Annotated in this window: 50 protein-coding genes and 2 pseudogenes (2 of these 52 cut by a window edge); 26 read left to right on the top strand and 26 right to left on the bottom strand. The window is 67.7% G+C overall.

Going from position 1 to position 57,016, the window contains the following annotated elements; translation table 11 throughout:
* On the top strand, positions 1-261 hold the final stretch of the coding sequence (locus tag ACFTSF_RS12615; RefSeq protein WP_380153946.1) for a hypothetical protein. It extends 567 nt beyond the left edge of the window; the window shows 261 of its 828 coding nt (coding positions 568-828); its start codon lies off the left edge, out of view; it ends in the stop codon at positions 259-261.
* Here the strand turns inward: ACFTSF_RS12615 and ACFTSF_RS12610 are convergent.
* Positions 258-1,130, bottom strand: coding sequence for a helix-turn-helix transcriptional regulator (locus ACFTSF_RS12610; protein ID WP_380153945.1), 873 nt, complete (start codon positions 1,128-1,130; stop codon positions 258-260). The genes ACFTSF_RS12615 and ACFTSF_RS12610 overlap by 4 nt on opposite strands.
* 146 nt (positions 1,131-1,276) lie before the next feature.
* Here ACFTSF_RS12610 and ACFTSF_RS12605 point away from each other — a divergent pair, with 146 nt between their 5' ends.
* On the top strand, positions 1,277-2,296 hold the full coding sequence (locus tag ACFTSF_RS12605; protein WP_380153944.1) for a zinc-dependent alcohol dehydrogenase family protein: 1,020 nt from the start codon (positions 1,277-1,279) through the stop codon (positions 2,294-2,296).
* Positions 2,297-2,299: 3 nt separating this feature from the next.
* Positions 2,300-3,496, top strand: a complete 1,197-nt coding sequence (locus ACFTSF_RS12600; protein ID WP_380153943.1) for a multidrug effflux MFS transporter — start codon at positions 2,300-2,302, stop codon at positions 3,494-3,496.
* A 4-nt stretch (positions 3,497-3,500) separates the two neighbouring features.
* Here ACFTSF_RS12600 and ACFTSF_RS12595 read toward each other — a convergent pair whose 3' ends face one another.
* Positions 3,501-4,193 (bottom strand): ArsR/SmtB family transcription factor, encoded by a 693-nt coding sequence (locus ACFTSF_RS12595; RefSeq protein WP_380153942.1) that lies wholly within the window; start codon positions 4,191-4,193, stop codon positions 3,501-3,503.
* Positions 4,194-4,258: 65 nt separating this feature from the next.
* Between ACFTSF_RS12595 and ACFTSF_RS12590 the strand changes: the two genes are divergently transcribed.
* The 5 genes and pseudogenes from ACFTSF_RS12590 to ACFTSF_RS12570 all read left to right on the top strand — a co-directional run bounded on the left by ACFTSF_RS12590 (position 4,259) and on the right by ACFTSF_RS12570 (position 7,769).
* Entirely contained in the window at positions 4,259-4,891 is a 633-nt protein-coding gene (locus ACFTSF_RS12590) for a flavin reductase family protein (protein WP_380153941.1), read from the top strand.
* Positions 4,892-4,911: 20 nt separating this feature from the next.
* Positions 4,912-5,724 (top strand): amino acid-binding protein, encoded by an 813-nt coding sequence (locus ACFTSF_RS12585; protein WP_380153940.1) that lies wholly within the window; start codon positions 4,912-4,914, stop codon positions 5,722-5,724.
* Positions 5,725-5,800: 76 nt separating this feature from the next.
* Positions 5,801-6,055: pseudogene (locus ACFTSF_RS12580) on the top strand (GFA family protein); the annotation flags it as partial.
* Positions 6,056-6,108: 53 nt separating this feature from the next.
* The gene (locus ACFTSF_RS12575; RefSeq protein ID WP_380153939.1) at positions 6,109-6,795 is read left to right on the top strand and encodes a DUF222 domain-containing protein; all 687 of its coding nucleotides are present in this window, start codon (positions 6,109-6,111) and stop codon (positions 6,793-6,795) included.
* Positions 6,792-7,769, top strand: a complete 978-nt coding sequence (locus tag ACFTSF_RS12570) for an HNH endonuclease signature motif containing protein (protein WP_380153938.1) — start codon at positions 6,792-6,794, stop codon at positions 7,767-7,769. The genes ACFTSF_RS12575 and ACFTSF_RS12570 overlap by 4 nt, the downstream gene beginning before the upstream one ends.
* Positions 7,770-8,545: 776 nt before the next feature.
* Here ACFTSF_RS12570 and ACFTSF_RS12565 read toward each other — a convergent pair.
* The gene (locus tag ACFTSF_RS12565; protein WP_380153937.1) at positions 8,546-9,550 is read right to left on the bottom strand and encodes a YihY/virulence factor BrkB family protein; all 1,005 of its coding nucleotides are present in this window, start codon (positions 9,548-9,550) and stop codon (positions 8,546-8,548) included.
* 47 nt (positions 9,551-9,597) lie between these two features.
* Positions 9,598-10,290, bottom strand: coding sequence for a GntR family transcriptional regulator (locus tag ACFTSF_RS12560; RefSeq protein WP_380153936.1), 693 nt, complete (start codon positions 10,288-10,290; stop codon positions 9,598-9,600).
* 107 nt (positions 10,291-10,397) lie between these two features.
* On the opposite strand from ACFTSF_RS12560, the gene ACFTSF_RS12555 reads away from it, so the two are divergent.
* The gene (locus tag ACFTSF_RS12555) at positions 10,398-12,281 is read left to right on the top strand and encodes an alpha-L-fucosidase (protein ID WP_380153935.1); all 1,884 of its coding nucleotides are present in this window, start codon (positions 10,398-10,400) and stop codon (positions 12,279-12,281) included.
* 6 nt (positions 12,282-12,287) lie between these two features.
* Here ACFTSF_RS12555 and ACFTSF_RS12550 read toward each other — a convergent pair whose 3' ends face one another.
* Together ACFTSF_RS12550 and ACFTSF_RS12545 are read right to left on the bottom strand one after the other, a co-directional pair.
* Positions 12,288-12,845 (bottom strand): sigma-70 family RNA polymerase sigma factor, encoded by a 558-nt coding sequence (locus ACFTSF_RS12550; RefSeq protein WP_380153934.1) that lies wholly within the window; start codon positions 12,843-12,845, stop codon positions 12,288-12,290.
* Positions 12,846-12,911: 66 nt separating this feature from the next.
* Entirely contained in the window at positions 12,912-13,463 is a 552-nt protein-coding gene (locus tag ACFTSF_RS12545; RefSeq protein WP_380153933.1) for a hypothetical protein, read from the bottom strand.
* 103 nt (positions 13,464-13,566) lie between these two features.
* On the opposite strand from ACFTSF_RS12545, the gene ACFTSF_RS12540 reads away from it, so the two are divergent.
* A complete protein-coding gene (locus ACFTSF_RS12540) occupies positions 13,567-15,000 on the top strand; it encodes a PepSY-associated TM helix domain-containing protein (RefSeq protein ID WP_380153932.1) in 1,434 nt (477 codons plus the stop codon).
* On the opposite strand, the gene ACFTSF_RS12535 is transcribed toward ACFTSF_RS12540, so the two are convergent.
* Positions 14,997-15,596 (bottom strand): hypothetical protein, encoded by a 600-nt coding sequence (locus ACFTSF_RS12535; RefSeq protein ID WP_344148534.1) that lies wholly within the window; start codon positions 15,594-15,596, stop codon positions 14,997-14,999. The two genes, ACFTSF_RS12540 and ACFTSF_RS12535, sit on opposite strands and share 4 nt — an antisense overlap.
* A gap of 52 nt (positions 15,597-15,648) precedes the next feature.
* A complete protein-coding gene (locus tag ACFTSF_RS12530; RefSeq protein WP_380153931.1) occupies positions 15,649-16,221 on the bottom strand; it encodes an RNA polymerase sigma factor in 573 nt (190 codons plus the stop codon).
* Between the two features lie 37 nt (positions 16,222-16,258).
* On the opposite strand from ACFTSF_RS12530, the gene ACFTSF_RS12525 reads away from it, so the two are divergent.
* Entirely contained in the window at positions 16,259-17,608 is a 1,350-nt protein-coding gene (locus tag ACFTSF_RS12525) for a serine/threonine-protein kinase (RefSeq protein WP_380153930.1), read from the top strand.
* Here the strand turns inward: ACFTSF_RS12525 and ACFTSF_RS12520 are convergent.
* A complete protein-coding gene (locus ACFTSF_RS12520) occupies positions 17,590-18,759 on the bottom strand; it encodes a hypothetical protein (RefSeq protein WP_380153929.1) in 1,170 nt (389 codons plus the stop codon). The genes ACFTSF_RS12525 and ACFTSF_RS12520 overlap by 19 nt on opposite strands.
* A 106-nt stretch (positions 18,760-18,865) precedes the next feature.
* Here ACFTSF_RS12520 and ACFTSF_RS12515 point away from each other — a divergent pair, with 106 nt between their 5' ends.
* The 7 genes and pseudogenes from ACFTSF_RS12515 to ACFTSF_RS12485 all read left to right on the top strand — a co-directional run bounded on the left by ACFTSF_RS12515 (position 18,866) and on the right by ACFTSF_RS12485 (position 27,210).
* A complete protein-coding gene (locus tag ACFTSF_RS12515; RefSeq protein WP_380153928.1) occupies positions 18,866-20,299 on the top strand; it encodes an alpha-amylase family protein in 1,434 nt (477 codons plus the stop codon).
* Between the two features lie 94 nt (positions 20,300-20,393).
* On the top strand, positions 20,394-21,386 hold the full coding sequence (locus tag ACFTSF_RS12510) for a penicillin-insensitive murein endopeptidase (protein WP_380153927.1): 993 nt from the start codon (positions 20,394-20,396) through the stop codon (positions 21,384-21,386).
* A 12-nt stretch (positions 21,387-21,398) separates the two neighbouring features.
* Entirely contained in the window at positions 21,399-22,325 is a 927-nt protein-coding gene (locus ACFTSF_RS12505; protein WP_380153926.1) for a peptidoglycan-binding protein, read from the top strand.
* Position 22,326: 1 nt separating this feature from the next.
* Positions 22,327-23,544: a glycoside hydrolase domain-containing protein gene (locus ACFTSF_RS12500; RefSeq protein ID WP_380153925.1), complete on the top strand. Its 1,218-nt coding sequence runs from the start codon at positions 22,327-22,329 to the stop codon at positions 23,542-23,544.
* A 31-nt stretch (positions 23,545-23,575) separates the two neighbouring features.
* Positions 23,576-23,983, top strand: coding sequence for a hypothetical protein (locus ACFTSF_RS12495; RefSeq protein ID WP_380153924.1), 408 nt, complete (start codon positions 23,576-23,578; stop codon positions 23,981-23,983).
* 109 nt (positions 23,984-24,092) lie between these two features.
* A complete protein-coding gene (locus tag ACFTSF_RS12490) occupies positions 24,093-25,094 on the top strand; it encodes a helix-turn-helix domain-containing protein (RefSeq protein WP_380153923.1) in 1,002 nt (333 codons plus the stop codon).
* Between the two features lie 846 nt (positions 25,095-25,940).
* Positions 25,941-27,210: pseudogene (locus tag ACFTSF_RS12485) on the top strand (IS3 family transposase).
* A gap of 40 nt (positions 27,211-27,250) precedes the next feature.
* Here ACFTSF_RS12485 and ACFTSF_RS12480 read toward each other — a convergent pair.
* Positions 27,251-29,053 (bottom strand): hypothetical protein, encoded by a 1,803-nt coding sequence (locus tag ACFTSF_RS12480; RefSeq protein WP_380153922.1) that lies wholly within the window; start codon positions 29,051-29,053, stop codon positions 27,251-27,253.
* A gap of 177 nt (positions 29,054-29,230) precedes the next feature.
* Positions 29,231-29,818 carry a dihydrofolate reductase family protein gene (locus ACFTSF_RS12475; protein ID WP_380153921.1) on the bottom strand — a complete coding sequence of 196 codons (588 nt, stop codon included), beginning with the start codon at positions 29,816-29,818 and terminating at the stop codon, positions 29,231-29,233.
* A 128-nt stretch (positions 29,819-29,946) separates the two neighbouring features.
* Between ACFTSF_RS12475 and ACFTSF_RS12470 the strand changes: the two genes are divergently transcribed.
* The gene (locus tag ACFTSF_RS12470; RefSeq protein ID WP_380153920.1) at positions 29,947-32,745 is read left to right on the top strand and encodes an AAA family ATPase; all 2,799 of its coding nucleotides are present in this window, start codon (positions 29,947-29,949) and stop codon (positions 32,743-32,745) included.
* Here ACFTSF_RS12470 and ACFTSF_RS12465 read toward each other — a convergent pair.
* The 5 genes from ACFTSF_RS12465 to ACFTSF_RS12445 form a co-directional block, all read right to left on the bottom strand.
* Positions 32,734-33,420, bottom strand: coding sequence for a class I SAM-dependent methyltransferase (locus ACFTSF_RS12465; protein ID WP_380153919.1), 687 nt, complete (start codon positions 33,418-33,420; stop codon positions 32,734-32,736). The two genes, ACFTSF_RS12470 and ACFTSF_RS12465, sit on opposite strands and share 12 nt — an antisense overlap.
* The gene (locus ACFTSF_RS12460) at positions 33,417-34,976 is read right to left on the bottom strand and encodes a mucoidy inhibitor MuiA family protein (protein WP_380153918.1); all 1,560 of its coding nucleotides are present in this window, start codon (positions 34,974-34,976) and stop codon (positions 33,417-33,419) included. Before ACFTSF_RS12460 ends, ACFTSF_RS12465 begins: the two co-directional genes overlap by 4 nt.
* A 57-nt stretch (positions 34,977-35,033) precedes the next feature.
* Positions 35,034-38,363 carry a S8 family serine peptidase gene (locus tag ACFTSF_RS12455; RefSeq protein ID WP_380153917.1) on the bottom strand — a complete coding sequence of 1,110 codons (3,330 nt, stop codon included), beginning with the start codon at positions 38,361-38,363 and terminating at the stop codon, positions 35,034-35,036.
* Positions 38,364-38,528: 165 nt separating this feature from the next.
* Positions 38,529-39,260: an enoyl-CoA hydratase/isomerase family protein gene (locus ACFTSF_RS12450; RefSeq protein ID WP_380153916.1), complete on the bottom strand. Its 732-nt coding sequence runs from the start codon at positions 39,258-39,260 to the stop codon at positions 38,529-38,531.
* A gap of 20 nt (positions 39,261-39,280) precedes the next feature.
* Positions 39,281-40,423, bottom strand: a complete 1,143-nt coding sequence (locus tag ACFTSF_RS12445; RefSeq protein WP_380153915.1) for a hypothetical protein — start codon at positions 40,421-40,423, stop codon at positions 39,281-39,283.
* A 105-nt stretch (positions 40,424-40,528) separates the two neighbouring features.
* Between ACFTSF_RS12445 and ACFTSF_RS12440 the strand changes: the two genes are divergently transcribed.
* Positions 40,529-40,804, top strand: coding sequence for a DUF167 domain-containing protein (locus ACFTSF_RS12440; RefSeq protein WP_344148482.1), 276 nt, complete (start codon positions 40,529-40,531; stop codon positions 40,802-40,804).
* Positions 40,805-40,924: 120 nt separating this feature from the next.
* The gene (locus ACFTSF_RS12435) at positions 40,925-42,601 is read left to right on the top strand and encodes an L-lactate permease (protein WP_380153914.1); all 1,677 of its coding nucleotides are present in this window, start codon (positions 40,925-40,927) and stop codon (positions 42,599-42,601) included.
* Between the two features lie 14 nt (positions 42,602-42,615).
* On the opposite strand, the gene ACFTSF_RS12430 is transcribed toward ACFTSF_RS12435, so the two are convergent.
* Entirely contained in the window at positions 42,616-43,479 is an 864-nt protein-coding gene (locus tag ACFTSF_RS12430; RefSeq protein ID WP_380153913.1) for an NmrA/HSCARG family protein, read from the bottom strand.
* A gap of 79 nt (positions 43,480-43,558) precedes the next feature.
* Between ACFTSF_RS12430 and ACFTSF_RS12425 the strand changes: the two genes are divergently transcribed.
* Complete coding sequence (locus ACFTSF_RS12425; protein ID WP_380153912.1) at positions 43,559-43,984, top strand: MarR family winged helix-turn-helix transcriptional regulator; 426 nt, start codon at positions 43,559-43,561, stop codon at positions 43,982-43,984.
* Here ACFTSF_RS12425 and ACFTSF_RS12420 read toward each other — a convergent pair whose 3' ends face one another.
* The 4 genes from ACFTSF_RS12420 to ACFTSF_RS12405 form a co-directional block, all read right to left on the bottom strand.
* Positions 43,985-45,229, bottom strand: a complete 1,245-nt coding sequence (locus ACFTSF_RS12420) for a nitric oxide synthase oxygenase (RefSeq protein ID WP_380153911.1) — start codon at positions 45,227-45,229, stop codon at positions 43,985-43,987. It abuts the gene before it with no gap.
* On the bottom strand, positions 45,226-45,696 hold the full coding sequence (locus ACFTSF_RS12415) for a hypothetical protein (RefSeq protein WP_344148465.1): 471 nt from the start codon (positions 45,694-45,696) through the stop codon (positions 45,226-45,228). The genes ACFTSF_RS12420 and ACFTSF_RS12415 overlap by 4 nt, the downstream gene beginning before the upstream one ends.
* The gene (locus ACFTSF_RS12410; RefSeq protein WP_380153910.1) at positions 45,644-46,933 is read right to left on the bottom strand and encodes a globin domain-containing protein; all 1,290 of its coding nucleotides are present in this window, start codon (positions 46,931-46,933) and stop codon (positions 45,644-45,646) included. Before ACFTSF_RS12410 ends, ACFTSF_RS12415 begins: the two co-directional genes overlap by 53 nt.
* A gap of 281 nt (positions 46,934-47,214) precedes the next feature.
* On the bottom strand, positions 47,215-48,147 hold the full coding sequence (locus tag ACFTSF_RS12405; RefSeq protein WP_380153909.1) for a TIGR01777 family oxidoreductase: 933 nt from the start codon (positions 48,145-48,147) through the stop codon (positions 47,215-47,217).
* A gap of 52 nt (positions 48,148-48,199) precedes the next feature.
* Here ACFTSF_RS12405 and ACFTSF_RS12400 point away from each other — a divergent pair, with 52 nt between their 5' ends.
* Positions 48,200-48,937, top strand: coding sequence for a sugar phosphate isomerase/epimerase family protein (locus ACFTSF_RS12400; RefSeq protein WP_380153908.1), 738 nt, complete (start codon positions 48,200-48,202; stop codon positions 48,935-48,937).
* A gap of 73 nt (positions 48,938-49,010) precedes the next feature.
* Positions 49,011-50,255: a glycoside hydrolase family 18 protein gene (locus tag ACFTSF_RS12395; RefSeq protein WP_380153907.1), complete on the top strand. Its 1,245-nt coding sequence runs from the start codon at positions 49,011-49,013 to the stop codon at positions 50,253-50,255.
* A 34-nt stretch (positions 50,256-50,289) separates the two neighbouring features.
* On the opposite strand, the gene ACFTSF_RS12390 is transcribed toward ACFTSF_RS12395, so the two are convergent.
* The 5 genes from ACFTSF_RS12390 to ACFTSF_RS12370 all read right to left on the bottom strand — a co-directional run bounded on the left by ACFTSF_RS12390 (position 50,290) and on the right by ACFTSF_RS12370 (position 55,838).
* A complete protein-coding gene (locus tag ACFTSF_RS12390; RefSeq protein WP_380153906.1) occupies positions 50,290-51,051 on the bottom strand; it encodes a class F sortase in 762 nt (253 codons plus the stop codon).
* A gap of 1 nt (position 51,052) precedes the next feature.
* The gene (locus ACFTSF_RS12385; protein ID WP_380153905.1) at positions 51,053-51,955 is read right to left on the bottom strand and encodes a hypothetical protein; all 903 of its coding nucleotides are present in this window, start codon (positions 51,953-51,955) and stop codon (positions 51,053-51,055) included.
* Positions 51,956-52,181: 226 nt separating this feature from the next.
* Positions 52,182-53,123, bottom strand: a complete 942-nt coding sequence (locus tag ACFTSF_RS12380; protein ID WP_380153904.1) for a zinc metalloprotease — start codon at positions 53,121-53,123, stop codon at positions 52,182-52,184.
* A gap of 118 nt (positions 53,124-53,241) precedes the next feature.
* The gene (locus ACFTSF_RS12375) at positions 53,242-55,368 is read right to left on the bottom strand and encodes a bifunctional polysaccharide deacetylase/glycosyltransferase family 2 protein (protein WP_380153903.1); all 2,127 of its coding nucleotides are present in this window, start codon (positions 55,366-55,368) and stop codon (positions 53,242-53,244) included.
* A complete protein-coding gene (locus ACFTSF_RS12370; RefSeq protein ID WP_380153902.1) occupies positions 55,365-55,838 on the bottom strand; it encodes a hypothetical protein in 474 nt (157 codons plus the stop codon). The genes ACFTSF_RS12375 and ACFTSF_RS12370 overlap by 4 nt, the downstream gene beginning before the upstream one ends.
* 158 nt (positions 55,839-55,996) lie before the next feature.
* Here ACFTSF_RS12370 and ACFTSF_RS12365 point away from each other — a divergent pair, with 158 nt between their 5' ends.
* Positions 55,997-56,464 carry a hypothetical protein gene (locus ACFTSF_RS12365; protein WP_380153901.1) on the top strand — a complete coding sequence of 156 codons (468 nt, stop codon included), beginning with the start codon at positions 55,997-55,999 and terminating at the stop codon, positions 56,462-56,464.
* A 284-nt stretch (positions 56,465-56,748) separates the two neighbouring features.
* Positions 56,749-57,016, top strand: the 5' portion of a protein-coding gene (locus ACFTSF_RS12360) for an EfeM/EfeO family lipoprotein (protein WP_380153900.1). Its footprint extends 791 nt past the window's final position; the window shows 268 of its 1,059 coding nt (coding positions 1-268); the start codon lies at positions 56,749-56,751; its stop codon lies beyond the right edge, outside the window.

Genomic DNA, 57,016 nt, shown 5'->3' with positions numbered 1-57,016 from the left:
GCCACCGCCGGCTCCCCGCTAACTGCGGGCGGCCGCATCACCGGTGTCGACGAAGCGATCCGGATCGAGGTCCGCCAAGCCTCCACGGCCAAACCCCTCGGCACCCTCTGCTGCGTCGCGGCCGGTGGCGAACGCACCCCGTGGTCGGGTCGCGTCAGCTACCGCGGTGCCACCGACCCGGTCCTGGTCGTCGTCGCCTCAGCCGGCGGTCACAGCCACGGCACCGAGCGCTTCGCCATTACCGCCGTACGTCGTTTCTAACTGTTGCCCAGGGCATCTGCCGGTGCTGTCCAGGAGGCGAGCAGCTGAAGGCGTTCTGCGGAGGGTGAGCCGGGTTCGGCGGTGTAGATCAGGAGCACCAGCCCTGGTTCGGCCGTGATCGCGAGTTCTTCGTAGGCGAGCACGAGTTCGCCGACGACGGGGTGCTGGAACCGCTTGGTGCCGGATCCGTGCGTGCGGACGTTGTGGTCGGCCCACAGTTGGCGGAAGATCTCGCTGCGGGTGGAGAGTTCACCGACGAGATCCTGGAGGCCGCGGTCGTGCGGGTCGCGGCCCGCCTCGGCGCGCATGATCGCGACACACATCTGGGCGAACAGTTCCCAGTCGGGAAAGAACTCCCGGGCGGCGGGATCGAGGAACTGGAAGCGGGCGAGGTTCGGCATCCGGCCGCCGTCGCCGATGACCGGTGAATAGAAGGCGCGCCCCAGGGCGTTCGTGGCCACCAGGTTCTGGTGCGGATCCCGGACGAACGCGACACCGTCCTTGATCGCGTCCAACACCCACTGCAGGCTCTCCCGCGCTGCGGCCTTTCCCGCCGTACGGCGGCGCGGTCGGCCCGAGCTCGGGATTCCGTCGGCCGCCCGGGCGAGGTCGAGGAGATGGGCTCGCTCGGTGTCGTCCAGTTGGAGCGCCCGCGCGAGCGCTTCGAGCACGCCAGAGGAGGCGCCGGCGATTTGGCCGCGCTCGAGTCGTGCGTAGTACTCGACGCTGAGTCCGGCGATCGTTGCCACCTCGCTGCGACGCAGACCGGGCACCCGCCGGGCACCGGTCGTGGGCAGCCCGGCCTGCTCCGGAGTGATGCGGGCGCGGCGAGTCGTGAGGAACTCGCGCACCTCTTGACGGTTGTCCACGACTACGACAGTAGTACGCCGGTCGCGCCGACGAGGCGTTGAAGGGTGCCCTATCAGTACACCTATCGACAGGGACTTCTTGCCCGATCGGCCGGCGGGTTCACTCCTAGAGTAGGTATCAACGTCAGTTCGAGAAGGAGCGCGCAATGCGCCAGGTAGTCATGCACGGGCCCGGCAACGTCCAGGTGGAGGACCGCGAGGACCCGAAGATCATCGCGCCGACCGACGCGATCATCCGGCTGTCCGCAACTTGTATCTGCGGCAGCGACCTGTGGCCTTATCGCGGGGCCGAGCCGGTCGATCACCAGGTCATGGGTCACGAGTACGTCGGTGTCGTCGAGGAGATCGGCGCGGACGTGCGGACCGTCAAGGTCGGCGACTTCGTGGTCGGCTCGTTCTGGGCCTCCGACAACACCTGCGAGATCTGCCAGGCCGGTTACCAGGCCTACTGCGTGCACCGCGTGCTGATGGGCACGCTCGGCACGCAGTCCGAGCGGGCCCGGATCCCGTTGGCCGACGGGACGCTCGTCGCGACTCCCGGGATCCCCGACCCGGAGCTCATCCCGTCGCTGATGGCGGCATCCGACGTACTCGGCACTGGTTGGTTTGCGGCTGTTGCCGCTGAGGCCGGTCCGGGCAAGACTGTCGCAGTCGTCGGTGACGGTGCTGTCGGTCTGCTGGGGATCCTGGCTGCCCAGCAGCTCGGTGCCGAGCGGATCATCGCCTTCAGCCGGCACGCCGATCGCCAGGCACTGGCCAAGGAGTTCGGGGCCACCGACATCGTCGAGGAGCGTGGGGACGAGGGCGTCGCGCGCATCAAGGAGCTCACCGGCGGGCTGGGCGCCCACTCGGTCATCGAGGCCGTCGGTACCCAGGAAGCCATGACGCAGGCCATTCGCTCCACCAGGCCGGGCGGACACGTCGGATTCGTCGGCGTCTCCCACGACGTGGCGATCCCCGGCGACGAGCTGTTCATGGCCGGCATCCACCTGCACGGTGGTCCCGCACCGGTCCGGCAGTACCTGCCCCACCTGATCCAGCTCATCTGGGACCGCAAGATCGACCCCGGCAAGGTCTTCGACCTCGTCCTGCCGCTCGACCGCGCCGCCGAGGGCTACCGGGCCATGGACGAGCGTACGGCGACCAAAGTTCTGCTGACCGTCTGATCTATGAGAACCTCATCCCCCGCTCAGGCGCGGCTGACCGCCGGACTGGTCGCCACCCTGGTCTTCGTGTCCGCGATCGCGCCGCTGGCCACCGACATGTACGTCCCGGCGTTCCCGCGGGTCGCCGGTGACCTGTCCAGTACGGCGACGCAGGTCCAGCTGACGTTGACGACGTTCTTCGTCGGTATGGCGCTCGGTCAGCTGATCGGGGGACCGGTTTCGGATCAACGCGGCCGGCGGATGCCGTTGCTGGCGGCGCTGGTGGCGATGACCGCGGCCTCGGTCGTCTGCGCGCTCGCGCCGTCGATCGTGGTACTGACGGCGGCCAGGTTCGTCCAAGGCTTCGCCGGCGGCTGGGCGATGGTGACTGGCCGGGCGATCGTCGTCGACCTGGCCAGCGGCGTACGGCTGGTCCGCGTCATGAACGTGGTTGCCGCGGTCGGCGGCATCGCGCTCGTCGTCGGCCCGCTGCTCGGCGGGATCATCCTGCAGCTGTCCCACTGGCGGGTCTCGTTCTGGGTCGTCGCAGCATTCGGGCTCGCGATGACGCTCGCGGCCTTGATCGCCGTACCCGAATCACTTCCGCGCGAGCGTCGGCACGCCGGCGGGCTGACCAGCTTCCTGACCGCCGGCCGCGCGGTGCTGGCGAATCGCGAGTACGTCGGCTATCTCGTCGTCTCCGGAGCCGCGATGGGCGCCTTGTTCGCCTATGTCGCCACGTCCGCCTTCGTCCTGCAATCCATGAACGGGCTCTCGCCGATCGCCTACTCCGTCGACTTCGCCGCCAACGCCGCCGGCATGACGGCAGCCGCCCTGATCGCTGCCCGCCTAGCCGGCCGAGTCGCCACCCGCAAACTCATCCTGACCGGACAGCTCGCCGTCCTCGCCGCCGGCCTCGCGATGCTCGTCGGGGCCCTGTGGTTCGACACTCCGTTGTTCCTAGCGATCGCGTGCTTCCTCGTGCTGATGACCGCCCAGGGCCTGATCATCCCGAACACCGGTGCCCTGGCCTCCGCAGCCGTAGCCGACCGCCCCGGCACCGGATCAGCCGTGCTGGGCTTCGTCCACTGGGTCGCCGCCGGAACCATCGCCCCGATCGCCGGCCTCGGCGGCGAACACACCGCCGTACCGATGGCTGTCTTGATGACCATCGGCGCGGTGGTGTCGCTGACCGGACTCCTGGTGGTCAGCAGGCGGTAGCTGGCTAGACCAGCTCCCGTACGACGCCGGCCGGTAGACCGAGCTCTCGCACCGATCCCGTCACCTTCAGCGCGCGGCCGCCGGGGATGCGTCGTACCCAGCCTTCCTGCAATGCGTGTGTGCACAGCGCAGCGCCGACCGCACCGGCGAGATGGGGACGTCGTTCGGTCACGTCTAGACACGACCGGACGGTGGGACGTCCGCGGTGGGGTTCGATCGTGATGCCGAGGTCGGTCAGCCAGGCGCTGCCTTCCGTCGTGAGGCCGGACGACCAGTCGAGCAGGCCGCGCTCGATCATCGCGTCCGCCAGCGCCACGCCGAGTTTGCCGGCCAGGTGGTCGTAGCAGGTCCGCGCTCGGGCGAATGCGTCTCGCTTGCTCACCGCGGCCAGGCTGTGGGCGGTCGCCGTACGGCGAGGTGTCAGTGCTGCGAGTCCTTCGATCAGCTCGGCCGTCTCGGGACCTGCGAGTCGCACGTACCGGTGTCGTCCCTGCCGCACCTCGGCCAGCAGCCCGCCGTCGACGAGGAGGTTGAGATGCTCGCTGATCGTCGGCCGCGAAACGTGCGCCAACCGTGCCAGTTCGGTCGCGGTCCAGGCACGTCCGTCGAGCAACGCCAAACAGACCGTCGCCCGCGTCGCATCGGCCAGCATCCGCGCCCAGGCAGCCAGCTCCTGTCCCTCGGCCTGCATGCTCATGTCCCCATCATGCCGGGGCAATAGTTCGGCCGCTGCCGAAGCGTCCGCGGTTTAGCTTCGGACGCATGACCCACCTGACGATCGAACCGTCCATCCTGTACGTAGGTACGCCGGTAGCTCTGCTGTCCACCGAGAACGACGACGGCACGTTCAACCTCGCCCCGATGTCATCCGCCTGGGCGCTCGACGACATCGTCGTACTGGGTCTCGGCGACTCGGGTCAGACCGGTCACAACCTGCGTCAGCGCCCCGAGCTCGTGATCAACTACCCGTCACCCGCGCAGTGGGAGGCGGTCGAGCGGATGGCCACGCTGACCGGCCGCAATCCGGTACCTGCCGCGAAGCGCGCGCGGTTCCGCTTCGAGCAGGACAAGTTCAAGGCTGCTGGGCTGACCGCGGTCGCATCCTCGCAAGTCGGACCGTCGCGAGTCGCCGAGTGCCCGCTGCAGTTCGAGGCGACGGCGGTCGCGGTCGACTTCGATGCCGGTGGCAACTTCTTGATCGTGCAGGCAAAGGTCTTGCAGGTGCACGCCGACGAACGCATCGTCGTACCGGGAACGTCGTACGTCGACCCGAGCGCCTGGTCGCCGCTGATCTACAACTTCCGCCACTACTTCGGCCTCGGTAACGAGCTCGGGGAGTCCTTCCGCACGGAGACCCCGCGCGAGCTTCATCTGCCGGCAACAGCGGGGCAATAAGCGCGAGTCACCCTGGCACCATGGAATCGTTGCGTACGGCGCTCGTCGGCGGATCAGCGTGTGAGGTGTGCGGCCGCCTCCCGCATCCGCGGCGGCTGCGATTGACGGTGGCCAAACTCCTCGCGGTGTTCCCGGTCGAGCTCGCGCTACACGCCCTCGTGCTGGCGATCCACCCGCCGTACGTCGTCGCTGTCGCCGTACTCGTGGTCACGACGACCGTGCTGGTGATCTGGGTCGTCGAGCCGTCCGCGATGCGCTGGTTGCGAACCTGGCTGCACGCCCCGCACTCACCACCGGCGACAGGCGTGGACGCCTTATGGCGAATCCGCGTCACGCTCCCGGACAGCGTCGGCTCGCTCGAGCGGCTGGCCCACGGACTAACGGCGGTGGACGCGAACATCCTCGGACTACACGTCCACACCGTCGAGGACGGCGTCCGCGACGAACTGGTGGTGTCGGCCCCCGACTCGATCCGCTCCGGCGCGCTGTCCGCAGCCGTCGAGTCCGCCGGCGGAGGCGACGTACAGGTCTGGCCCACGACGGCCCTAGCCCTGATCGACGGCCAAACCAAGGCCCTGAGCCTCGCCGCCCGCGTGGTCGCCGACCCCACCGAACTCCCACACGCCGTAGCCGAACTCCTCGGTGCAGAGCTCGTCACCGACCGAGCGCTCCTGTCCGGCCCGCTTCCCGCCGACCGAACCATCCTCAAGATCCCCTCGCCCTGGACCGGCTTCTTCGCCTTCACCCGCCCAGCAGAACCCTTCACCCCCGCCGAATCAGCCCGCGCCCACCGCCTGGCCCAACTAGCCGAACTCTCCCTCCTTCCCCTGTGACTACTACATCTAGGGACAGCAACCTAGGGCATTCCCCGCAAGACTCTGCGCATGTCATCAACCGGCCACTGCCTCTGCCGTGCACCGCCTCTTCTGCGGCGACTGCGGTACGCCGATCTTCACTGTGCTGCACGAACGCCCCGACCTGATCATCGTCAAAGCCGGGACCCTCGACGCCCCGTCCGGCCTACACCCCGTCGCCGACGTCTGGTGGCGCCGAGCCCAGGACTGGCTAGGCCCAAACCCCACCCGCCCTCACTACGAGGGTGACACGCGTGTGGGCAAGTTGAGTGCGCAACCAGCCCACGAACAGCCCACACATCCTTTGTAAATAAGGGGTTCTGGCCTCGAAAACTGTCGGTGGCCGTGTCTAAGCTGTTCGGTATGGAGATGTTGGCGTTGCCCCCGGTGTGGTCGCTGAGCGGCAGCGAACTGCTGTCCACTCTCGACACCGTGGAGGCTGCCACCGCCTTGCTGAATACCTACAAGTTGCAGGTGATCGGCCGGCTCGACGAAATGGGCACGGCCCAGGAACTCGGTGCCCGCGACACCGTCGAACTGGTCTCGGAACGCTACCTTCGCGACCCGGTCGAGGTCCGCAAAGACCTCGCCTTCACCACCGCCCTGCACAAGTACCCGGCCGTGACCGCCGCCCTACCCGACCCCGCAGACCCGACGCGGCCCGCGGTCGTGTCTCCGGACCAGGCCAAGGTCATCGTCAAGACCCTGGAGAAGGCCCCCTCCACCGTCCCGGTCGAACACCTGACCGTCGCCGAAGAGCAGCTGGTCGAGGCAGCCCGGCTCGCGAATCCCCGCGAACTCACCCGGTTCGGTCACAAGGTCCTGTCCACCTTGGACACCGACGGCCCCGAACCAGCCGAGGACGAAGCTCACACGAAAAGGTCACTGCGGCTGCGACGCACCGACGGTGGAGTGAAGTTCTCCGGGTTCCTGCCCGGCGCCGACGGCGAACAACTCGAAACCCAAATCCACACCCTGTCCAAACCCCACAAACCATCGACGGTGAACGTGACCCACGCACGCGCGACCAGCGACAAGCGGACTCGTTGACGATCATCATGAACTCCGCCGCCGGCAACCCCGACCACCCCGGTGTCCCGCACCTGACGGTCACGATCGACTTCAACGACCTCAAAGCCGCCACCCTCGCCGCAACCCCACCCGCCTTCGGCGGCACAGCCGGTACCGACACGAGCGGTGCCGGTGCGGTCGGGGGCGATACGAGCCGAGCCGGTGCGGTCGGAGCCGACGCGGTCGGAGCCGACGCGAGCGGGGCTGACGCGAGCGGGGCTGGCGCGAGCCGAGCCGATGGGACTGGTCTCGCTGCGGCCGGCCGGGGCGGTGGAGTAGGTGAGTTGGTGTTCGGCGGCAACCTGTCCGCAGGCGCGGTCCGTCTCCTGGCCTGCGACGCCGCGGTGCTCCCGATCGTGCTCGGCGGTGATTCGCAACCGTTGGATGTGGGCCGCGAGCAACGCTTCGTCAACCGCTACATTCGCCGCGCGTTGAACAAACGCGACAAAGGCTGCGTCGTCTGCCAAGCACCACCGTGGATGTGCCACGCCCACCACCTGATCCACTGGGCCAACGGCGGCCCCACCAGCCTCCAGAACCTCGCGTTGCTGTGCGCCTTCCACCACCGCGCGGTCCACGACGGCCAATGGGCCCTATCGATCACCAGCGACGGCGTCCAGGTCACTCGCCCGGGCTGGGCCGACCCGCCCCGCACCGATCCCGCCGTACTCGCCGAGGTGATCGGCTGGGTCACCTCGGCCCACACCCACAACACCACCGACGGCAGTCCTAACCCGGCTGGTGTCAGCAACGCCAGTGCCGACTGGAGTGGCCTCGGCGGCGTCACCAGCAACCCAACCCACGAACAACCAGAACGGCTGCCCGCCGCCAGCACCCTCCCCAACCCTCGACTGGCCGCCGCCCGAGAAGCCCTCCGAACCTGCCTCAACTCCATAGCACCCAGCTACGCCGACCCGTGGGGCACCAACACCACCCCCACAGCCGGACCGTAACCCCACCACCCGGTCCATCGCCCCCAACGCTCCACCACCCATCACCCCACCGCGGCCGCCGGTCCCCAGACCGGCCCGCGGACCTACCCACGCCCACCGCACCACCACCGGCGCTACCAACCAGACCGCCCGGTCAGCCAACAACCGCCGACCGCCGACCGCCAGCCGCCGGCCGCGCGATTCCCAAGCACCGACCACGCCACCGAGTCAGCCGCCCGCCAACCACCTGATTCCCAAGCAGCACCTACACCAATAGGTCTGCTGCAAAGCAAGCCACCGATCCTGAGACAGCATCTAAAGCGGCGGGTCAACTGCAAGCCTCCTGATCCTCAGGCAGCAACCACAGCCCGTCAGCCCCAGACGACGAGCAGGCGGTCGCCCGCAGCAACCGTCCGGATCAGCCACCGGATCGCCCAGCCACACTGCTTTGGTCGGCCGCAGCGGCGGTCAGCCACCGCGGGCGTCGTCGGCCGAGTCGACGCCTGCAGGGTCCCGGGCTGCGACGTCAATTGCAAGCCGGGGAAGCAGTTGCAGCGATGGATTAGCCGCGAGGCACCTGATCCTCGGGGCAGCAACCACAGCCCGTCAGCCCCGGACGACGCAGGCACCGGTTGCCCGCAGCAACCATCTCACTCAGCCATCGGATCGCCCGGGCACCCTGCTCGTGGTCCGCCGCGGCGGCGGTCAGCCACCGTGCGTGTCGATGGCCGGGTTCGCACCCGCCGTCCGGCCGACATCGGCCGCATCAGGCAGGCCGGCCCCATCAGTGTCCGAGTTTATGGCGACGGGCGCTGGACGGGGTCCGGTTGGTGGGGTTTGAAGGTGACGTCGATGGTTTCGGCGGTCTTGTGGCGCTGGGCCTGGGCGTACATGGCGTAGGCGCGGTGATCGGCGGGGGTGAGGTCGGTGGCCGAGTCGGTGAAGAGGGCCAGCAGTGAGCGTGGGTAGAGCCGGTGAGCGAGCACCGAGTTCAGTTCGGCGCCGATCACGGCGATCACCGACGCGGCGTAGATGAGGCCGATCAGGCCCAGCGTCAGCGCGAAGATGCCGTTGACCTCACTTGCTTTGGCCAGTACGTCGTTGACGTAGATCCCGCCGAGGCGTTCCAGCAGGTGCCATCCGAGTGCGGTGAGGAATGCGCCGGGAAGGATCTGCCGGAACGGCGGTCGAGGCCGTTTGCCGGGGCGCAGGCACAGCGTCAGCATCGCCGTGAGCACCAGGATCGAGCCGATCGAGACGAGCCAGCCGAGGTCGGCAGCGACCACGCCGGCCAGCGAGGCCTGGCTGCCGGCCAGCACTGTCAGCGTGGCGAAGCTGAGGACGGTGAGACCGGCCAGCGACAGCAGCGCCCCGGAGCGCAACCGCCCTCGGAACGGATTGGGCCGTCCGTTGCGAGGGACACCCCAGGTCACGTTGACCGCGTTCTGGACGGCCTGGCCGAGCCCGATGATGCCGTACAGGGCGGTGATCGTACCGACGATGACGGCCGGCGTACTGCCTTGCAGACCCTGTGGAGTCGCCAACTGGGTCCCGACGATCGGGAACTCCTTGAGCGCGGACTGCAACACCGCCCGCTGCAGATCTTCGTTGCCCTGGAGAACGAATCCGAGCACCGACGAGGAGATCAGCAGCATCGGGAAGATCGCCGCGAAGGCGTAGTAGGTGATGATCACGGCCAGATAGCTGCCCTGGTCGTCGAAGAACTTGTACACCACGGCGAGCGGGAACCCGAGCCGTGGGTGCCGCCGCTGCGCAGCATCCAGCCGCCCCAAGGTACTCACGCCCCAACCGTACGATCCGACCCGGAATCGCCGCCGACGGCGCCCCGTCAGCGGTCGTCGTAGGCGGCGAGCAGCCGGATCCGGGAGTTCTCGAGGTGGGTCCGCATGGCTGTCTCGGCGCCGGCCGGGTCGCGGCGGTGGATCATGTCCCGGATCGCCTGGTGCTCGGTGGTGGTGACCTCGGCGATCCCGTGCCGGAAGTACAGCCGGTACGAATGGGTGTGGGCCCGCAGCCGATCCAGGGTCTCGGCGATCAGCGGGTTGCCGGCCGCGGTCGCGATCGTCCCGTGCAACTTCGCGTCTTCTTCGGCGAACTCGCGATACGCCTGATACCCGTCACCCGGTACGGCGGGAGTCATTGCGCGGATGGCGTCGTCCATGGCATGGCGGTGGTCGTTGGTGGCGTTGGTTGCGGCGCGGGCGGCGGCGGTGGGTTCCAGGAGGAGGCGGAGGTCGTAGAGGTCGACCAGGGCGTCGCGGCTGAGTTGGGGAGCGACGTGGTAGCCGGCGTTGGGGCGGCGGACTACCAGGCCTTCGGCCTCGCAGCGGAAGAGAGCTTCTCGGACGGGGGTCTGGGAGACCTGTAGGTCGCGGGCCAGACCGTCGATCGACAGGCGGGTGCCGGGCTCGAGGTCGTTGTCCATCAGGAGGCGTTTCAGCGACTCGTAGACGCTCTCGCGCAGCATCAGCCGTGGGGCGGGCTGCAGCTTGGGCGTCTGCTGTGGGGCTGCTCCGCGCACGAGTCTCCTCCCGTCCCGGCCATTGACAGCGGCCTGCTGGGCTCCTAACTTCCAATATCGTATCCGATTTGCCGTGCTCCGTCCCGCCCGACCGAAAGGCCACCTCGATGCCTGATCCGTCCGCCGATGGTTTACGCCGCCGCTCGATCCTGCTGGGCGCGCCAGCCTTAGGAGCCGCCACCATGCTCGGTTCGACAACTGCTGAAGCTCACCCCGAACCAGCGACACCAGCGGCACCAGCCGCACCGACCGGCCGGCGGGTGGATGCGCAGGCTGCGTTGGCGAAGCTGCGGTTCGGGTTGTTCGTGCACTTCGGGCCGGCCAGTCTGACGCAGGTCGAGACCGGGTGGGGGCGGAAGGCTTATCGCCCCGGGCGGCCCGACGACGGAGCGCCGTACAACGATCCGTCGGTGAAAACCGATCCGGTGTACGACGCGGCGTATAAGTCGTTCCTGCCGGCGAAGGGATGGGCCGAGGCGCTGGCCGAGGTCGCGGTATCGGCGGGGATGAAGTATCTGGTGCTGACGAGTAAGCACCACGACGGCTTCCCGATGTTCCGGGCGCGGAACTTCGCGGAGTCGTTCTATCCGGACTTCGCGAAGACGCCACTGGGGAAGTCGGGGCGCGACCTGGTGCAGGAGGTGGCGATTGCCTGCCGATCCCGGCGGATCGAGTTCGGTCTGTACTACTCCGGCTGGGACTGGACGCATCCGAAGGTTGTCGCGGGCAACTACGGCGACTACTACGGCTACATGATGGACCACCTCGACCAGCTGATGCGGAACTACGGTGACATCTCCTTCCTCTGGTACGACGGCATCATGCCGGCCGAGCTGAGTGTCTACCGCCCGCCGACGTTCCACTCGGTGCCCCGAACTCTGCAACCCGGGCTGCTCATCAACAACCGCGGCTACGCACTCAACTGGGCCGACGCACCGGCGACATTGAACGGCGATTACACGACGCCCGAACAGCGGATCGGTTCGTTCGACGTGGCGCGCGCCTGGGAGTCGTGTATCACGATCGGCAACCAGTGGTCGTGGCGCGAGGACGACGTACTGAAGTCTCCGGCGACGATCATCAAGACGCTGGTCTCGACAGCGACCGGCGACGGGAACCTGCTCTTCAATGTCGGCCCCAAGCCGAGCGGTGAGGTGGACAAGCCGCAGCGGGACCGGCTGGCCGAAGTCGGCCGGTGGATGAAGTCGTACGGTGGCGCGATCTACGGCACCCGCGGCGGCCCGGTCCCGCCGAGCAGCTTCGCGGCAACGACGTTCCGCGAGCGCACGATGAACCTGTTCCTGTTCTCGCGCTCCACCGAGCAGCAGGTGACCGTCCCGAACCTGAACAACCGCTTGCGGGCCGCGAAGACCTCCGCGGGCAAGGCCATTCCGTTCACAGTCAACGGCGACGGCCGCGTCGTCCTCAACCTGACCGGCGTGGACACCTCCGCAGGGCCGGTCGAGCTGATCCATCTGACGTACGCCGATCTGCTGTCCCATGAGTACGTGACGTCGGAGACGATCACCAAGCCGACTCGACCCGGCAACCTGGCGCTGCGGAAGCCGGCGACGCAGATCTCCACCGACTACGGCGGCGATGCGGGCCGCGCGGTCGACGGCAACACTGACGGCGACTACTTCCATGACTCGGTCACGCACACCGCCGTCGACGCCAAGGAAGCGTGGTGGCAGGTAGACCTCGGCGCCTCCGCCCCCATCGGCGATGTCGAGGTCTACAACCGGACAGGAGGCTTCGAGTACCGCCTCAGCGACTTCTGGGTCATCGTCTCCGACAACCCGATCACCGCCTCGGATCTCGCCGGTGCTCGCGCCACCCCAGGTGCCACTGCCGAGCGGCACGCCGGCGAAGCGGGCACTCCCACTACCCTCAACTTCGCCGGCGCTCCCGGCCGCTACGTCCGCGTGCAACTCGAGAACCAGAGCGGCCCGCTCTCCCTCGCGGAGGTCAGCGTCTACAAGCAGGCCTGACGGAGGTCAGGCTGCGGTGACCAAGCTCGCCAGGGTCATCCGGGCGCGGGCTACTCGGGAGCGGACGGTGCCGGTCGGGCAGCCCAGGTGCGTTGCGGCGTCCTCGTACGGGAACCCAGCGAGCTGGGTGAGGACGAAGACTTCGCGGCGGTCAGTCGGGAGTTTGTCGAGGAGATCGGTCAGGGCGATGCCGTCGTCGAAGCCGGGGAGGTTGCGGGGTTGGGCCTGTTCGGCGGCGTGCTGCCAGTCGTGGTCGGAGATCTTCGGCCGGGATGCTTGGTGGCGGAGGTCGTCGGCGACGGTACGGCGGGCGATCGACAGGAGCCAGGTTCGGGCCGACGAGCGGGCCTCGAAGCGGTGCAGGCTCTTGAGGGCCCGCAGGAACGTCTCCTGGGTGAGGTCGTCGGCTGACTGCGGATCGGCGCTCAGGTAGCTGACATAGCGCCGTACGTCGAGGTGCAGCGCGCGAATGAAGTTGTCCAGGGCAACGAGATCGCCGGCGCGGGCGGCGAGCGCCAGGTGGGTGGTGGTTTCGTCGGGCGGTTGGTGCAAGGCGGAAGCCATCACAAGAGTCCTTCGGTGGTCCATGCGGAAGGCCCCTGCCACGGCGGCAGGGGTGTGGGTCGGCCGTCAGTTGACGGGGACTCCGCGCGGTGGACCCCGCGAGATGATGGCGTGCACGAGCAGGATGAGCTGCAGCGGCCTGGGGGAATGGTGCGGCCGGACCCGCGGCTGGTGCGGGGTGAAGCCCGGGCCGGCAATCAGCCGCAGCGAGATCAGCAGCCGTGCCGCGAGCGAACGCAGGACGGTGAAGGCGGCCCGCTCGCCATAGGCCAGCCACAGGCCACTCAACAGCGCGGCCAGCAGGTGGACCCCGAGCATCCCGTACGACGACGTACCGCTCATGTCGTGACTCGACATGAGCGGGTGCGCCTGAGCGGTCGAGAAGACCGTATGCAGCATCGCCTGGGCCATCACCGTGGAGACGACCACGAAGGGGATGCCGCGTTCGCAGTCGGTTACGAACCAGGCCGCCGTACCGACCACGCCGAAGGCCAGGACGAGAGCCCAGCCCGGAATCGGCATCCCGGACATCAGCACGTGGCCGAGGGCGGCGAGCAGCACACAGGTGGCCGCGAACATCGCGGCCCGCGCTGCTCGGAACCCCCAGTACTGACGCATGGCTGCACCATGGTCGCATGGAACGCAGATGTGTCCCAGGTCACGGGAACTGAACGGTCCCGCCATCCGACTACTGCTCCGGAACTGCGGAGAAGGAGTGGAAGTGGGCGAAGTGGCGACGGCCTCGGTGCCGGTCGAGGCGGAGAAGACTGGTCCGCGCGGGAAGGGATCGGGACTGTTCCGGGCGTTCTGGCGGTGGCATTTCTACGCCAGCTTCCTGGTGATCCCGGTGCTGCTGATCCTGGCCGGCACTGGGCTCATCTACCTGTTCCGGTTCCAGATCGAGCCGATGCTGCACGCCGACCTGATGAAGGTCCAGCAGCCTGCCGGACTGGTTGCGCAGCCGTACTCCTCCCAGCTCGACCAGGCGCGGCAGGCGTTCCCCGACGCGACCGTGGTCTCGATGACCGAGCCGTCCGCACCGAATCGTTCGACGGTCTTCTCCGTCGACACCGAGGCCGGACCGCGGGATGTCTTCGTCGATCCGTACGAAGGCAAGGTCCTGGGTGCGCTGAACCCGGACACCACGTTGTCCGGCGGCGCGATCCTGCTGCACGGCGAACTGATGGTCGGCCGGTGGGGCGACTACGTGATCGAGATCGCCGCCTGCTGGGCGATCGTGATGGCGTTGACGGGCTACTTCCTGTTCCTCCGCGGCCGGGTCGCCCGGGCGCGACGCCGAGCGGCCGGCGCGGCGGGCGCCGTACTGCGGTCCCGGCACGGCCGCACCGGCGCAGTCCTCGGCCTCGGCCTGCTGTTCCTGATCGTGTCCGGACTGCCCTGGACCGGCGTCTGGGGTAAGCAGACCCAAGAGCTTGTGACGACAAAGGCCGGTACGTCGTTCTGGGCCGAAGACCCCGGCGCGTTGTCGAATCCGACCTCGACGCTGGACGAATCCCTCCCGCACAGCCACGCGGTTCCGTGGGGTCTGGGCAAGACCGACGTACCGCGATCGAACCCGGCGGACAAGAAGCGCTCGGTAGCCACCGTCGACACCGCGATCGCGGTCGGCGAGCGCAACGGCTTGCGCCGGCCGATGACCATCGCGCTGCCCGCCGATGACGAAGGCGTCTATTCGGCGATCGGCTACGCGTTCAACGACCCCGGCAAGGAATGCACCTTGCACGTCGACCAGTACGGCGGCCGCGTCGTGTCGACGTACGGCTATGCCGACTACCCGGCACTCGCCAAAGTGGTTGCCCAAGGCATCGCTCTGCACGAGGGACGGCGACTCGGAACCCTGAACCTCTGGGTCACCACGGTGTTCTGCCTCGGTGTCGTCTTCATGTGCGTCACCGGCCCGCTGATGTGGTGGCGACGACGCCCGAAGGGCAAGGCACTCGGCGCACCCCGCGGTCGCCTTCCGCTGCGAGCCACGCCCGCCTTGGCTGTCCTGGTCGTTGCGCTCGCGCTCTTCTTACCGCTGTTCGGTATCACGCTGGTCGCGGTGCTGCTGCTGGATCAGCTCGTCCTGCGCCGGGTAGCCGGACTCCGAGCCTGGTTCAACGTGGCACCACCGCGACCTGGCAGCGACTAGTCGCAGGTGTCGCAGATTCCGCTCGCCGGGGTCTGCAGGTTGCACTTCGGGCAGGCCTTGATCGGGCGCTCGGCGATCGCGGCCTTGCGGGCGCGGGCCCGGGCGGCGCCGAGCTTGGCCGGGATCATCGCGCTGCCGCCGTCGGACGGCAGGTTGGTGGCCTCGAACAGGCGGTAGGCGGCGAGGCGCTCGTGGGAGGCGTGCGCGTCGGGGTCGGCGGGAGTGTCACCGGTGGCGGCGCCGACGATCGCGGCGTACCCCTCGAAGACACTTTCGTCGGGGTTGACGCAGAGGGCCGGCAGCATCGGCTCACCGCGGCGCAGGTTCTCGGCGTACACCTCGGCGAGCGTGCCACCGATCCAGAGGCGGGGGAGCTGCTTGGTCCGGATACCGGTCAGCTCCTGCACGCCGACGGCGAGGTCCTTGAGCTGCACCAGCGACTGGTACTTCTTGGCCGCGACGAGCAGCATCTCGCGGGCGGCACCGGCCCACTCGACGCGTGCGGCGGCCACTCCGATATCGGACACCTCACGCCAAGCGCGCTCTTCTACTTCCGGCAGATCTTGGTCTGATGTGGCGACATCGTAGATAGACACGTTCGAAACCCTACGGGCCCGCGGGCGATCGGCGAAACCGCCGAGGGTGAGATCACTCCTGACGGGGGAGTAATTGTGCCTTAAGCGAGACCCTGGCCCGACTGATCCGGGACTTGACGGTCCCGACCGGGATGCCGACCTGCTCGGCGATCTCGTCGTAGCTGAGCTCGTAGATGTCGCGAAGCACCACCGAAGTGACAGTCTCGGGCAGATCGAGCTCGAGCTGCTCGAGCGCGTCGAGCAGATCCAGCCGGGTCCCGGCGACCACACTGGTCGTCCGCGGGTCGGGACGGTCGTATCTTGCCGGCCGGTCATCGTCCTGCCACGCCGCTGGGTTCTCGACCGCACGTCGTTTCAGCCGCCGGTAGGTCTCGCGGGCGGCGTTCGACGCGACCACGTGTACCCAAGTGCTGAACCGGCTCCGCCCGGAGAACGTGCCGACCTTGGTGGCGACGGCCAGCAGCGCGTCCTGGCAGGCGTCCTCGGCGTCGGCGCGATGCGGGAGCACCCGCTGGCAGATCCGCATCACCTGCGGCTGCACCTGCCGGATCAGTTCGTCCAGCAACGCCGGGTCCTGCGCAGCGCGCCGAGCAAGGTCGTCGAGCGCGTCCCCGTCGTTGGCCATGCCAGTGAGGATACGGTCGTCATTCATAATGGCCGCCATGGTTCAGCCCTCTCATTTTGGCCGCTACGCCGTGATCCGGCGGTTGGGCAGTGGTGGTTTCGCCGCGGTCTGGCTGGCTCGGGACGAGCAGCTCGACGCTGAAGTCGCGGTGAAGGTGCTGGCCGAGCACTGGGTGGACGATCTCGACGTACGGCGTCGCTTCGTCGAGGAAGGCCGGTTCCTGCGGAAGGTCGAGTCGCCGTACGTCGTCGGTGTCCACGACAGCGGTACCACCGACGACGGCCGCCCGTTCCTCGTCCTGACATACGCCGACCGCGGCACGCTCGCCGACCGCATCAAGGAGGGCCCGCTCCCGCTCGCCGACACACTGGAAGTGATCGAGAACGTCAGCTCCGGTCTGCAGGAGTTGCACGACCAAGGCGTTCTGCATCGCGACGTCAAGCCGGAGAACGTGCTCTTCCGCAGTACGCCGACCGGTGAGCGGGCCATGCTCGGCGATCTCGGCCTGGGCAAGTCGCTCGACAAGGTGTCGCGGGTGACGATGCCCGGCGGTACCCCGGCTTATGTCGCACCCGAGCAGGTGCGCGGCGACGTACTCGATCCACGTGCCGACCTGTATGCGCTGGCCGCGGTCACGTACGCCGCACTGTCCGGACAACCGCCGTACGGCGCGACGACGCTCGCGGCCGTGTTGGCCGTCGATGGCCCGCCGCCCGCGCTGGAGACAGTCCCCGCCGCGGTGAACGAGGTGATCCGGCGCGGTCTGAACAAGGATCGCGAGCAGCGCTGGCCCGATGTCCGTTCCTTCGCCGAGGCCTTGCACGCGGCTGCCCAGGTTCCGGAAGCCACTCGCCGATTCTCGATCAATCCTTGGGTGGCAGCGACTGTCGCGGCCGCACTGCTGGGTGGCGCCGGTGGCTACCTCGGCTGGCAGTACGGCGTACAGCGTCAGTGGGTGCGAGTCGTGGATCAACAGCAAGTCCTGTCGGTCGAGCTTCCGCGGGAATGGACGAGCACCCGGACCGGCGGCGGCTGGAAGCCGCAGGGTGCGACCAGCCAGCTCCCGGCTCTCCTGGTCAGCGGCAACAACAGTTCCTGGAGCGACCCGGGTTCAAAGGTGCCTGGCGTCTTCGCCGGTGTGCTGCCCGACGGAGAGGTGCCGTTGGCCGCTGCACTTCCTGGTCCCAAGGGCTGCGCCGCCACACTCGATCGCAACGAGCAGGCGAACACCGCAACCGCGAATTACGCCGAGTGCCCGGCCGGTATGACGACGTTCGAGCGGGTGAAGAAGATCAACGGCTCGCTGATCCGGATCCAGGTCCGGGCCGAGGACGCTGCACAGGCGGTGCAGGTCCTCGACTCGGTGACCTACGTGCCCAAGAAGTAGGGGCGGTTGTCGGTGTTGCCGGTGCCCTTCTTGAGGGGCGTGGCCAGTTCACAGGCTCCGGTCTTCGGCGTGCAGCGAGCGATCGCCGTCTTGCCGCTCTGCTCGGCCGTCACCAGGATGTGATCGGCGTCCTCCTGCTCGAAGTCGACGATCGTGACCGCCTCGCGGCCGGACCATTCCCGGACGAGCTTGCCGGTCTTGATGTCGAGCGCGGCGACCAGGCCGAGGCCGTACCCGTCCTGGTACGCCGGACCGCCGACCGCGAAGGAGCTTCCGCCGCGCAACTCGTCGACGCCGTACTCGCACGTCGTCCAGCGCTTCTTGCCTTCCGCGAGGTCGATCAGCGCGCTGCAGCTGCCGTCGTCGGCCACCGACGTGACGGCCGCGGCCAGCTGGAGGTCCGACGACACCGCGGCCGGCGACGGTACGCCGCTGACCGGCTGCACGACGACATCGCCGGCGACCCACTTGTACAGCGTCTGCTTCTCGTTCTTGTCCGACGCGGCGAAGTACACCTCAGAGCCTTGGACGGCGAGAATGAGCGGTTCGTGCTCGCCGGTGCGCTGCAGCGACTCCGTCGTACCGCTGGGGTTGTCCCGCCACACCAGCGTGAACTTCGGCTGCGGGGTTCCGTCGGCCTTGGCCGGCTGGATGGCATACGCGCTGCTCGCCTGATCCGCCGCGGAACGCACGGTCGACACATCCTTCACGCTGCCCTTGCGGGCGCCACCGCTCCAGGTGGTGAGGACATCGGGGCCGTTCTCGTTCGGCCGGTGCAGAACGAGCGCACCGCCGCCACCGGTTCGTGCCACGCCCCAGACCTGACCGTCCGAGACCGGCAGCAGGAATTTGGTGGTACCGACGGTCACCGTGCGCCCGTCGACGTACGACGTCTTTGGGGCGGCGCCCTGCCTGAGCTTGGTCAGGTCGAGCGTCTGCTTGAGCGCACCGCTCGGTGCAGACTCCGTCGACTTGCTCGGCGTCGTGGACGGCTTCGAGGTGGTGCTCGTGGTGCTGTCGATCGGGTTCACGTCGCCGCCCGATGCCGAGGCGAGCGTGGGCGTCTGCTGCGCCGCCACCAGCGCACCCGCCACCACGGCGGCGACCGAAACGCTCGCCACCAGCCCGGCCAGCTTGATACTCCGATTCATCATGCCCTCCGAAATTCGTCCTCAGTGTGTCGTACTGGAGGGCTTTGATGGTCGGGCGACACGTTCGGTTCACGACAGGTCGCACTTTCGCTGCGAGACTGGATCGATGATGCTGCGGAAGGCACTCGTCGTACTGCTGGGGACTGTGCTGGCCGTTGTCGGCCTGCCGACCGCGTCGGCGACGCCGGACGGGCCGCGGGACGTTATCGTCCAGCTGTTCGAGTGGAACTGGAAGTCGGTCGGCCGCGAGTGCGGCACCTTCCTCGGCCCGCGCGGGTATGGCGCCGTACAGGTGTCGCCGCCGCAAGAGCATGTCGTGCTGCCGGGGCAGGGGTACCCGTGGTGGCAGGACTATCAGCCGGTCAGCTACAAGATCGACAACACCCGGCGCGGTACCCGGGCGGACTTCGTGGCGATGGTCAACAGCTGCCATGCGGCCGGTGTGAAGGTGTACGTCGACTCCGTCATCAATCACATGACTGGTGGATCGTCGGGCGGGACCGGGAGCGCGGGGTCGTCGTACACGCATTACGACTATCCAGGGATCTATCAAACGCAGGACTTCCACCACTGCGGCCGCAATGGGAACGACGACATCGTCAACTACGGCGACCGCTACGAGGTGCAGAACTGCGAACTCGTCGACCTCGCGGACCTGGCGACTGGTTCGGACTACGTGCGCGGCCGGATCGCGGCGTACCTGAACGATCTGCTCTCGATCGGGGTCGACGGGTTCCGGCTCGATGCGTCCAAGCACATGCCGGCCGCGGACATCGCCGCGATCAAGGCGCGGTTGTCGCGACCGGCGTACCTGTATCAAGAGGTCATCTACGGGCCGGGTGAGCCGGTGACGCCGGACGAGTACGTCGGGAATGGCGACGTGCACGAATTCCGCTACGGGCAGGACCTGGCGAAGATCTTCAACAACGAGCGGCTTGCCTACCTGAAGACCTTCGGATCGCCCCTGCCGTCGAACAAGGCGGTCGTCTTCACGGATAACCACGACACGCAGCGGGGGAGTGGCGTCCTGACCTTCCGCGACAACGGCCGGTACGCGATGGCGAACGCCTTCATGCTCGCTTGGACCTACGGGACGCCGACGGTCATGTCCAGTTACGAGTACACCTCGAACGACCAGGGACCGCCGTCATTGAGCGACGGCCGCACGACGGACACCACGTGCTTCACGAACCGCTGGCGGTGTGAGCACGAGTGGCGCGTGATCGCCAACATGGTTGCCTTCCACAACATCACCCGCGGTACCGCGGTCACCGAGTGGTGGGACAACGGCAACGACACGATCGCCTTCGGCCGCGGCGACAAGGGCTACCTCATCCTGAACGACGAGGGCTCAGCCCTGACCGGCCGCAGCTTCCACACCAACCTGGCGCCGGGCCGGTACTGCGACGTGTTCCACGGCGACTTCACGCCGGGCAACTGCACCGGCCCGATCTACACCGTTGACGCCGGCGGTTGGTTCCGCGCCGACGTCGGTGCGCAGGATGGTCTCGCTCTGCACGCGGCCGCCAAGGTCAGCTGAAGGAGGGTTTCGGCCGTCGGCGAATAGCTTGGCGGGGGAGTAGGCGTGGTGGCCACGCTGAGTCGGTCAGATCCGGCTCATGCGAAGGAACATCATGTCGAGATCCGCCGTACCGATGATGGCAGTGCGCGGTGGGGTGCTGCTTGTCGTGGCTTGGTTGTTGCTGGTGGGTGGCAGTCTCACCGCGCAGGCGTTTCCGCAGGCCGCTTGGCCGACTCAGAGCAAGGGGAGTCGGGGCGCCGATGTGGAGGCGATCCAGCAGCTGCTCGTGCATGCTGGGCAGACGGTTGCTGTTGACGGGGACTTCGGGTCCGGGACGGATGCCGCGGTTCGCGCTTTCCAGACGGCTCGGGGGCTTGGCGCGGATGGGCGGGTCGGGCCGAATACGTGGGGCGCGTTGGCGGTCTCGCTTCGGCAGGGCGACAACAACAACGCCGTACGGGCTTTGCAGCGTCAGCTCAATGTGAAGCGGGGTCTTGGGCTCAGTGTTGATGGTTCGTTCGGGCCGGGGACTTATGCCGCGGTGGTCGACTTCCAGCGGCATGCGGGGATCGAGGACAACGGTGAGGTCGGACCGATCACCTGGCGGAACCTGATCTGGCATTACCAGCTTGTTGATCGGCCTGAGGCTGCAGCGATCTGCACGAAGGCGTCGGATGTCAACGGGGACAGCGCGCATTGGGGTACGGCGGCCGCTGTCGGGCAGTTGACTGCGGCGGCCGGCCGGGTCTACTCGAGCGGGCTCGGACCGGTGGCCGCCCGCGACCTGAGCTTCGAACACGGCGGCAACATCCCGGACCACGCCAGCCATGAGGTCGGGCTCGATGCCGATGTCCAGCTGATGCGCAACGACCACGCCCAGTGCACCGGGACCAGCCGGATCAGCAGATTCGACGCGCAATACAGCCGTACGGCGACACGCGAACTGATCCAGGCGATCCGGGCGACCGGCCGGGTGAAGGTCATCTTCTTCAACGACCCCGTCCTCATCGGCGAAGGCCTGGTCCAGTCGCAGGACAACCACGACGACCACCTGCATGTCCGCTACTGCGAGTCCGTCCACCCGAACTCCAGCTACTCCTGCTGAAGGGAACCTCCAGTGTCCAAACGTTCTAGAGCGCTCGGCCTTCTCACGGCTTTGATCGCCGTTGCGGCCGGACTCGTCCTGCCGACCACAACCGCTGCGGCCTTGCCTGCTTGGCCGAATCTCGTCAAGGGCCAGTACAGCCCGATCGTCACGACGGCGCAGTACCTGCTCCGCCACCACGGGCATGACATCAGCGCGGACGCCGACTTCGGTGGCGGTACCGAGGCTGCGGCGAAGGCCTTCCAGTCCGCCAACGGCCTGGGGTCCGACGGTCAGATCGGGCCGAACACTTGGTCGAAGTTGATTGTCACGGTGCAACGCGGTTCGAACAGCGAGGCTGTGAAGGCTTTGCAGGTCGAACTCAACCGGTACGGGCACGGGCTGACCGTCGACGGTGACTTCGGCGGGAACACGGACGCCGCCGTACGGTCGTTCCAGTCGTCGCACAGCCTCGACGCGAACGGCCAGGTCGGACCGCTCACCTGGCAGACCCTGATCGGCGACTTCCCCGGCTACCCGGCCGGCTACAGCCTGCCGCTCCCGCGCGGCGCGCTGGCTCGGACCGAGTACGACGACGTGGACCACACCTACCCGGCCATCGACCTGCCGGTGAACCAGGTTGCGGCGTACGCGATCGTGTCCGGTACGGCGTCCCGGATCAGCGAGTCCAAATGCGGACTGGGTGTCAACATCGACGTCGGCAATGTGCGCTACACGTACTGCCACTTCGAGTCGATCGCGATCAGCAACGGGCCGGTGTCCGCCGGACAGCGAATCGGGACGACCGGCGCATCCGGCAACGCGCAGGGACCGCACCTGCACTTCCACATCAAGGTGAACGGCGGCTACCGCTGTCCGCAGAAGTACCTGATCTCGCTGTACGACGGTGGGGTCCCGCCGGCGCCTGCGAATCTGCCCACCACCGGTTGTTTCGACTGACATGCGACGGCTACGAATCGCGGCCCTGAGCCTGGCCATCCTGGTCGTCACGCCGACCCTCACGTGGGCAAGCCAGACATCCTTTACAGGCAAGGCATTCGACACCTGCGACACCCCGTCGTCGGCGACGATGCAGGCCTGGCTGTCCTCGCCGTACCGATCGGTCGGCGTCTACTTCGGCGGCGACGGCCGCGGCTGCAAGACCCAAGCGAACCTGACGCCATCGTGGGTCAGTGCGCAGGTCTCGGCGGGCTGGCACCTCCTACCCCTGTACGTCGGTCGCCAAGCCCCATGCACGACGACCCAGTCGTTCAAGATGTCCGCCGATCCCGCGGTCGCCCGCTCCCAAGGTCGATCCGAAGGTGGCGACGCGATCACGCGGGCCGGGAACCTCGGCCTCGCGGCGGGAACCGTTCTGTACAACGACATGGAGCACTACGACAGCTCGAACACCGCATGCCGTACGGCGGTGCTCAGCTACCTGACCGGATGGACCGAGCGGCTGCACGAGTCGTCGTACCTGTCCGGTGTCTACTCCGGCGCGGCCTCGGGGATCCGCGACCTGGCCAACGTGTACCGATCCGCGACGTACGCGCGGCCGGACGTGATCGACTTCGCCTGGTGGAACAACAAGGCGGACACCGACGCAGGTTCGTACGTGCCGGCGGCGTACTGGTCAAACCACCAACGGATCCACCAGTACGCCGGTGACCACAACGAGACGCACGGCGGTCGCACCATCAACATCGACAGCAACCAGGTCGACCTGCAACCCGCGGTCAACCGCGACTTCACCACCTACCCGACCATCCGCACCGGCGCGAACGGTCCCGCAGTCAGCGCCCTGCAATACCTGCTGAAAGATGACGGCCGAGACGCCGGCGGGGTAGACGGCGACTTCGGCACTCGTACCGACACAGCTGTGCGCGCATTCCAGTCGGCACACGGTCTTGGCGTAGACGGCGAAGTCGGCCGCCGTACGTGGACCGCGCTGCTATCAGCCGGCTGGCAACCGAACCTGGCCCGCGGCTCAACCGGCCTCGAAGTCCGTCGCCTCCAACGAGCCCTGACCGCCGCCCTCGCCCGCCCGATCGGCATCGACGGCGACTTCGGCTCCGGCACCGAACAAGCAGTCCGCGACTACCAAACCACCCGAGGCCTCCCGGTCGACGGCGAAGTCGGCCCCCAAACCTGGACCGCCCTGCAATCAGGTCAATAGGGCAATCAGGTCAATGAGAAGGAGAACCGTTGTGAAGAAGGCATTCATGCGTTCGGCTGCCGCGATCGCCGTCCTGACCGGAGCAACCCTGACAGGTGCACCGGCAGCAAACGCCGGCGCGTGTGTCGGCTCGATGTGCGGCACCGTCGACAACCAGACCAGCCTCGGCATCCGGGTCGCGATGAATTGGTGCAGCGACAGCAGGTATGAGCCGCTCGGCTCATCGTGCCCGAGCCAGATCCGCGGGCTGAGCCCGCACAGCAGCACCAACGGGTGGGGTGATGTCGACGCCTACGAGGTCCCGTACCGCTGCACTTTCTGGGTAGATATTCACAACTTCTGGGGTTGGGAGGGGACCAAGGTACAAGGCGCCGGCTGGTACAAGATCGACACCGACGACGTCGCGTACATCCGCAACTACGAGTGCCGCGGCGTCTAATCCTTTAGGCACCGATCGATCCTTCCCACGCACCGGCCGAGGCTGCATCATGGGACCTCGGCGCGCCGGCCCTCGCCCAGCAGCGTGCCGCAGGGGAGGCACGGCAGCGATGGGGACAGTACGGATTCACTTCACCGCGGCGGATCTGGCCCGGACGCACATTGCGCCGGAGCCGGATCCGCTGTGGGAGTTGATGCTCAGCTTGCACCTGCTGCAGGGCGAGAAGCCTCGGCAGCCGCAGTACTTCGCGCAGTGGCGCAAGGGCCTGCCGCGCGACGAAGCCTTCCAGCACATGATCCGTACGACCCTCGCCCCGGTAGCGCCGGCCGGTGCGTACTTCCCGGACTTCATGACACCGATCGAGGGACTGGCCGGATTCACGGCTGGCCTCGACACCGTGCTGAGTACACCCCGCCAGCGGATGCGCCGGGAACTCGACCTGGTCACACCCCCGCGGGGATCGGCCGCCTGGGTTGCCGCGCTCGCGAACGGGCGAGCGGCCGACCTGACTGCCCTCGGTACGGCGATGCAGACGTACTACGACCGCGCCCTCGCGCCGTACTGGCCGACCATCCGCGCCCGCGTCCGCGCGGAGTACCTACTCCGCACGCGACTCCACAGCGACGACGGCATCTCCGGCCTCCTCGGCAGCCTGCGCCCGGCGCTGCGTTGGGAACCACCGGTCCTGGAGGTCAACGGCCCGACGAGCCGAGACATCCACCTGAACGGACGTGGGCTGACGCTGATCCCGTCGTACTTCAACTGGCACAACCCGATGACGATGTACGACCCCGAGCTCCCACCCGTCGTCATCTACCCCTCCGGCCGCCTCGGCGGCGACCCGCAGTCGGTTGCTTCAGGCAACGGCCTCGGTGAGCTGATCGGCAGCACCCGCGCCGCCGGCCTGCGCGCGATCGCCGACGGCTGTACGACGTCCGACCTCGCCGCCGGCCTGGGCGTCTCCCGCAGTACGGCGAGCGAACACGCCACCGTCCTGCGCGGCGCCGGCCTGATCACCACCGAACGCCAAGGCCTGGCCGTCTGGCACTCACTGACCGCCCTCGGCATCGCCCTCCTCCAAGCCGGCCGCAGCGTCAGTCCTCGGACGTGATCAGGCGGTGGGTGCCGGTCGGGTCGACATGGAAGACGACGGACGTTCCAGCCGCGCCCCGCCCCGGCTCGGCGGCCCTTCGGCTCCCTCCAAGAGCCGGTACGACGTTGTGCACGGGTCAACCATCTGCGCGATCGGAATGTGGTTGAGGGGTGCTCAAGGTGCGCCGGCCGGGGCGACCTTGGGCACGGTTCGACCGTTTCGGTAGGGGGCGGATGGCTGGTGGGTGCTCAAGGTGACTGCTGGCCCGCGGACTCGGCTCCCAGGGGATGTCTGGCGCGTTGGTCGGAAAGAAATCGTCGCCAGAGGGCTGGACCCGAAAAGTACCGACCAGCGCAGGACTCGAGCATCACGCGCCTCAGCCACAGCCCGTCAGCCCACTGGCGACGTGGAGCCGCGGTCGCCGGGCCTCGCCATCCGGCCCAGCCACCCGATTGGCCGGCCCTCTTGCTTTGTCGGCCGCCTTTGGCGGTCGAGTCGAGGTACAGGTCCGAAAGGACTCGGCCGGGGACGTCCGCTCTGGCTGATCACCGCTCCCGGCCGACCAAAAAGAAAGCGTGGCTGGGCGCCGCGGCGGCTGAGGTGGATGGTGCGGTCGGTGACCGCGGCTCCACGTCGCCTGGGGTTACCGGGCTGTGGTTGCCGTGCGGGAAACAGGCCAGCGGGCCCGTTCCCGCTCCCACCGAGTAGTCCTCATCACTCGCGACCGGCCAACGGCTGCCCAGCCTCTTCATCGCACACGCATCAGCCGCAGTAACGTCCGATGATCCGGAGACCAGGCCAGGAGACCAGATCTGAACCACCCCGGGTTTGATGCACATCTCCTTCGTTGGGAAGGTGGCATCTATGCCGAGTAAGTACGACGAGCAGACCCGCGTGAAGGCGGTCCGGCTGGTCATTGATCATGTTCAGGACTATTCGTCTGAGTTTGCTGCGATCAAGGCGGTGGCGGCCCGGTTGGGTATGACGGCCGAGACGCTGCGCCGCTGGGTTCGCCAGGCCGAGATCGATGCCGGCCAGGCCGACGGGGTGTCGTCTGAGTCGGCGCGGGAGATCCGGGAGTTGAAGCGGAAGAACGCCGAACTGGAACGCACGGTCGAGATCTTGAAAGCTGCGACAAGTTTCTTCGCGCGGGAGAGCGACCCGCGACAGCGCTGATCTGCCGGTTCATCGCCGAGCACAAGGCTCGGTTCGGGGTCGCTTCGATCTGCCGTGTGCTGTCCGCGCAGGGCTGCCAGATCGCCTCGAGGACCTATTACGCCTGGACGGTCCGGGCGCCATCGAAGCGGGCGCTGTGGGACACCACGGTGACCGGGGTACTGGCCGGGTACTACGAGCCCGACGAGCACGGCAAACGCCCACCGGAGGCGTTGTACGGGTCATTGAAAATGTGGCCCACCTGCAGCGCCAAGGCATTGGCGTGGCGCGGTGCACGGTCGAGCGGCTGATGAAGACCAACGGCTGGCGCGGTGTGACCCGGGCCAAGAAGGTCCGCACCACGATCGCGGACCCGGCCGCGACCCGGGCACCGGACCTGGTCAACCGCCAGTTCACCGTCGGGGCACCCAACCGGCTGCTGGTCGCGGACTTCACCTACGTGCGCCTGACGACCGGCGCGTTCGCCTACACCGCGTTCGTCATCGATGCGTTCGCCGGACGGATCGTCGGTTGGGAATGCTCGACGTCCAAGCACACTGCGTTTGTCGAACGGGCCATCGCCCAGGCCGCCGCGTCACGCAGAAGACAAGGCAATCCCTTGCAGAACAAGACGATTCACCACTCCGACGCCGGATCCCAATACACCTCGGTGCACCTCACCGAGACCTTGCAGCTGCACGGACTCAGCCCCTCGATCGGCACGGTCGGCGACGCTTACGGCAACGCCCTGGCCGAGACCACCATCGGGCTCTACAAGACCGAATGCATCCGCGACGACTCACCGTTTCGCCGCGGACCACTCACCGGCCTGGCCAGTGTCGAGACCATCACCGCCGACTGGGTGCATTGGTACAACACCAGCCGGCTCATGCACCGCCTCGACCGACGCCCACCCGCCGAAGCCGAGGCTGACTACTATTCACAAACCCGCGACGACCGAACAGTCGTCCACACATAACCGAGGGTGCACCAAACCCGGGACGGTTCAGCCCGCCCTTCTAGTCCTGACCTTCCGTGATGATGCGGTGGGTGCCGGTCGGGTTGACGTGGAAGATGAAGCCGTGGGGGGTGGTCCATTCGAGGGTGGTGGAGTTGATCCGACGGACGTTCCAGCCGCGCGCGTGGGTCTTCACTCGGTGGGCGTAGCGGCCGAGTGGGGCGAGGTTTTGTGTGTTCGTCTGGCCTGGTGGGCCGAGTGGGTCGTAGGGCTTGAGGTGGTCCAGGTCGATGCGGTGGTTGGTTTCGCGGGTGCCGTAGGGGAACAGTTCGACCGGGTGGGTGAGTCTGACGCGTTCGCGGACCCGCTCGGAAGCCTCGTAGCAGTTGACCGAGACGCCGTCGTTGAGGTCGATGACCGGCTTGACGATGTAGGGGCCGTATCCGATCAGATCGCTCAACTGGCTTGTCAGCAAGGGCCCGATCCCTTCGGCCCGCACGACGCCGTCTCGAGTGCGAGTACCAGTGGTGGAGGTCGCGGCGGCTGCCAGCGTCCGATCCGTCAGGTGGACGTAGATCACGGCCTTGCCCGGCCGCACGACAGTGTCGGCGATCATGGGTGATGCGAGCCGGGCGTAGGCGTCGTGTTTGATCTGCGCCAGTCGTCTGGTGAGCGCGAGGTGTGCTGCGGGGTCCATGGGTTCGCCGTCATCAGGTATGCGGCACGTGGCAGCATCGAACGGCTCCACCAGCCGGCCAGTGCGGTCATCCGGTCGGTCGAGGGGGTCGGGGAGATCGCTGTTGCTCGGGTGTGGTGCGTCGCGGTCTGCCTCGTCGTTCACTCCAGGCTCACCGCCACCCACCCATCCATGACCCCACCCCGTCTCCTCAATGCCACGCTCCGGGCCCAGAGCTCCTGGGCCGAGAGATCTCGGGGCGGGAGCTTGCGGGCTGGGAACCTCCTGGCTCGCGGCGCTCTGAACTGCAGCACGGGAGGCCCCGGCGTCCGGGGTCGCGGTGTCCGCGGTGGGCTCAGCCGAGGTGGGCGCGGGCGGAGTGGGTAGGTGCGGAGCAGAGGAACCGGCAGGGTGGTGGTGGCCTTGATTGAGGAGTTCTTGGGCGAAGATCGGGTCGGCGATGATGCCGACTGATTCGGCTCGGCGGGTCTGGGTCGGGCGGGTGTCGCCGAGGGTTTGCTGGGCGTCGCTGAGAGCGTGGATGGTGGCGTCGAAGCGGGTGGCTGCGCCGCTGGAGGTGCGGATGTAGATGGTTTTGGTGCCGTGTTCGTCGGAGCGGCCGATGAAGACGCCGCGTTCGCGGACCTTGGCGGCGGCCTCGGCGCGGGCTGCTTCGGGGTCGATGTGCATCTTGGCTGCTTTGACGATCTTGTCGAGGCGGTAGGGGGTGATCGTGTTGATCAGGGCGGCGACCCGTTGGTCGACGTAGCGGGCGGCTTCCTCGGACAGGTCGACGCAGTCGCGGACGAGGCGGCAGGCCTTCCACGGGGTTGCGTCGCCGGACAGGACTCGCGCCCAGGTGAACGGGAACCGGTGCCGCAGCGCCAACGCGTCGCCGATGATCTTGGCGCCGATGCGATGCGAGACGCCGTGCACGGCCGCGTATTCGGCGATCGCGAACTCGGCGATCTCCGGGCAGCCTTCACCGCCGAGGACCACTGCGCGTTCGCGGCCGTCGAACGGGCGTCGGCCGGGGCGTGGGGTGCAGGCGTCGGGGTGGAAACGGTCGGCGTAGACCAGGGCATGTTCGAGACCTCGCGTCTCCGCGCGATTCGCGAACGCGCGGTGCTCGACGGCCGACTCCAGCAGGTCAGCCGTCGAAAGCAGCGTCAGATCATCCTCGAACATGTGTTCGAGTCTATGCCTCCAGCTCTCCCATCGCAAATCGCCGCCGCGCTGAAACCCCTTGTCCACAAGGGGAAACATGACAGTCGCGCCGACTGCGAATCCGTGTAGGCAAGTCATCGGCGGCACCGGTGCCGCCGCCCGGCGATCGGTTGGGTACCCCCTGCCGTCACGACGAGGTCAGAGGCTGTAGATGAGGTGGGTGACACCCTGACCGACGATGACTTCGGGGTTCTGGAGGTCGAGTTGTTCGGTGATCCCGCTGAGCATCGGGGTACCGGAGCCGAGGATCAGTGGGACGAGGTCGACCCGGATCTCGTCGACCAGGCCGGCGTTGATGGCCTGACCGACGGTGGAGCCCGGGCCGATGCCGATTCGCTTGTCGCCGGCGAGGGCCTGCGCTTGTTTGATTGCGCTCTCGATGCCGTCGGTGACGAAGATGAACGGGGTCTCGGATTCGACCGGCTCTTCCGGCGCGCGGTGGGTCACCACGAACACCGGCAGTCCGCCCGGGTGCTTGCCGTCCCAGCCGTTCGTCATGTCGTAGAGGGTGCGGCCGACGATCAGGGCGCCGGTGGTTTCCATCAGCTCGCGCAGGTACGCCGCCGTGGCCGCGTTGGTGCGGTAGATCAGCCGGTCCGGATCCTCCGAAGGCGTCTCCACGTCACCGGCCCGGCACCAGGCGAACAACTTCTCGAACCCACTGTGACCAGGCCCGGCGATGAATCCGTCCAGCGACACCGATGCCTGCGTGAAGACCTTGCCCATGATGACTCCTCGAATACCTGTCCCGGAGCGACCCGGGTCTGCGCGACACTGGTCAGGCTGGCAGTGTCCTGGGGCGCCGGGCATGGTGTGAACGGACGAGATCTGGTTCCGGTGGGGAGGGAGCGGCGGTGATTCGAGTGCCGGCCGGCCGTACGGCGGAACTGTCGGCCGTGCGGACCGCCTATGACCGGGCGACCGACCGCGGTCCCGTCACCGTGCTGATCAGCGGTGAGGCCGGGATCGGCAAGTCGCTCCTCACGGCCAGCGCGGTGGCGGATCTTCCCGGCGGTCCCACGGTCCTCACCGGGAATTGCCTGGAGCTCGGCACCGGCAGTGCGCCGTACACGCCCTTCATCTCGATCGTGCGCGAGCTGGAAACCCTGCTCGGTCCGGAGTCGGCACAGCCCGGTCTGTCCGGTCTGCTGACCGGTGCCGGACCGCGCACTGAGGACCAGTTCGGGCGGGTCGCACTGCTGGCGGGTCTGCTGGATCTGATCCACGCAGCCTGTGCGCTGCGGCCGCTCGTCCTCGTTGTCGAGGATCTGCACTGGGCCGACGCCTCGAGCCGCGAACTCTTCGCGTACCTCGTCAACAACCTCAGCGATTGCCCGGTCTTGCTGGTCGGGACCTACCGGACCGGCGAGCTGAGCGCAGGAGACCCCGGCCGCCAGGTGCTGGCCGAACTCGGTCGGCGAACCGACGTGATTCGGCTCGCCCTGACGCCGCTGACGGAGGCCGCCGTACGGGAGCAGTTGAGCGGCCTGCTTGGCCGGCCGCCGGAGTCGGCCGAGGCTCGGCAGGTTCATCGGCGCAGTGGCGGTAACCCGTTCTTCGTCGAGGCGCTGGCGGGCGGCGAGGACCGAGCGCTGAGCCTGCGCGCCCTGCTCCGCGACCGGACCGCGGCTCTGCCGCCACTTCCCCGCGAGGTACTGCGCTGGCTCGCCGTCGCCGCTCGGCCGGTTCCGGACGACCTCTTGCTCGACGTGGCCGGCTTGGCCCCCGACGACCTAGGTGACGTACTGCGGATCCTCACCGACCGCCAACTGATTGTGCTGGCCGACGGCCGGTATGCGATCCGCCACGACCTGCTCCGGGAGGCGGCGTACGACGATCTGGCTCCGATCCAGCAGCGCGACCGGCACGACCGCCTCGGTACGGCGTTGCTCCGGCGACCCGACACCCGCCCGGCCGAACTCGCCGAGCATTGGTTCGCGTCCGGTCGCCTCGAGCCGGCCCTCCGCGCGGCCTGGGAGGCGGCCGAGTTGGCGCGGCGGGGTTTCGCGTACGACGAGGAGGCGCTCCTCCTGCGACGCATCCTCGATCACTGGAGCGAGGGTTCCGAGGCGCAGTTGGGGGTGACCCACCTGGCCGTGCTCGAACACGCGATCCTGGCTGCCTCCGCAACCGGTCGGGCCGAGCAGGGCCTCGAATACACCACGGTCGCCTTGGCTGCGCTGGATCCGATCGCCGAGCCCGCACGGGTCGCGACGGCGTACGTCCACCAGGGCGTCTTCCGTAATCGACTGACCGCCACCGGTGGGGAGGACATCGACAAAGCGCTCGCGGTGCTCAGGCCCGACAGCGATCCCCACCTGCGCTGCTGGGCGATGGCGACGCGGTGCATCGTCGAAGTGGTCGAGAATCGCAGCCCGGACGCCCGCGAGTGGTGTCTGGATGCGTTGCGGCTGGCCGAGGAGCTGGGCGACGAGGAATCACAAGGTTTCGCCTGCCTCGCATTGGGTTGTCTGGAGGATTACGCCGGACAGGTGGACGAGGCCGTCGCGCTGGTCAGGCGAGCCCGTGCTCACGGCCTGGCGTGCGGTAACCATCACGTGTTGCTGACCGCGGTGCAGTACGAGGCGTTCATGCTTGCCCACAGCGGTAACCATCAGCAGGCGATTGTGCTGTGCCAGACCTGGTTGACCGAGGCGGATCGACTGGGGCGACGTCTCGCCAAGGGATCACTGCTCGCCGCCGCCCTCGTCCTCGCTCTGCTCAACGCGGGCCGCTGGGACGAAGCCCGCGAACTCGGGGCAGAGCGCCTCGGCGAACTGCCACCGAGGTTGTTCACCGCCTGGCTGCGCCTGCCACTCGCGGCGGTCGCGCGCGTTCAGGGCGATCGGGAGGAGGTCGCCCGCCAGCTGGAGATGCTGGTGGCCGAGCAGGACGTGAGTTCTGAGACGTTCCGGCCGGTCGTCGGCTTGCAGGCCCTGCTGGCGCTCGACGAAGGGGACCCGGAGCGAGCCGATCGCATCCTCGACGGCGCGCTGCCGCTGTCCAGGCACGCACGTTGGGCCGCGCCGATGGCCGTCATCGTCGGTCTGGTCCAGCGTGCGAGGCGGCAAGCAGCACCCCGCGATCGGCGGATCCAGGCCGAGACGGCAGCGCGGATCGCCGAGGTGGACAAAGGACTGCGCGATCTCCGGCCGTCCGACCCGGTCCTGCGGGCCGAGTTGCTGATGTACCGGGCCCTGACCCAGGACACCACCTTGCCCGACTGGGATCTGGTGACCAAGTCGTGGCGTGAGCTGGATCGCCCGTACGACGTCGCGCGGTCCCTGGTCCTGGCGGCCGAAACAGCGCTTGCCAACAGCAACAAACCGGGAGCACGCGTCCGGCTGCTCGAGGCGCGGGAACTCGCCGTACAGCTGGGTGCCGAGCCCTTGCTGGAGCGGGTCGATGCACTGGGGGAGCGGGCCGGCATTGGCCAGGAGGCTCCGGTCGATGCCGCGCTCGGACTCAGCCGTCGTGAACTCGACGTGCTTCGCGTGCTGGCCAAGGGTTTGTCGAATCACCAGATCGCCGCCGAGCTGTTCATCTCCACGAACACGGTGTCGTCCCACCTGGCCAGCATCTACACCAAGCTCGGCGTCACCACCCGTACCGAAGCCGCAGCCGCCGCTTACCGAGCCGGCCTACTCGGCTGAGTCGCGCTGATACATCGCGCGCCAGCGGTAGACGCTGGGGTCGATCGGGCTGGGGCTGCGTCCGAGATCGACCAGCTTCAGGTCGGCCGCCCCGAAGGCATCGATCGCGGCTCGCTTCAGTGGCCAAGGAGGACCTTCGATGGTGGCATCCGGTACGTCGTCCTCGCGAGCCACGGCGATCACGAGCAGCGTTCCGCCGGGGGCGAGCAGGTCGCTGATGTGCTCGGTCGCCGAGGGCTGCAACGGGATCGGGAGGGCTTGGACGGTGTAGATCTCGACGACCAGATCGAAGGCGCGACGCCAGTCCGGCGGAGGGTTGAACAGATCGGCGGTCAGGTAGTTCACCTTCGAGCCGGGATGGTTCTGCTTCGCCGTCTCGATGGCGGTCGGCGAGATGTCGAAGGCTGTTGTCACGAACCCGCGATCGGCGACCAGCTCGGCGTCCCACCCGGTGCCGGCGCCGACCACGACGGCCTTCTTTCCGGTGCCGTCGGGTCGGGCCGTCTCGACCCAGTCGGTCAGCTGGGCATGCGCCATGCCGCGATCCCACGGGATCTCGGCGCGACCTTCCGAGGCCTCCGCATACAGCTGCTCGAACCATCCGGTCGGATCGTCCGCGGCCAGCGACTCGTGGGCCAGGTCACGGGTGCGGGGATTGACGGGATCGGTGCTCATTCGCGCCAGCCCGCGAGGTCGACGGACTTGGCGCTCTCGACGCGGAAGGCGAGGTTGATGGTGGATTCCTCGCCGGGTGGGAGGTCGAGTTTCCAGGTGATGATGCCGAGGTCGGTGGTCTCCGCCGGGTCGGGGCTGGCGGTGATGGGTTTGACGGTGATCTCGTGGTCGCGCGGGACCGGGAGTTGGTCGAGGACGGTGATGCGGGCGGCACGGGGAGTGTGGTTCTCGATCCGGGTCGCGTATTCGACCTCGCGACGCCGCGTCGAGCCGAGAGTCGCCTTGGTCGCAGTACGACGTACCAACTCACGTTCGACGCGGATTCGGTCGTCGAGGCCGAGCGCGAGCTCGACCTCTTCGCCGGGTGCCCACAACGGCAGCGCGGCCGAACCGACGAAGTCGGCCTCGTGGAAGACGGCGGCCTTTCCGGCGGGCAGCGTGTGGGTGCTCGAATTGACGACGGTGGCCCGGAGGTGGACGTCGGTCGAGCGGATCGGCGCGGTGATGTAGTCCAGCTCGGTGTCGAGCTCGACCGAGGCGATCGTCGCACGGTGGGCAGCGCCATCGGCCGGTACGGCGACCGGTCGGGGCGGGGTGTAGGTCGCGGCCGTGGTGCCCTGCTCGACGGTGGCGCTCTGCTCGACAAATTCGGCCGGAGCGCCTGCGGGCTCGGGGGCTCCGCCGTAGGCCGACTCCGCACGGGCCAACGCGAAGCTGGCCGGTGCTGCCGGCCGTAGCGGGACGGGCGGGCGACGGCGGTCGAGGTACCAAGGATCGAGCTCGGGCACCTTGGCGTTCACCGTCGGCCGGGCGGTCGACAGCGTGAGCTCGCACTCAGGCCAGTCCTCGCCGGTGTACTGGGTGATCAGACCGAACCAGCCCAAGGTCAACCGGTCGCCGGCCAGCCGGACGTCGTACGAGCTGGTCCAGCCGGCACCCGTGACGACGTACGAGAGCTCGATCTCCACCTCGGCCTCGGCATCGAGGTTCAATGCAACAGCCACCGACCGGCGATCCGGGACGCGCTGCTGCGCCACCTCGGCAAGCCGGCGATCGATCGCCGCGAGCCGCTCCTCGGCGTCTTCCCGCTGATCAGCGAGTTCACGCCGCTTCGACCGTACGGCGGTCAGTCGCGTCGCCAGCGATTCGGTGAACTCGCCGAGGTCGGCGCTGCTCTCACCGGCCGCGAGGGTTCGGGCGAACGTGCCACCGGCCCGGCGACCCAACTGGGACAGGAACAGGTCGAGCTGACTCTGCACATCATCGGCATCCGCAAGACTCGCGACCTCGGTCGCCGCCTGCCGACGTTGGCGTTCCAACTCGGCGACCGTCTCGTCCGGCGCCTGCGGATGATGCCGTACGGCGACATCCACGCCGAGCACGGTGGCCGGCCCGCGACCCGCGACGCGGACCGAATCGTCCTGCAACGACAGCGGGAGCGAGTCGACGTACACGGTCTGATCGCCGGCCGGCAGCGTCAGCCGGCCGCGCCGGGTCACTCGCGCCCGGTCGGGGTAGACGGCGACGGCGACGATCGGTGCCTCGAGTTCGGTCATGCCCCGACAGTAGTCCGGGCCGGATCCATGTGGACCCGGCCCGGACCGATCAGCTCACTAGTTGACGATGATCTTGTCGACCTCGATGGTGAGGCCCTTGACGAGTGGCGTGGAGGTTCCGGTGGTGACCGTGCCGGTCCCCTTCTGCACACCCCTGACGTTCATCGAATAGGTCATCGAGCCACCGGGCGCACCCGGCGTACTCGCCACCCGGTAGTCCTGGACCGGCGGACCGACGATCTGACTTCCGGCTGTGCCGTCGGAGTTCTCGGCGCCGACCGTCAGCCCGTACCCGGCCGGCGGGTCACCGGGCAGGTTGCCCGGATCGTAGGCGTAGGTGATGTCCTCGGTGCCGTCGATACCGATCCATTGCTGGAACACCTTCAGGCTGGACGTGCCGAACAGGTTGACCCGCCATTCGAGGACGAGCCAGCTGTTGACGCCGTCGGTCAGGGTCCCGGCGAAGACGCCCGGCGTCCCGCCGCCGTCGAGGTCGGTCCAGTACGGCGCGAGCACGTTGTTCGGCCGTGCGGGATCCGGCAGGTTCTGCGGTGCGAACTGGACGTCGTCCCCGTCCGCGCCACCTGCGACCGAGTATCCGTTCGAGGTCACACCGATCCGGGTGTAGCTCTGACCGGCGAACACGAATGGCGGCACGTTGAAGTTGAGCGCCTGTTCGTCACCGATCGCGATCGGGCTGATGCCGAACGCGTCCAGCGGAATGTATCCGAACAGCGATCCCGGTGCGATCTCCGGTTTGTCCGGCTGACGCCCGGCCAGCGTTGCGGTCTTGGTCGCGATCTGGGTACCGATCTTCGTCGCACCCGTCACGCTGTTCAGCCGCAGCGACGAGCTCAGCGTGCTGACCGCTGTCACGTCCGTGGTCTGCAGGCTGTTGTTCTGCACGGTCACGGTGCAGGTCGACTGACCGGTGTTCCGGGCGATCGTGCTCGGCGTACAGGTCTGGTCGATCGGCACGATGCCTTCCTGGCGGAAGAACGCGACCGGCAGGTGCAGGGCCCGGCTGCCATTGGCCTGCTTCAGGTTGACCTGGCCGAAGTACTGTCCGTCGGGCAGGTCGGGTGCGGTGATCACGATCGTCAGCTTCTGCGTCTTGCCAGGCTTCACCGAGAACCCACCCGGGATCACGGAGATGTTCGCGCCGCTGACGGTCGTGCCGTTGGCGGTGAAGGCGAGTGTCTGGTTGGTGACGTTCTTGACGACGCGCGTTGCCGTGATCACGCCCGGCATGGTCGGGGCGTTGACCGACGGCAGGTTGAGGTCGATGCGGTTCAGCGCATCGGTGGCCGAGGCCGCGTAGTTCGCCGCCGACTCGTCCAGGGTCAGACCGGGGTTGCCGGCCTTGGTCAGGTCGATCCGGCCGCCGCCATGGTCGAACGGGTCGGCCGGGGTGACCCGGTCGGACTTCTTGACGTTCGTCTTGGCAGTGGTTTCCAGTGCGGACTTGACCTGGCCCGGTGTCCACGACGGGTTCAGCGCGAACAGCAGTGCCGCTGCTCCGGCCACGTGTGGCGAGGACATCGACGTACCGGCGATCGCCTGGTAGAGGTTTCCGGGGGGTCCTTCGGAAGCGGCCTCCGGAGTCGGCGTCTGACCGGCGAGGATGTGCAGACCGGGTGCGGTGACGTCCGGCTTGAGGAAGTCACCACCGGGACCACGTGACGAGAAGTTCGTGATCACGTCGCCTTGCCAGGTGGTCTTGTTGCCCTGGGTCATCCTGGCCGTGGCGCCCGGATGCGCTGCCAGGAACGCGAGCAGTACGTCGGCGTCCGGCTTCTCGAGCTGCGCCGCCGGCAACCAGTGGTTGTCGGTGAAGACGTCGGACGGGAAGGTCGTGTTGTACATCAGCATGCCGACCGCGCCGCCCTGCCGGACGTTGAATCCCTTCATCACCCGGCCTGGCGTGAACTGGCAGGCCACGATCTTGCCTGTGAATGTGCCGACGGGTGGGACGGTGTTACAGGTGGCGTCGGTGTAGCCAGGCGTGGACCCGGCCAGTACGACGGGAGTCGCCGCAGCGATTCCGCCGGTGACCGATGCGCCGGTGACCGTGGCAGTCGCGCCACCGCCTTCCAGCGTGACAGTCGAGCGGAAGGTACGGCTCTGGGTCGAGGCCGCGACCGTGGTGACCCACGGGCTGCGGTGGTCGGTCGTGTTCGCGCTCGGACCGGAGTTGCCGGCCGAGGCGGCCACGAAGACACCCGCGGCGTACGCGTCCAGGAAGGCGAGTTCGACCGGGTCGCTGTACGGGTCGCTGCCGCCGGAGATCGAGAAGTTGATCACCCGGACGCCATCCAGGATGGCGCGTGCGACAGCCGCCGCCGAGTCGGACGGGAAGCAGCCTTGCGCACCGCAGACCTTGTAGACCGAGACTGCGGCCGCCGGTGCGATACCGCGGATCGGACCGCGGCTGATCCCCAGCGGGTTCGCATCCGCGACCGGGCCGCCGGCCGAGGTCGTGGACGTGTGCGTGCCATGGCCGTTCGAGTCACGTGCGGAGGTGGGATAGACGTCCCCACCGATCACCGCGTTGTAGGTGTCGAGGAATGGCCGACCACCGATCAGCTTCCGGTTGCAGACGAACGGATCGCTTGCCGGTGTCAACGGGTTGTCGCCGAAGTTGCACACGCGCGGCGTCCCGTCGGCGGTCGGCGGAGGCGCGGGCAGAGTGCCAGGATCGGCGTACGACGGATGCTCGGGCCACGAGCCGCTGTCGAGGATGCCGACGATCACGCCCTTGCCCGAGGAAGCCGCTCCACCGAGCTGGTTGTAGATCGTCGGAGCGCCGATGAAGTCACCACTCGAGTCGGTCAGCAGTTTCTGCGGATTGTCCTGCTGGACCGCGGCGACACCGGGCAGTTTGAGCAGCTCGCGAGCCTGGTTCGCCGGCACGCTGAGCGCGATACCGCCGTACACGGTGCGCAGCTTCTGCCCGGCGCGGGCGCTCGGAACCTTGCTCTGCATGGCCGCGAGGAAGTCGTTCTCCACCGCCGTCACATGCTTGAGGTACTTGGTGGCGTTCGCACCCTTGGGGTCGAGACGCTTGCCGGTGACCGCAGGGCTGGTGCCCGGCAGGCCCTTCAGGCCACCGCGGTACGCGGCGAGCGAGTCGTAGTCCAGTTTGACGACCACGCGCACCTGCTTGGCCGACGTACTGTTGATCAGCGCCGGATCGCTCTTGGCGAGCTGGCCACTGGGCGACTTGGCGCCGTTGACCGTGTCGGTGACCTGCAGCGGTGTCGCGCTCCAGCCACTTGGCGGCGGATCAGCAGCGGCCGCTCCGGCCGGGGTCAAGGTGGCGGCGAACAGCAGACCGGCGGACACAACGGCCGTGGTGGTGCGTCTCTTCTGAATCCGTGACCTCATGCGGTGGCCTCCCGTGAAGGCAGATGACGCCGTCACCGCGAGCACAAAGCGTGGCCCCCCAGACCGCCGCGCCCCCGAGCCCCCCTCGGAACGGCGTACCGGCCGGCACCCCCACGGTGCCTGCCTGAGCCGAATCTAAGCCCAAACCTGGCTCACGGCCAGACCTCACAACCCCAAGTAGCTCTGGTCCGCCCGGCCTTCGTCGTACCGGCGTAGTTGCTCGGCGACCCCATCAACTGCGAGCTGTTGAGCAGTTGGCAGATCAACCGCCGCATCGATTGCGTTGAGCAAGCGTTGGGCAGCGCGAACCGCGTCGGCCCCGATACTCGCGAACCGCTCGACGTGAGCCCGGACAACCTGCTCAGGATCGTTGCTGACGGTCGCGAGATCACTCCGCGCCGTGATCGGCTCGGTCGTGAACACCAGCTCCCGCACGAACTGCGAGCTGTGCCGCGTCCGCAACAACGCGATCGCATACGACGGCACCACCCCACGACTCAACTCCGGCAACCCGAACGACGCCCGTGGCGTGGCAACCACGAGGTCACTCGTGAGCGCCAGCGCCGCCCCGAACGCCCGCGCAGCCCCGTCGACCACCGCGATCACCGGAAACGACCGCCCAGTCCACGCCTCAAAGCACGCCGCGAGACTGGGCGCGTAGTCGCGCGACGCCCGCCCCGGCCGATCGGCATCCGCATAATTGCCGCCCGAACAGAACACCCCCTCAACCCCAGAACGCAGTACGGCGCAATGCACGTCCGCAGCCTGCTCAACATGCAGCAGGGCACGCGCCAACGCGGCAAGTGCCCTGCTGTCGAGCGTGTTCCCGGCCGCCGGCCGATCGATCATGATCTCAGCGGCGCCGGCGCGGACCTTCAGCCGAATCCCATCAGGCATAGGCCCACCCTACGGATCTGTTAGGGGATGCTGATGCCGAAGTCTCGGTTGGCGGTGGCGAAGTCCTGGAAGCCGATGCGGGCGCCGGCGGTGCGGGTGACGGTGCCGTTGGCGATCAGGCCGGCGTCGCCGCGGGAGTAGACGGGGCCGCCGGAGTCGCCGCCGCGGGCGGCTTCCTGGCCGTTCATCTGTTCGCCTTCGACGAGGTCTTCGCGGTCGTTGTAGAAGAAGAGGACCTTGATGTTGCAGACCGGGCCGCCGAGGACGCCGGCGCTGGTCTGACCGCTCTGGCAGAGGAACTGGCCGACGTACACGTGGCCCCAGTAGGGGACGTTCTCGATGAGGTTGTCGGTGCTGTTGCCGACGTAGAGCTGGAAGTCGACGGCGTTGGTCGGGATGAGGGCGACGTCGTGGTCGCCGTTCTTGGCACCCATGTTGCCGATGTACTCGCCGCGGCCGTCGGCGAACTGCTGACCCGGCTGGCCGCAGTGTCCGGCGGTGAGAATGTACGGTCGGCCCTGGCCGTCCTTGACGCCGAATCCGGTCGTGCAGATGGCGCCTGCGGACTGGTTCCAGAGCCGGGCACCGCCGATCCACGGTGACCAGTCGTCGTCTCGTGACGCCGGCTTGAGAGGCTCCTCCGCGACAACTCGGATGGGGACTCCGGTACGGCGTTGCAGCGTCGTACCGAGTTCGCCGGTCTTGCCGTGTGTCGGCCGGACGCCGAGGACGAGGCCGCTGCCGTCGCCGGGGTTCTTGACCGCGTCGATGCCGTGGCCCGGGTTCTGCTGCTGCCAGGTCGCGATGGAGCGGGCGGCCTGGTCGAGTTCGGCCTTGGAATGGACGGCGTTGGCGATGCGAACCGACGCTCGTTTGGAGGCGGTGGCGACGGCCTGCTGGATGCGGGTGGGCGGCGTACCTTTCCACCAGAGTACGACGGCATCATCGGCGAGCGTGATTCCGGCAAACCCTTGCAGGCTTGACGATTCGGCGACCGCGGCCAGTTGGTCGGCGGCCTCGACCAGCGGTCGTTGGGCCAGCATCTGACGGTCGGCGGCAGTGAGCGTCGTGGCCTCGGACCGTGGTTCGAAGGCGTGGGCGGGGAGGGCGGTACAGGTGGTCAGCAGGGCGGCGACCGCGATGGCGACAGGTGTTCTACGCATGAGCAAGTCCTCACACTTGGGCGGGTGTGCGCCCCACTGTGAACAGTCAGTCACGGACTGTCAATACATCGTTGTCATCGCGCCCACTATGCTCGTCAACTGCTGATGAGAATTCTGCTGCGGGTCAAACCAGGTGCGTCGCGTACGGCGGTCGGAGGCCGGTACGACGGCCCGTCCGGTCCTGCCCTGGTTGTCGCGGTGGCTGCTCGCGCGGTCGAGGGGCAGGCGACGAAGGCCGTGCTGGAGGCGGTCGCGGCGGCGTTCGGTGTTCGCCGTACGGCGGTGACTTTGGTGCGCGGGGCAACTAGTCGCGACAAGCTCGTCGAGGTCGACGGAGACGATGTGACGATCGGGGCCAGGCGCACCGAACTGCTCGGCTGATTCGTGGAACTTTTCGGCCGTTTGTGCCAGAAATCCCTGCTATAGCTGGCGGAACCCAGCTTGTGCTAACTTCCCTTCGCTGTGCGTGAGGAGAGCGTTACCAACTGGGGAGGACTTGCCATGGGCTGGATCCAGGACTATCAACCGGCCGGCCCGTTGTGGCTCTCGGCACTGTTCGCGGCATTGCCGGTGTTCGTCCTGCTGATCGCGCTCGGCATCGTGCGGTTGTCGGCGCCGATCTCGGCCGCGTTGTCGTTGCTCACGGCATTGATCGTCGCGCTCGCGGTCTACCGGATGCCGGTCGAGCTGGCCTTCGACTCGGCCGCGATGGGTGTCGTGTTCGGGGTGTGGTCGGTGGCCTGGATCGCCTTCCATGCTGTGTATTTCCACAACGTCACCGTGGCGACGGGACGGTTCGAACAGATCAAAGGCGTGCTCGCCGGGTTCAGTGAGGACCGGCGGTTGCAGGCGCTGCTGATCGCATTCGGCTTCGGTGCGCTGCTCGAGGGTGTCGCCGGTGGCGGCTCACCGATCGCCATCACGGCGGCGATGATGGCGGCGCTCGGATTCCCGCCGATCCGTGCGGTGGTGCTCGCGTTGCTGGCCAACACTGCGCCGGTTGCGTTCGGTGGATTAGGTAACCCGCTGATCGTGCTGGGCCGACTGACCGCGCCGATCCTCGGGATGGAGCAGGGACAGGCGACCGATCAGTACTCCGCGATGGTGGGTCGGCAGCTTCCGCTGATCGCCTGGATCGTGCCGGCGTTCCTGGTGATCGTGATGGCCGGCTGGAAGCGGATGATCGAGGTCTGGCCGGCTGTTCTGACCACCGGTCTGTCCTTCGCTGTCATGCAGTACGTGACGGCGAACTTCATCAGCCCCAGCCTCGTCGACGTGATCGCAGCACTCGCCGCGATGGGCTCGCTGTGGGTGCTCACCCGCTTCTGGCAACCAGCCACGATCTGGCGCTTCGACAACGAGCCCGTCGTCGAGCCGACCCAGCATGCCGCGCAGAAAGGCGCGTTCCACGCCTGGACGCCGTACATCATCTTGATCGTCGCCATCTTCCTGTCCCGGATCGGCTCGATCATCAAGGATCTACCGGCCTGGCTCGACCTGAGCGCGCTACTGCACAAGGCCGACTGGAAGTTCCCCTGGCCCGGCTTGCACAACCACGTCATCCAGCACGCACCCATCACCGCGCACGACGCGCCGTACGCCGCCACTCTCACCATCGACTGGCTGTTCTCACCCGGCACGGTAGCCCTGATCGCCGCCGTCATCGCCGGGTTCGCGATGGGCGCCAGGCCGGGTCTGCTGGTGGCGACCTACCGCAAGACCCTGCACCAGATGCGCTGGGCCCTGCTCACGATCTTCATGATCCTCGCGATCGCCTTCGTGATGAACTACTCCGGCGCCACCCAGACACTAGGCCTGGCCCTGGCCACGACCGGCGTCCTGTTCCCCCTCTTCTCGGCGTACATCGGCTGGCTGGGCGTCTTCCTCACTGGCTCGGACGCCTCCGCCAACAGCCTCTTCGGCCCCATGCAGGTCATCTCCGCCCAGCAACTGGACCTCAGCCCCATCCTCGCCGGCGCCACCAACACGTCAGGCGGCGTGATGGCCAAAATGATCTCCCCCCAAAACCTGGCCATCGGCGCCACCGCCATCGGCCAATCCGGCAAAGAAGGCCAGCTCCTCCGAATGACCTTCTGGTGGTCAGTCATCCTCGCCTTCGTCGTAGGCCTCATAGCCCTCCTCCAAGCCACCCTCCTCACCTGGATGATCCCCGGCTGAGTTCTGGCCCGGGGTCAGCCTCGCGCGCGAAGCCAGGCGGGAAAGTCCCAGAGCGTCGGCTCGATGGCCCGCACGGCGTCGATGTCGGCCTGGTACGCCGAGGTTTCCGCGAACCAGCGGAACATCGCCTGCCCGTCCTCGTTGTCGCCGAGAACCTCCAGCGGGAGGGCTTCGTAGCGTGCGGGCAGCCCGGCCTGCTCGCCGAACGCGGCCGCGAGCTGACTGCCGGTGCGCTCGTCGCCGGCGATCTCGAGGGTGCCGCCGGGGGCTTCGGCGGTACCGAGCAGGAAGGCCGCGCTGAGCTGCCCGATGTCGCGGGCGGCGATCAGCTGCAAGGGGATGTGATCGGGCAGCGGCCAGCGCAGGACGAGCTCGCCGTTCTCCACCGTCGGGCCCATGACGGCGAAGTTGTCCATGAAGGCGACCGGGCGCAGGATCGTTGCCGGCAGCCCGGACTTCTCCAGGTACTCCTCGACCCGCCGCTTCGACTCGAAGTGCGGTACGCCGGAGTCGCGCTCGGCGCCACCTACCGAGCTGAACACGACGTACGGCGTACTGGCCGTGACCGCGGCGTCGACCAGCGCGATGCCCTGCTGGGTCTCCTCCTCGATGTGGGGGAGTGAAGGGCTCTCGGGGGTGGTCATGAAGAAGAAGGCGGCCACTCCCTGCAGCCCGGCCGCCAACGAGGCGGGATCGTCGATGGCGATCCGAGCGAGTTCGACCTCTCGCTCGGCCAGCGCCTGGGACCGCTCGGACTCGGGATTGCGGACCAGGGCGCGGACGTGCGCGCCGCGAGCGAGGAGCGCGTCGATGACGGCCCCGCCCTGCTGGCCGGTGCCGCCGAAGACGGCGATCGGATCGGACGGTGCGGTGTTCATGGCGACCTTTCGTCGAAATAGTTCCTGACAAGAACTAAAGTAGTTCGTGTCGTGAACTTTCACAAGCTATCCTTGCCGGGTGGCCGCGAATGACGCTTTCGGGAACGACCTGGTCTGGCTGTCGGTGCTGGTGCAGCGCCGCTACGCGCAGATCTGCGCCGACCACGGACTCACGACCGTGCAGGCCACCCTCCTGTGCGTGATCAAGGACCGGCCGGTCGGCATGGGGGAGCTCGCCCAACTGCTGGGCGTCGCCAAGAACGCACTGAGCGGTCTCGTCGACCGCATGGAGCGCAACGGCTTCGTTCACCGCGAGACCGTGCAACGCGACCGTCGAGCAGTCATGCTCAGCACCACCTCGCTCGGCGGCGAACTCGTCACCGCCCTGTACGCCGACGTCGGCCGGCGCCTCCCCGACATCGCCGCCGCCCTGCCCGCAGACCAACGCGCCCAGCTAGCCAAGGCAGTCGCCCGCCTGGCTGCCCCCGCCTACGAAACGGCGTAGTCAGCCGAAGGCGGGTGGGGTGCCGTGGAGGCCTCGGTGGGTGGCGTCGGGGTCGGTGACGAAGTTGGGTAGCTGGTCTTCGGAGTCGTAGTAGCGGTGGAAGACCGGGGTTTGGGAGCCGGACAGAGGCGGCACGATCCACGTCCAGTCGGCGGGGCAGGTCCGGCCTGCTCGTTCCTCGCGTTCCAGGTGGATGAGGAAGCGGCGGGACTCGGTGTGGTGGTCGGTGATGCTCACGCCGCTCGAGCGGAACGAGTGCAGTACGGCGCGGTTGAGCTCGACCAAGGCTCGGTCGCGCCACAGGGTTGTCTCGTTCGAGGTGTCGAGGCCCATCCGCTCCGCGATCTCGGGGACCAGGGCGTAGCGGTCGGTGTCGCCGAGGTTGCGGGCGCCGATCTCGGTCCCCATGTACCAGCCGTTGAAGGGTGCGGCCGGATACGAGACGCCGCCGATGATGAGGCGGTTGTTGCTGATCACCGGGACCGCGTGCCACCGCAGTCCCAGGTCGGCGAACCACGGCAGCTCGGGATGCGCGAGCGAAACCTCGTGCACCGCCGATCCGGGCAGCTCGAACATCCGGACGCCGTCGTCGACGGTCTCCACGACAAGCGGGAGTACGTCGAAGTCTCCCGGCGAGCCGGGTGGTCGCCAGCCCCGGTGGAGGAGTTCGGTGGTGAAGGTGCGGTAGCGGGGGTCGCCGATGATCCGGCCGTCGGGCTGTTCATAACCGGCGTACCGGATCAGTTGCTCGCTCCAGATCCGGGGCGCGGGCCGGGCCGGCGTCTCGGGGGCGAACACGCTGATCATCGGCCGGATCTTGCCGCCGTTGTGGGCCACGCGGAGGTGATCGAAGCAGTGCTCGGCGACCTCGCCGGCGGTCGAGACGGTTCGTAGGTCGCGCACTTGCAGGCTTTGCCAGTACAGCCGGCCGATGCAGCGTGCGTTGTTGCGCCAGGCGACGCGGGCGCCGAAGACCAGCTCCTCGGCGGTGTGCCAGTAGGTCCCGGTCAGGTCGATCTCGCGCCGGACGGCGGCGAGTCGTGCCTCGATCGGCCCGGGGTTCTCCGAATGAAACAGCTGCAGGAATTCTTCGGCGGCGGCTTGCACCGCCCCGGTATCGATAGCGGGTTCAGGAGCTGGCTTGCTCACCTCGGGGCGTGCGCGGACTCGCCCAGGGCTGGGGGCGGCCAGCCGGCCGGCTCGTGGGGCGCGACGCCGGCCTGCCCAGATCCGAACCACGCTCATCGATCCGCAGCACCCGGCGTACCGGGCGGTGGTGTATTGGCGAGATGGTCGACCTCGTTCGCGAACGACTCCACGATCGACTGCATCTGCGCCTGAGCGGTCTGGGCGTACGTGCGCACCTGCTGGCCGGCCGTGTCCATCGCCTGCGCCACGATCCGGCGCTCGTGCTCACGCGCCTGGCCGATGCGTTCGCGGGTGTCCCGGCTGACGTCCTGAACCATCTCCTCGACCACCAGCTGCGCCTGGCTGAACATCTGGACGACCTGTTCGTTCACCCGGTTGCCGGCCTCCTCGTAGTGGGCCAGCTCCGCCTGGACACGCTGGAGCTCGGACCGCCCGCGCTGCAGCTCGGCCAGCAACCGCTCGTTCTTGGCGCGGGCGTCGTTGAGCTCCAGCTCGGTGGTCTGGACCTGATCAGCCAGCAGATCGAGGTATTCGTAGACCTTTGCCGCGTCGAGCCCGCGCATCCGGCGCCGGAACTCCTCGGCCCGGATCGAGCGCGGCGTCTGGTACGCCGATACGTGGCGGCTGTGCTTGCTGATCGTCACTGGGGGTCTCCTGACCCGCGGCGTGCTCGCCCGCGGCCGCATAGTAGAAGTGCTCGTACTGGATGTGCTCGGGTTGCATCCCCGCGGCGGCCAGCTGTTCCAACGTGTGCGCGACCATCTGCGGTCCGCCGCACACCATCGCCGTACGTCCGGTCAGCAGTTGCCTTGCCGCGACCGTGCCGACTTTGCCGCGGGTGCCGGGATAAGACGCGTCGTCGGACACCACCTCCGTGTACTCGAACCACGGCCGGAGCTCGGCCAGTTGGCGCAGCCGGGGGCGGTCGTACAGATGCCACGGCATCCGGACACCGTGCAGTAGGTGGACCAGCGGTCCGATCCCCGTGCGCTGCCACTCGTTGTCGATCTGCTCGAGTACGGCGAGGAGCGGCGCGAGGCCGGTTCCGCCCGCGACCAGCAGCAGCTCCCGCGGATCGCCTTCGCGCCGGGTCAGCCGCTCGCCGACCGGCGCTCCGAGCTTCACGACGTCCCCGGCCTTCAATGACCGGACTACCGCAGGGCTCACCTGACCGCCGTCGATCTGCTGAACATGCAGATCGATGGAGCCGTCATGTCGTGGAGCGTTGGCCGGACTGAAGTACCGCCACTGCCGAGGGCGCTGCGGGATCTCCATCGACACCGACTGGCCAGGGCGGAACTGGAACGGGCTCCTGGGTCGAACCGTCAGCAAGGTGAGATCCATCGTCCGCCGCTCGGCCGACACCACGTCGGCCTCCCAGTAGTCCGGGCTGGACTCCGACGAGTTCTCCGCCGCCTCGACCATGATCCGCGCGACCACCTGGTACGCCGCCGTCCAGTGCGCGGCGAGCTCCTCGTCCCACTCGGACCCGAGGAAGTGCATCAACGTCGCGCACAACGAAGCGCCGACGACGTCGTAGTGCTCCGCCATGACGGCGTACTTGCGGTGATCGCGACCGAGATGCCGCAGGAACGCGGCATCCTTCTCGATCTGATCGGCATGACTGACGATCCGCCCGAGCGCGCCCACGAACTTGTCCCGCTGGTTGGACATCGACAGCGGGAACATCGTGCGGACTTCCGGGTGTGACACGAACAGGTGCGAGTAGAAGTACAGCGGCACCTGGTCCCCGAAGGTGGTGACCTGGTCCCAGCTGCGTTGCAGGGCATACGCGTCCATCGAGATCTGCTATCCGGCTCGGAACGGCAGCTCCTCGAGAGCAACGGACGGTCCGGACAGATGCTGTGGTGACAAGGGTTCCCTCCCAATCCAGTCCCCGAGTCGGTGGTTCACCCTCTCCGACCTACCCGTGGTGCACTGGGCCGAAACCGGAGAATCGGACTCAATAGTCTCGAAAATCAGACTGGAGCAAAACCCCTTGTACACAAACGAAACGCTTGATGCAGAAGCACCGAGTCACGTACGGCGCGCCGATCGTAGACCTGTTCCCCCTGCCCTGGCTACACCCGGACGCGACCGTTGCCAGAAGCAACTAGATCGCCGGCCGCGGCCGGCCAGGCTGGGTAGTTGAATGTGAAGCCTGCCTGGGTGAGTCGGCCGGGGATGACTCGGCGGCTCTTCAGGAGGAGTTCGGTGTCCGAGCGGAGTGCGAGGGCGCCTAGCTCGGCCATCCACTTGGTGGCGGGGAGACCGATCGGCATGCCGATTGCTTGGCGGAGTGAGCGAATGAAGTCGCGTTGGGGGAGTGGGTTCGGCGCGGCCAGGTTCACCGGGCCGGTGAGGTCGCTCTCCAGGAGGAAGGTGACTGCGCGGGCTAGGTCGGTCTCGTGGATCCACGACATGTACTGGCGACCGCCTGCGATAGGGCCGCCGAGACCGAGTCTCGCCATTCGGCGGAGCATGTCGAAAGCGCCTCCGCGATCCGGTGACATCACGATCGCTGTGCGCAAGGCGACCTTCCGGGTGTCCGGCGTACGGGCTTGCTCCTGCTCCGCCTCCCAGGCGGTGGCGATGTCGATGCTGTACTTCCAGTACGCCGGTACGCCGGGCTCGTAGCCGCCGATCACGCCGTACTCATCGTGGGCCGGTCCGAACGTGTGGGCGTAGATCGTCGCCGTACTCATCTGCAGCCAGACGCGAGGCGGCGTACCGGCGGTTGCGATTGCCTCGCCGATGACCCTCGCGGAGTCGACGCGTGAATCCATCATCTCCTGCAGGTTCGCCGGGGTGTAGCGGCAGCTGACGCTCCGGCCGGCCAGGTTGATCACCGCGTCGGCGCCGTCGAGCTCCTTCGCCCAGGGGCCGAGCGTCCGCCCGTCCCAGCGCACTCCGGACGACCGGCCGATCACGACGACCTCGTGGCCTTGAGCCTCGAAGTACCTGGTCAGAAACGAGCCGATATGCCCGGTCCCGCCGGGGATCACGATCTTCACGTCTCGACCGTAGCAGTGGAATTGAACGTGTTCAAATCTCTAGGCTGCTGCGGTGCCGAAGATCGCGCTGCAGATGTGGTCATTGCATGACGAGGCTGGGAGGGATCTGCTGGGTGTCCTGGAGCGGGTCGCCGAGATCGGGTACCCCGGCGTCGAGAGCTACGACCTGTACGGCCACGCCCCGAAGGTGGTGCGGGCGCGTCTCGACGACCTCGGGCTCGAGTTGTGTAGCTCGCACGCGCCGTTCCCGGCGGGAACCGCGGCGACCGAGATCCTCGATACGTATGCCGAGTTGGGCGCCGGCACGCTCGTGTGGAGTCTCGAGCCGGATGAGTTCACCACGCTCGACGGGATCCGGCGGGGCGCGGAGCGGATCAACGAGGCGGTGGGCAATGCCGCGTCGTACGGGATGCGGATCGGGTACCACAACCACTTCGCCGAGTTCCGGAACTCCTTCGACGGGCGGTCGGCGTACCAGGTCTTGCTGGGTGAGTTGGACGCCGCGGTGGTGCTGGAGCTCGACGCGTACTGGGCGCAGGCGGGCGGTGTCGATCCAGTCGAGCTCGCGGCCTCGCTGGGGGAGCGGCTGGAGTACGTCCACCTGAAGGACGGTCCGGCGCAGGGGATGGATGACCAGCTGGTCCCGTACGGCGAGGGCGTGGTCGACGTGGCCGGAGTGGTCCGCGCCAACCCGTCGGTTCGGTGGAACATCGTCGAGGTGGACAGGTCGTCGTACGAGAAGTTCTGGCTGCTGAAGAACTGCTACGAACGCCTCGTCGAATTAGTTTAGGAACTTTTGTTTCTTAACCCACGGTGCTGGGGAGGATGCGGGCAGTCGCCCTGTCATACCCGGAGGAACCACTATGAGAATCCGCCCCATCTCATCCGTTCTGACCGCGGTCGCGCTGCTGGCAACCGGCCTGATACCGGCCGCCGGCGCGTCCGCGGTACCCCTGGCCGAACCGAGTGCTCCGGCCGCTGCCGCCCCGGCGGCCGGCAAGCGCGTCGTCGGGTACTTCACCGAATGGGGGGTCTACGACCGGAACTACCACGTCAAGAACATCAAGACGAGCGGATCGGCCGCGAAGCTCACCAACATCGTCTACGCCTTCGGCAACACCACCGGCGGCCGGTGCGTGATGGGTGACAGCTACGCCGCCTACGACAAGGCGTACGACGCGGCCGGGTCGGTCGACGGGGTCGCCGACACGTGGGACGCCGGAGCGCTCCGCGGCAACTTCAACCAGCTCCGCAAGCTGAAGAAGCAGTTCCCGAACATCAAGGTCGTCTGGTCCTTCGGCGGCTGGACGTGGTCCGGCGGCTTCACGCAGGCGGCTCAGAACCCGACTGCCTTCGCGGACTCCTGCTACCGCCTGGTCGAGGACCCGCGGTGGGCCGATGTCTTCGACGGGATCGACATCGACTGGGAGTACCCGAACGCCTGTGGGCTTTCGTGTGACACGAGCGGTCCCAACGCGTTCAACAACGTGATCACCGCACTGCGCAACCGGTTCGGCTCCTCGGCGCTCGTCACCGCGGCGATCACCGCCGACGGCACCAACGGCGGCAAGATCGATGCCACCAACTACGCGGCGGCAGCCGGCAAGCTCGACTGGATCATGCCGATGACGTACGACTACTTCGGTGCGTTCAACGCGCAGGGCCCGACCGCGCCGCACTCGCCACTGACGTCGTACAGCGGGATCCCGACGGCCGGCTTCTACAGTGACGCCGCGATCCAGAAGCTGAAGAGCAAGGGCATCCCGGCCTCGAAACTGCTGCTGGGTATCGGTTTCTACGGCCGCGGCTGGACCGGCGTCACCCAGGCCGCGCCCGGTGGTCGCGCAACGGGTGCTGCGCCGGGCAAGTACGAGGCCGGTATCGAGGACTACAAGCTGATCTCGACCCGGTGCCCGTCGAACGGCACTGTTGGCGGGACGGCGTACGCGTTCTGCAACGGGCAGTGGTGGGGCTATGACACCCCGGCCACGATCCGCAGCAAGATGACGTACGCGAACGGCCAGGGTCTCGGCGGCGCCTTCTTCTGGGAGCTGTCCGGAGACACCGCGAGCGGAACCCTGATCACCGCGGTCAAGACGATCGGCTGACCTGTCGAGCTGAGGCAGCACCTCGGGTGCTGCCTCAGCTGGTTCGTTGCGCGATCACAACCGCGTTGCTGAGGTAGACCTTGCCGTTCCAGTCCTCGCAGGTGATCAGGACCAGGCGCCCTGGCACGGACTGGTCGAAGATGCGGGTCGCGTTTCTCGCGAAGGACTGCTTGCGGTACGTCGTTACGCTCGTGACCCGATAACCGAGCTGTCCGCGGGCGGTGCGCACGCCGACCGCGTCGCCTGGTTGAAGCTGCTCGAGGTTGTCGAACGCGCCGCCGCCGGCGTGAACCGTGTGACCGGCGATGACGGCGGATCCGCGCCGCGCTCCTGGTAGCGCGCCACCGTTCCACCAACCCACCTTGCGTGGGTTGGAGGGTGGAGTCAGGGCGCCTTGTGTGGTGGAGATTCCCAGTACGGCGGCCGCTACCTGCAACCGGGGAATGTACAGCCGCACCGGCTTACCGGGCTGGGCGGTCGGCGGTCGGGCGGCAGGCCGGGATGACGCCGCCGCGGTTGGCCGGGTGCCGCTCGGGGTGGTGCTTCCACGCTGAGGGATCGGTGCGCTCGCTTGAGGATCACCTGCGGTCCCGGTGACGGGGAGCTCGAGGCCGTCGTCGTACTCGTTGTTGGAGAGAGGCGCGGCCGCGGAAGCGTCCGTTCCTTGGCCGATTGCATCGGCCGAGGCGCCGAGCTGGAGGTAGCCGCCGACCAGGGCGAGTGCGACGCCGGCCAAGGCGATCGACCCGCCCCACCGGAGTGGAGCGGGTCGACCGCGACGTTGGGCCTTGGTCACCTTAGCTACTGTGCCTGCCCCGGCGCCGGAGGACGATCGCCGCACCTGCGGCCAGCATCAACCCGCCGGCCACGAGCAATCCGCCGCCCAGCAAGGAGAACGGGCTGCTGCTGTCCGTCGTACCCGGGTCGCCGCCGATCCCTGCGTCGACCACGGTCGGCACACCTGTCGTCGGCTCATCCGAGCTCGGCGCTACCGGCGTACTGGTGGTGGTTGAACTCTGTCCACCGGTCGGCTTCGTCGTCGGAGCCGTTGTCGGAGCCGTGGTGGGCGGGGTCGTCGCCGGAGTTGTGGGTGGCGTGGTCGGGGGCGTCGTCGGCGGAGTGGTTGGTGGAGTCGTCGGCGGCGTCGTCGGGGGTGTGGTCGGAGGCGTGGTGGGTGGGGTAGTTGGGGGCGTGGTCGGAGGTGTCGTGGGCGGGTTGCAGCCCTTGACCCAGAAGACCTTGTGCTTGGTGTCCGCGCCGATCGAACCCTCCGCGTGGATGGTGATCTTCACGTGGTAACCCTGCTGCGGATGCGGCTGACCGGTGAACGCAAGGGTGTAGGTCACCTTGGCGTCCAGGTCGTTGCCGCCGCCGGCCGGGTCACCGCCGATGAACGGTGTCAGGTCACCGGACTTCACCTGCAGGCCGCCGTTCGCGGTCGGCGCCTGATCGGCGAAGATCACGCTCGCGGACAGGTTTCCCTCGTCATAGTTGTAGAACTCGACCACGAACGTGCAGCCCTGGTGTGGGTTGTTGTCCGGTGGTCCGCTCTGGATGTCGACGCCCTCGATCTTGATCGTGCCGTTGTTCCCCGGCGCTTGCGGGCCGGTGGCAACGAGTGGCGCTGCGACCGACGCGGCCGCGGGTACGGCCAAGGCAGCGGCTCCCGCCAGTAACGACAACATCCCTGCGGCGGTCACCAGACCACCTAGCCGGGACCGGCTTCCTCCCCGTGCGACCATGCTCTTCCTCGATTCGGATCTCCGTCATCTGTTGAAGGGCCCCACAGCAGAAGTATGCGCGTTTCGTTGCCCTGAACAACAACTCACGGTAACGATTCAGGTGTCGAATCGATATCAAGGTCACGGTCCGTGAATGCCAACAGCCGCTCCGTCACTGCCGGAGCGGCTGCTGCAAGCGGGTGGTTCAGGCGCGGTACGCCGTCCACATCGAGCTGATCCGGGAGCTCTGGCCCGGGGAGAACTGGTTGTAGCAAGTGTCGTACGAGTAGTCCATGTAGTTGTGGATCGGGTCCAGACCAGGCAGCGAGCAGGAGTCCCGGCCTTCCGGGCAGCCATTCGTCGAGCTGCTCTGCGCGGGAGTGTCCGACACCTCGTCGTTCGTGCTCGTGCAGCCGCCCTGGAACGTGTGGTAGAGCCCGAACCAGTGCCCTGCCTCGTGGGTCGCGGTCTCACCGAGGTCGTAGTTGGTCGCCGTACCGCCCGGGAGGGACGTGTACTGGACGCGGATCCCGTCGATCCCCGGGTTGCGGGCGTAGTCCCACGGGAAGGTGGCGATGCCGAGGTACGAGAAGTCGACCAGCCAGATGTTGAGCGCGTTCGCACCGCCCTTGCGGGTCTGCTTGCGGTACGTGCTGCTCTGCTTGTCCTTGTGCCAATTGTTGTTGTTGTACCGGAAGGTCCCGGCCAGCGTGAACGTGAACCCGGTGTTCGCAGCCGTACCTGGGGCCTCTTGGCCGGCGAATGTCTTGTTCAGTACGGCGATCTGGTCGGCGATCTGCGTGTTGGTCACATCGCCGTTGCCGGCGGCATCGCGCATCACGTGGACGTAGACCGGGACGCTGGCCGCAGCCAGCGCACCCTTCGGAACGCTGACGCCCCGAGCAGCCTTTGCCTTCAGCAACTGAGCGGTCCGCGCCTGAATGGCCTTCTGCTCGGCCACGCTCACGTCACGAGTGTCGGCGCCACGACCACCCTTGGCAGCCGCGCTGGCCGGCGGCACGAAGCAGTCGTTCATCGGTGCCGCCGGCAACTTGGCCGTTGCCTGCCCGGTCACCGGGCTGAAGGCGAGCGCTGCGCCGGTCAGGACAACAGCCAGCGCTCGTGGACGGGGGACGAGAGATCGCATGGGGGTGCGCTCCTCCGGATCGGGCCGCTTCGGGCGGGCGGCCGGTTGACCGGAATACTGCGAGTCCGATCGCTGATCCGGAAGCGATAAGCCGGAAAAATCGGGAAAATCAGGGAAATCATTCGCTTGTCGAGACCTTCGGCGGGAGGGCCAAACCGCCGTACCGCTCCATCCGCTGCCAACCGAGCCGGGACCCGGCCAGTGCGGTGAAGAGCGACTGGATGACCACCAGGTACATCAGCTGCCGATAAACGAACTGTTGCAGCGGAAGGCTCCAGAGTGGACCGGGATTCTCGCCGTCCAGCCGGAACGCGTAGAGCCCCATGCCGAACTGGAGTGCCAGGAAACCGGCCCAGACCAGGCCGACCCGCCACGGGTTCAGGAAGAGGAACCCGTAGAGCGCGAACACGTCGACCACGGGCGCGAGCAGCGGCAGCAGGACCTGGAACAGCAGCAGGTAGGTGAGACCGCGACGGCCGAGCTTGCCGGCCTGACCGCGCTGCACCCAGGCGCCGCGATGCTTCCACATCGCCTGCAGCGTCCCGTAGCACCAGCGGTACCGCTGTCTCCACAACGCCCCGAGACTTGCGGGCGCCTCGGTCCACGCCCGCGCGCGTTCCTCGTACACCACGCGCCAGCCGTCCCGGCAGAGCGCCATCGTCAGGTCCGTGTCCTCGGCAAGCGTCACGTCGCTGAGCCCGCCGATGCGTTCGAGCGCGCCGCGCCGGAATCCGCCGATCGCGCCTGGCACGGTGGGCATGCACTCGGCGAGGTCGAACAACCTGCGGTCCAGGTTGAAACCGACGACGTACTCGATGTGCTGCCACCGGCCCAGCAATCCTTGGCGGTTGGCGACCTTCGCGTTCCCGGACACGGCTCCGACGGTCGGGTCGGCGAAGGGTTGCACGAGCATCCGGACCGCGTCGGGTTCGAAGACGGTGTCGCCGTCCACCATGACGACCAGCTCGTACGACGCCGCGCGGAGCCCGGTGTTCAACGCGGCCGGCTTGCCGGCGTTCGGCTGCCGGATGACGCGGACACCTGGCAGGTTCAGCGACTCCACCAGATCCGCAGTGCCGTCACTCGAGCCGTCGTCGACCAGGATGACCTCGAGCGGATGATCGGAAGCGACCAGTGACCGCACCGCCGCCTCGATGCCGGCCGATTCGTTGTAGGCCGGGACGATCACCGAGACCGGCTCGGTTACCGGCTCACCGCGTGGCTCGTAGCGATCCCGCGCGTGCCGCTTGGCCGCGATCACCGTGGTGATTGCGCGCAATACGCTGAGCGCACCGGCGGCGTACAGGAGCCACATGATGATGCCGAGCGTGCCGTCACTCAGCCGCATCGCGCCGATGACCGCCAGCCCTCGTCCGCGCTCCACCGTGCTGGCCTCGTGAACCGGCTGGGAGATCCCGACCGTGTCTGACACGGTTGCGAAGCGGAAGTGTCGCGCTTTGAGTGCTGGAATGAGCTTTTGCAGCGCGTCGAGCGTCTGGGTTCGATCGCCGCCCGCGTCGTGCATCAGCAGCACCTGTCCGGTGGTGCCCTTCGGCGTCGCGTTGGCGATCACCCGCGCGGTGCCCGGTCGCCGCCAGTCCTCGCTGTCCTGGGTGGTCAGCACCGTCAAATAGCCGGCCGCGCGGGCCTGCTTGATTGCCGACCAGTCGGTGTTCGTGAGGGCGTTTGCCTCGGACGAGTACGGCGGTCGCAGCAACGACGTACTGACGCCTGTTGCGCCCGCCAGGATCAGCTGGCTCTGGCGCAGTTCGAGAGACCGCCGCCAGCCCGGCGCGGTCGCCAGATTCGTGTGGGTGAAGGTGTGCAGGCCGATTTGGTGGCCTTCAGCAACAATCCGGCGCGCCAGCTCCGGGTGCGCGGCCACCTCGGTTCCGACCACGAAGAACGTCGCCTTGACCTGCTGCGCCCGCAGCAGATCCAGCACCTTCGGAGTCCAGACCGGGTCCGGGCCGTCATCGAAGGTCAGTGCGATCGTCTTCGCCTTGGGCCGTGCCGAGCGCGGCGAGGCAGCCGTCGCGTCGATCAGCGGCCCACCCGCAGCGACCTTCGCTGGTACGGCGTCGTGCGAACCCACCGCAGTCACCGCGCCATCGGGCGCGCTACCGAAGAGGTGATGCGTGTACCCATGCAGCAGCAACGAACCGCACAGCGTGACGAGCAGAATCGTCAGAACGATCCAGTGCGTCCGCAGCGGAACCTCACGGGCCCGACGAGCACGTGTCACGGGCGCGACGGCGACTTGGTCCGCCCAGGAGGCGCCGTCGGCTTGCCGTGCCCCGGCGTCTTAGTCGGCTTCCCCGGGGTCACCGTCGGCGTCGCCGTACTAGGTGTCGAAGGCGTCACCGTCGCTGGAGTCGCGGTCGGCTGTGCACTCGGCGTCGCCACCGGCACAGTGGTGGGTGCAACAACAGGCCGCACCGAACCAGGACCGTTCGTCGCGGACTTCGTCGGCCTCGGGGTTTCCGTTGCACGCTGTACTTCCGGCGTCACCCGAGGCGCAGGCGGCCGCCGACCGGCCTCCGGCAACGGAATCCACGGTGTATCGACCTGCGGCCCACCCAGCACACTGCTCACCAGCAGCACCACATACCCCACAACCGGTACGGCGAAGACCACCCCGAGACGGCGGATCCTGCGACGGCGATGCCCGGACGAGTCCACGAACACCGGACTCCGGGCGGAGAGCGGCTTCACAATCGCGTGATCCTACTCGCCTTTGCCACCAAGCATTCCCAGCCAAACGTTTGCTTGCCACCGATCCCCAGTGCGTTGAGGGTGCGAGGCATCGGGGGGGTGAGAGAGTGGCGTGCATGAGTGGGTGGACGACACGTCGGCCGCGCCGGGGTTCTCGGGTGAGCGTCGTCGCGTTGCTGGCGCTCTGTGCGGCGGGTTCGGTGCTGGTCGGCTGCTCGGTATGGGAGGAGTCGAACCCGGATCCGCGTGCCTACAGCGATTCCGCGGGTCACGTCACGCTCGACAAGGCGCTACGCGACAACGGAATCACGTTGCCCGAGGATGCGCGCGAGGTGAGGTTCGGTTCGTACATCGGGCAGGACGAAAGCTTCGACCTCACGTTCAACACCGACTGCGGCAGCGTTCCCCGGTTCCTCCAGGAAAGCTCGCTGAAAGGCGGGCTGAAGCGGTCCACCCTGCTTCCGTCCCTGGTCGAGGTCGCCGGCACAAGTCACGGCTGGAATATCGCCACCTATCGGGAGCCTCGCGGTATAGAAGACGACCGGTGGAACTCGGTCCTGCGCAGTGTCGTCGTCGCAACGGATGTCGATGGCACCTGCAAGCTGTTCCTGTCGGCGCTCAGGTAACACACTCTCGGACCTGGCTGGGTTGGCTGGGGTGATCGAGTCGGTCTTGCTTCGGTGAACGGGTGGGTGGGGTAGGCGAACGCGGGGTTGCCGTGGGGGCAATTCTCGGGGACGTTTCCATCGTTGGTGGAAGCAAGTGGGTTTGGGCGGCTTAGCGTCGGGGTGATCAGTCGTTCACCCCTTCGGAGTTCCTTGTGCGCTTGGGTTTTGTTGGTGCGCTGCTTGTGTGTTTGGTTGCGGTCGCTGGGTGTTCTGGGGGTGGCCCGGCGGGTGATCCGCTGACCGTGACGGTGGCGCGGGGGAACTGTGGTGGCGGGTGGGAGCGTCCGCGGGGTGGGTTGCAGACGATCCAGGTGAGCAACGCGGGGACGGTGACGACTGAGGTCGATCTGATCGATCCGGGGACTGGTGGGGTTTACGCCGAGGTTGAGGGGCTGGCTCCGAACACGACGCGGCCGTTGCGGGTGACGCTTGGTCGGGGGAGTTATGCGTTCCGGTGCTTTGGTGAGGACACCGAGGCGGTGACGGGGCCGGAGATTCGGATTACCGACG

Source organism: Kribbella sp. NPDC056951, assembly GCF_042674205.1.
Classification (GTDB): Bacteria; Actinomycetota; Actinomycetes; order Propionibacteriales; family Kribbellaceae; genus Kribbella; species Kribbella yunnanensis.
The sequence above is the reverse complement of the archived record's forward strand: the minus strand, read 5'-3'. Positions and strand labels throughout refer to the sequence as shown.

Bases quoted from the DNA above. Each gene is read 5' to 3' on its own strand.
- ACFTSF_RS12590 (WP_380153941.1), top strand. From the start codon at position 4,259: ATGACCCACCTGACGATCGAACCGTCCATCCTGTACGTAGGTACGCCG.
- ACFTSF_RS12525 (WP_380153930.1), top strand. From the start codon at position 16,259: ATGGTTCAGCCCTCTCATTTTGGCCGCTACGCCGTGATCCGGCGGTTG.
- ACFTSF_RS12520 (WP_380153929.1), bottom strand. From the start codon at position 18,759: ATGAATCGGAGTATCAAGCTGGCCGGGCTGGTGGCGAGCGTTTCGGTC.
- ACFTSF_RS12605 (WP_380153944.1), top strand. From the start codon at position 1,277: ATGCGCCAGGTAGTCATGCACGGGCCCGGCAACGTCCAGGTGGAGGAC.
- ACFTSF_RS12600 (WP_380153943.1), top strand. From the start codon at position 2,300: ATGAGAACCTCATCCCCCGCTCAGGCGCGGCTGACCGCCGGACTGGTC.
- ACFTSF_RS12475 (WP_380153921.1), bottom strand. From the start codon at position 29,818: ATGGGCAAGGTCTTCACGCAGGCATCGGTGTCGCTGGACGGATTCATC.
- ACFTSF_RS12585 (WP_380153940.1), top strand. From the start codon at position 4,912: ATGGAATCGTTGCGTACGGCGCTCGTCGGCGGATCAGCGTGTGAGGTG.
- ACFTSF_RS12545 (WP_380153933.1), bottom strand. From the start codon at position 13,463: ATGCGTCAGTACTGGGGGTTCCGAGCAGCGCGGGCCGCGATGTTCGCG.
- ACFTSF_RS12510 (WP_380153927.1), top strand. From the start codon at position 20,394: ATGTCGAGATCCGCCGTACCGATGATGGCAGTGCGCGGTGGGGTGCTG.
- ACFTSF_RS12450 (WP_380153916.1), bottom strand. From the start codon at position 39,260: ATGCCTGATGGGATTCGGCTGAAGGTCCGCGCCGGCGCCGCTGAGATC.
- ACFTSF_RS12420 (WP_380153911.1), bottom strand. From the start codon at position 45,229: ATGAGCGTGGTTCGGATCTGGGCAGGCCGGCGTCGCGCCCCACGAGCC.
- ACFTSF_RS12435 (WP_380153914.1), top strand. From the start codon at position 40,925: ATGGGCTGGATCCAGGACTATCAACCGGCCGGCCCGTTGTGGCTCTCG.
- ACFTSF_RS12415 (WP_344148465.1), bottom strand. From the start codon at position 45,696: ATGCGCGGGCTCGACGCGGCAAAGGTCTACGAATACCTCGATCTGCTG.
- ACFTSF_RS12575 (WP_380153939.1), top strand. From the start codon at position 6,109: ATGGAGATGTTGGCGTTGCCCCCGGTGTGGTCGCTGAGCGGCAGCGAA.
- ACFTSF_RS12500 (WP_380153925.1), top strand. From the start codon at position 22,327: ATGCGACGGCTACGAATCGCGGCCCTGAGCCTGGCCATCCTGGTCGTC.
- ACFTSF_RS12465 (WP_380153919.1), bottom strand. From the start codon at position 33,420: ATGAGCACCGATCCCGTCAATCCCCGCACCCGTGACCTGGCCCACGAG.
- ACFTSF_RS12515 (WP_380153928.1), top strand. From the start codon at position 18,866: ATGATGCTGCGGAAGGCACTCGTCGTACTGCTGGGGACTGTGCTGGCC.
- ACFTSF_RS12455 (WP_380153917.1), bottom strand. From the start codon at position 38,363: ATGAGGTCACGGATTCAGAAGAGACGCACCACCACGGCCGTTGTGTCC.
- ACFTSF_RS12550 (WP_380153934.1), bottom strand. From the start codon at position 12,845: ATGGCTTCCGCCTTGCACCAACCGCCCGACGAAACCACCACCCACCTG.
- ACFTSF_RS12380 (WP_380153904.1), bottom strand. From the start codon at position 53,123: ATGCGATCTCTCGTCCCCCGTCCACGAGCGCTGGCTGTTGTCCTGACC.
- ACFTSF_RS12430 (WP_380153913.1), bottom strand. From the start codon at position 43,479: ATGAACACCGCACCGTCCGATCCGATCGCCGTCTTCGGCGGCACCGGC.
- ACFTSF_RS12595 (WP_380153942.1), bottom strand. From the start codon at position 4,193: ATGAGCATGCAGGCCGAGGGACAGGAGCTGGCTGCCTGGGCGCGGATG.
- ACFTSF_RS12410 (WP_380153910.1), bottom strand. From the start codon at position 46,933: ATGGACGCGTATGCCCTGCAACGCAGCTGGGACCAGGTCACCACCTTC.
- ACFTSF_RS12440 (WP_344148482.1), top strand. From the start codon at position 40,529: ATGAGAATTCTGCTGCGGGTCAAACCAGGTGCGTCGCGTACGGCGGTC.
- ACFTSF_RS12555 (WP_380153935.1), top strand. From the start codon at position 10,398: ATGCCTGATCCGTCCGCCGATGGTTTACGCCGCCGCTCGATCCTGCTG.
- ACFTSF_RS12480 (WP_380153922.1), bottom strand. From the start codon at position 29,053: ATGTTCGAGGATGATCTGACGCTGCTTTCGACGGCTGACCTGCTGGAG.
- ACFTSF_RS12490 (WP_380153923.1), top strand. From the start codon at position 24,093: ATGGGGACAGTACGGATTCACTTCACCGCGGCGGATCTGGCCCGGACG.
- ACFTSF_RS12460 (WP_380153918.1), bottom strand. From the start codon at position 34,976: ATGACCGAACTCGAGGCACCGATCGTCGCCGTCGCCGTCTACCCCGAC.
- ACFTSF_RS12530 (WP_380153931.1), bottom strand. From the start codon at position 16,221: ATGGCCAACGACGGGGACGCGCTCGACGACCTTGCTCGGCGCGCTGCG.
- ACFTSF_RS12445 (WP_380153915.1), bottom strand. From the start codon at position 40,423: ATGCGTAGAACACCTGTCGCCATCGCGGTCGCCGCCCTGCTGACCACC.
- ACFTSF_RS12395 (WP_380153907.1), top strand. From the start codon at position 49,011: ATGAGAATCCGCCCCATCTCATCCGTTCTGACCGCGGTCGCGCTGCTG.